The organism is Enterococcus sp. LJL128, from assembly GCF_056924295.1.
On the sequence record NZ_JBXPBP010000017.1, the window covers coordinates 1 to 57,671 of the forward strand.

At 39.4% G+C, this 57,671-nt stretch carries 51 protein-coding genes and 1 other annotated feature (1 of these 52 running past the window's edge); of the genes, 8 read left to right on the plus strand and 43 right to left on the minus strand.

Translation table 11 applies throughout. From position 1 onward, the window contains the following. The coding region (locus AC1Z3K_RS15630) for an IS3 family transposase (protein WP_461732511.1) at positions 1 to 134 on the plus strand (134 nt) is incomplete at its 5' end. A gap of 32 nt (positions 135 to 166) precedes the next feature. On the opposite strand, the gene AC1Z3K_RS15635 is transcribed toward AC1Z3K_RS15630, so the two are convergent. The 8 genes from AC1Z3K_RS15635 to AC1Z3K_RS15670 form a co-directional block, all read right to left on the minus strand. Further along, on the minus strand, positions 167 to 355 hold the full coding sequence (locus AC1Z3K_RS15635; RefSeq protein ID WP_461733231.1) for a hypothetical protein: 189 nt from the start codon (positions 353 to 355) through the stop codon (positions 167 to 169). Next, positions 342 to 704, minus strand: a complete 363-nt coding sequence (locus AC1Z3K_RS15640) for a hypothetical protein (RefSeq protein WP_461733232.1) — start codon at positions 702 to 704, stop codon at positions 342 to 344. The genes AC1Z3K_RS15635 and AC1Z3K_RS15640 overlap by 14 nt, the downstream gene beginning before the upstream one ends. Beyond that, the gene (locus tag AC1Z3K_RS15645) at positions 694 to 969 is read right to left on the minus strand and encodes a DUF3130 family protein (RefSeq protein WP_461733233.1); all 276 of its coding nucleotides are present in this window, start codon (positions 967 to 969) and stop codon (positions 694 to 696) included. The genes AC1Z3K_RS15640 and AC1Z3K_RS15645 overlap by 11 nt, the downstream gene beginning before the upstream one ends. Before the next feature lie 661 nt (positions 970 to 1,630). Continuing rightward, the gene (locus AC1Z3K_RS15650; RefSeq protein WP_461733234.1) at positions 1,631 to 3,892 is read right to left on the minus strand and encodes an N-6 DNA methylase; all 2,262 of its coding nucleotides are present in this window, start codon (positions 3,890 to 3,892) and stop codon (positions 1,631 to 1,633) included. Positions 3,893 to 4,610: 718 nt separating this feature from the next. Then, positions 4,611 to 5,003, minus strand: a complete 393-nt coding sequence (gene rpsI / locus AC1Z3K_RS15655; protein ID WP_426083644.1) for a 30S ribosomal protein S9 — start codon at positions 5,001 to 5,003, stop codon at positions 4,611 to 4,613. Positions 5,004 to 5,016: 13 nt separating this feature from the next. Further along, positions 5,017 to 5,445, minus strand: coding sequence for a 50S ribosomal protein L13 (rplM, locus tag AC1Z3K_RS15660; protein WP_426083691.1), 429 nt, complete (start codon positions 5,443 to 5,445; stop codon positions 5,017 to 5,019). Between the two features lie 283 nt (positions 5,446 to 5,728). Further along, on the minus strand, positions 5,729 to 6,145 hold the full coding sequence (locus tag AC1Z3K_RS15665; RefSeq protein WP_426083642.1) for a DUF3788 domain-containing protein: 417 nt from the start codon (positions 6,143 to 6,145) through the stop codon (positions 5,729 to 5,731). A gap of 16 nt (positions 6,146 to 6,161) precedes the next feature. Continuing rightward, a complete protein-coding gene (locus AC1Z3K_RS15670) occupies positions 6,162 to 6,731 on the minus strand; it encodes a GNAT family N-acetyltransferase (RefSeq protein ID WP_461733235.1) in 570 nt (189 codons plus the stop codon). Positions 6,732 to 6,874: 143 nt separating this feature from the next. Here AC1Z3K_RS15670 and AC1Z3K_RS15675 point away from each other — a divergent pair, with 143 nt between their 5' ends. Beyond that, positions 6,875 to 7,591, plus strand: a complete 717-nt coding sequence (locus tag AC1Z3K_RS15675) for an N-acetylmuramoyl-L-alanine amidase (protein ID WP_461733236.1) — start codon at positions 6,875 to 6,877, stop codon at positions 7,589 to 7,591. 46 nt (positions 7,592 to 7,637) lie between these two features. Continuing rightward, positions 7,638 to 7,841 (plus strand): N-acetylmuramoyl-L-alanine amidase family protein, encoded by a 204-nt coding sequence (locus tag AC1Z3K_RS15680; protein WP_461733237.1) that lies wholly within the window; start codon positions 7,638 to 7,640, stop codon positions 7,839 to 7,841. A 179-nt stretch (positions 7,842 to 8,020) separates the two neighbouring features. On the opposite strand, the gene AC1Z3K_RS15685 is transcribed toward AC1Z3K_RS15680, so the two are convergent. The 12 genes from AC1Z3K_RS15685 to fitA all read right to left on the minus strand — a co-directional run bounded on the left by AC1Z3K_RS15685 (position 8,021) and on the right by fitA (position 19,841). Beyond that, positions 8,021 to 8,851, minus strand: a complete 831-nt coding sequence (locus tag AC1Z3K_RS15685) for a histidine phosphatase family protein (protein WP_426083634.1) — start codon at positions 8,849 to 8,851, stop codon at positions 8,021 to 8,023. Between the two features lie 301 nt (positions 8,852 to 9,152). After that, complete coding sequence (gene trpA, locus AC1Z3K_RS15690; protein WP_426083632.1) at positions 9,153 to 9,920, minus strand: tryptophan synthase subunit alpha; 768 nt, start codon at positions 9,918 to 9,920, stop codon at positions 9,153 to 9,155. Beyond that, complete coding sequence (trpB, locus tag AC1Z3K_RS15695) at positions 9,892 to 11,112, minus strand: tryptophan synthase subunit beta (RefSeq protein ID WP_461733238.1); 1,221 nt, start codon at positions 11,110 to 11,112, stop codon at positions 9,892 to 9,894. The genes trpA and trpB overlap by 29 nt, the downstream gene beginning before the upstream one ends. After that, positions 11,112 to 11,711, minus strand: a complete 600-nt coding sequence (locus AC1Z3K_RS15700) for a phosphoribosylanthranilate isomerase (RefSeq protein WP_461733239.1) — start codon at positions 11,709 to 11,711, stop codon at positions 11,112 to 11,114. Before AC1Z3K_RS15700 ends, trpB begins: the two co-directional genes overlap by 1 nt. Continuing rightward, positions 11,708 to 12,472, minus strand: coding sequence for an indole-3-glycerol phosphate synthase TrpC (trpC, locus tag AC1Z3K_RS15705; protein WP_461733282.1), 765 nt, complete (start codon positions 12,470 to 12,472; stop codon positions 11,708 to 11,710). Before trpC ends, AC1Z3K_RS15700 begins: the two co-directional genes overlap by 4 nt. Beyond that, positions 12,469 to 13,482 carry an anthranilate phosphoribosyltransferase gene (gene trpD / locus AC1Z3K_RS15710; protein ID WP_461733240.1) on the minus strand — a complete coding sequence of 338 codons (1,014 nt, stop codon included), beginning with the start codon at positions 13,480 to 13,482 and terminating at the stop codon, positions 12,469 to 12,471. Before trpD ends, trpC begins: the two co-directional genes overlap by 4 nt. Then, positions 13,466 to 14,056, minus strand: a complete 591-nt coding sequence (locus AC1Z3K_RS15715) for an anthranilate synthase component II (protein WP_461733241.1) — start codon at positions 14,054 to 14,056, stop codon at positions 13,466 to 13,468. Before AC1Z3K_RS15715 ends, trpD begins: the two co-directional genes overlap by 17 nt. Beyond that, a complete protein-coding gene (gene trpE, locus AC1Z3K_RS15720; protein ID WP_461733242.1) occupies positions 14,053 to 15,420 on the minus strand; it encodes an anthranilate synthase component I in 1,368 nt (455 codons plus the stop codon). Before trpE ends, AC1Z3K_RS15715 begins: the two co-directional genes overlap by 4 nt. 358 nt (positions 15,421 to 15,778) lie before the next feature. After that, positions 15,779 to 16,008, minus strand: a binding site (T-box leader). Between the two features lie 107 nt (positions 16,009 to 16,115). Beyond that, positions 16,116 to 17,078, minus strand: a complete 963-nt coding sequence (locus tag AC1Z3K_RS15725) for a siderophore ABC transporter substrate-binding protein (RefSeq protein WP_461733243.1) — start codon at positions 17,076 to 17,078, stop codon at positions 16,116 to 16,118. A gap of 95 nt (positions 17,079 to 17,173) precedes the next feature. Continuing rightward, positions 17,174 to 17,932, minus strand: coding sequence for an iron chelate ABC transporter ATP-binding protein FitD (gene fitC / locus AC1Z3K_RS15730; RefSeq protein ID WP_461733244.1), 759 nt, complete (start codon positions 17,930 to 17,932; stop codon positions 17,174 to 17,176). After that, a complete protein-coding gene (gene fitB / locus AC1Z3K_RS15735; RefSeq protein WP_461733245.1) occupies positions 17,929 to 18,897 on the minus strand; it encodes an iron chelate uptake ABC transporter family permease subunit FitB in 969 nt (322 codons plus the stop codon). Before fitB ends, fitC begins: the two co-directional genes overlap by 4 nt. Next, complete coding sequence (gene fitA, locus AC1Z3K_RS15740; protein ID WP_461733246.1) at positions 18,894 to 19,841, minus strand: iron chelate ABC transporter permease FitA; 948 nt, start codon at positions 19,839 to 19,841, stop codon at positions 18,894 to 18,896. Before fitA ends, fitB begins: the two co-directional genes overlap by 4 nt. Before the next feature lie 203 nt (positions 19,842 to 20,044). Here fitA and AC1Z3K_RS15745 point away from each other — a divergent pair, with 203 nt between their 5' ends. Further along, entirely contained in the window at positions 20,045 to 20,482 is a 438-nt protein-coding gene (locus tag AC1Z3K_RS15745; RefSeq protein ID WP_426083612.1) for a YueI family protein, read from the plus strand. Between the two features lie 24 nt (positions 20,483 to 20,506). Further along, complete coding sequence (locus tag AC1Z3K_RS15750) at positions 20,507 to 20,914, plus strand: hypothetical protein (RefSeq protein ID WP_426083610.1); 408 nt, start codon at positions 20,507 to 20,509, stop codon at positions 20,912 to 20,914. A gap of 211 nt (positions 20,915 to 21,125) precedes the next feature. On the opposite strand, the gene AC1Z3K_RS15755 is transcribed toward AC1Z3K_RS15750, so the two are convergent. From AC1Z3K_RS15755 to AC1Z3K_RS15840, 18 genes are all read right to left on the minus strand, one after another. Further along, positions 21,126 to 21,821, minus strand: coding sequence for a glucosamine-6-phosphate deaminase (locus tag AC1Z3K_RS15755; RefSeq protein WP_426083608.1), 696 nt, complete (start codon positions 21,819 to 21,821; stop codon positions 21,126 to 21,128). Between the two features lie 281 nt (positions 21,822 to 22,102). Further along, on the minus strand, positions 22,103 to 24,097 hold the full coding sequence (locus tag AC1Z3K_RS15760; protein WP_461733247.1) for an FtsX-like permease family protein: 1,995 nt from the start codon (positions 24,095 to 24,097) through the stop codon (positions 22,103 to 22,105). Positions 24,098 to 24,103: 6 nt separating this feature from the next. Further along, complete coding sequence (locus AC1Z3K_RS15765) at positions 24,104 to 24,859, minus strand: ABC transporter ATP-binding protein (protein WP_461733248.1); 756 nt, start codon at positions 24,857 to 24,859, stop codon at positions 24,104 to 24,106. A gap of 132 nt (positions 24,860 to 24,991) precedes the next feature. Continuing rightward, positions 24,992 to 25,984: a sensor histidine kinase gene (locus AC1Z3K_RS15770; RefSeq protein ID WP_426083602.1), complete on the minus strand. Its 993-nt coding sequence runs from the start codon at positions 25,982 to 25,984 to the stop codon at positions 24,992 to 24,994. Position 25,985: 1 nt separating this feature from the next. Then, positions 25,986 to 26,663: a response regulator transcription factor gene (locus AC1Z3K_RS15775; protein WP_426083600.1), complete on the minus strand. Its 678-nt coding sequence runs from the start codon at positions 26,661 to 26,663 to the stop codon at positions 25,986 to 25,988. Positions 26,664 to 26,892: 229 nt separating this feature from the next. Further along, positions 26,893 to 27,855 carry an SHOCT domain-containing protein gene (locus tag AC1Z3K_RS15780; RefSeq protein WP_461733249.1) on the minus strand — a complete coding sequence of 321 codons (963 nt, stop codon included), beginning with the start codon at positions 27,853 to 27,855 and terminating at the stop codon, positions 26,893 to 26,895. Positions 27,856 to 28,276: 421 nt separating this feature from the next. Then, on the minus strand, positions 28,277 to 30,550 hold the full coding sequence (gene gshAB, locus AC1Z3K_RS15785; protein WP_461733250.1) for a bifunctional glutamate--cysteine ligase GshA/glutathione synthetase GshB: 2,274 nt from the start codon (positions 30,548 to 30,550) through the stop codon (positions 28,277 to 28,279). Between the two features lie 170 nt (positions 30,551 to 30,720). Next, positions 30,721 to 33,363, minus strand: a complete 2,643-nt coding sequence (locus tag AC1Z3K_RS15790) for a YfhO family protein (protein ID WP_461733251.1) — start codon at positions 33,361 to 33,363, stop codon at positions 30,721 to 30,723. A 15-nt stretch (positions 33,364 to 33,378) separates the two neighbouring features. Then, complete coding sequence (gene lepB / locus AC1Z3K_RS15795; RefSeq protein ID WP_461733252.1) at positions 33,379 to 34,086, minus strand: signal peptidase I; 708 nt, start codon at positions 34,084 to 34,086, stop codon at positions 33,379 to 33,381. A gap of 14 nt (positions 34,087 to 34,100) precedes the next feature. Then, positions 34,101 to 34,904: a signal peptidase I gene (lepB, locus tag AC1Z3K_RS15800; protein ID WP_461733253.1), complete on the minus strand. Its 804-nt coding sequence runs from the start codon at positions 34,902 to 34,904 to the stop codon at positions 34,101 to 34,103. 24 nt (positions 34,905 to 34,928) lie between these two features. Beyond that, a complete protein-coding gene (locus tag AC1Z3K_RS15805) occupies positions 34,929 to 35,594 on the minus strand; it encodes a hypothetical protein (protein WP_426083588.1) in 666 nt (221 codons plus the stop codon). Positions 35,595 to 35,615: 21 nt separating this feature from the next. Beyond that, on the minus strand, positions 35,616 to 36,707 hold the full coding sequence (locus AC1Z3K_RS15810; RefSeq protein ID WP_461733254.1) for a WxLIP family cell surface protein: 1,092 nt from the start codon (positions 36,705 to 36,707) through the stop codon (positions 35,616 to 35,618). A gap of 85 nt (positions 36,708 to 36,792) precedes the next feature. After that, entirely contained in the window at positions 36,793 to 37,554 is a 762-nt protein-coding gene (locus AC1Z3K_RS15815; protein WP_461733255.1) for a WxL domain-containing protein, read from the minus strand. Between the two features lie 31 nt (positions 37,555 to 37,585). Continuing rightward, on the minus strand, positions 37,586 to 38,383 hold the full coding sequence (locus AC1Z3K_RS15820) for a WxL domain-containing protein (protein WP_461733256.1): 798 nt from the start codon (positions 38,381 to 38,383) through the stop codon (positions 37,586 to 37,588). 4 nt (positions 38,384 to 38,387) lie between these two features. Next, complete coding sequence (locus AC1Z3K_RS15825) at positions 38,388 to 38,756, minus strand: LPXTG cell wall anchor domain-containing protein (protein WP_461733257.1); 369 nt, start codon at positions 38,754 to 38,756, stop codon at positions 38,388 to 38,390. A 19-nt stretch (positions 38,757 to 38,775) separates the two neighbouring features. Further along, positions 38,776 to 43,173, minus strand: a complete 4,398-nt coding sequence (locus AC1Z3K_RS15830; protein WP_461733258.1) for a pectate lyase-like adhesive domain-containing protein — start codon at positions 43,171 to 43,173, stop codon at positions 38,776 to 38,778. A 220-nt stretch (positions 43,174 to 43,393) separates the two neighbouring features. Beyond that, entirely contained in the window at positions 43,394 to 44,092 is a 699-nt protein-coding gene (locus AC1Z3K_RS15835) for a winged helix-turn-helix domain-containing protein (RefSeq protein WP_426083576.1), read from the minus strand. A gap of 305 nt (positions 44,093 to 44,397) precedes the next feature. Further along, positions 44,398 to 45,489 carry a tyrosine-type recombinase/integrase gene (locus AC1Z3K_RS15840; RefSeq protein ID WP_461733259.1) on the minus strand — a complete coding sequence of 364 codons (1,092 nt, stop codon included), beginning with the start codon at positions 45,487 to 45,489 and terminating at the stop codon, positions 44,398 to 44,400. A gap of 531 nt (positions 45,490 to 46,020) precedes the next feature. Here AC1Z3K_RS15840 and AC1Z3K_RS15845 point away from each other — a divergent pair. After that, on the plus strand, positions 46,021 to 47,454 hold the full coding sequence (locus AC1Z3K_RS15845; protein WP_461733260.1) for a helix-turn-helix domain-containing protein: 1,434 nt from the start codon (positions 46,021 to 46,023) through the stop codon (positions 47,452 to 47,454). 229 nt (positions 47,455 to 47,683) lie between these two features. Here AC1Z3K_RS15845 and treR read toward each other — a convergent pair whose 3' ends face one another. The 4 genes from treR to AC1Z3K_RS15865 form a co-directional block, all read right to left on the minus strand. Further along, the gene (treR, locus tag AC1Z3K_RS15850; RefSeq protein WP_426083570.1) at positions 47,684 to 48,397 is read right to left on the minus strand and encodes a trehalose operon repressor; all 714 of its coding nucleotides are present in this window, start codon (positions 48,395 to 48,397) and stop codon (positions 47,684 to 47,686) included. 102 nt (positions 48,398 to 48,499) lie between these two features. After that, complete coding sequence (locus tag AC1Z3K_RS15855) at positions 48,500 to 50,299, minus strand: penicillin-binding transpeptidase domain-containing protein (protein ID WP_461733261.1); 1,800 nt, start codon at positions 50,297 to 50,299, stop codon at positions 48,500 to 48,502. A gap of 147 nt (positions 50,300 to 50,446) precedes the next feature. Then, positions 50,447 to 51,097, minus strand: a complete 651-nt coding sequence (gene pgmB, locus AC1Z3K_RS15860; protein ID WP_426083566.1) for a beta-phosphoglucomutase — start codon at positions 51,095 to 51,097, stop codon at positions 50,447 to 50,449. After that, the gene (locus tag AC1Z3K_RS15865; protein ID WP_461733262.1) at positions 51,097 to 53,808 is read right to left on the minus strand and encodes a glycoside hydrolase family 65 protein; all 2,712 of its coding nucleotides are present in this window, start codon (positions 53,806 to 53,808) and stop codon (positions 51,097 to 51,099) included. Before AC1Z3K_RS15865 ends, pgmB begins: the two co-directional genes overlap by 1 nt. A 285-nt stretch (positions 53,809 to 54,093) precedes the next feature. On the opposite strand from AC1Z3K_RS15865, the gene treP reads away from it, so the two are divergent. Then, on the plus strand, positions 54,094 to 56,076 hold the full coding sequence (gene treP / locus AC1Z3K_RS15870; protein WP_461733263.1) for a PTS system trehalose-specific EIIBC component: 1,983 nt from the start codon (positions 54,094 to 54,096) through the stop codon (positions 56,074 to 56,076). 57 nt (positions 56,077 to 56,133) lie between these two features. On the opposite strand, the gene AC1Z3K_RS15875 is transcribed toward treP, so the two are convergent. Beyond that, positions 56,134 to 57,021, minus strand: a complete 888-nt coding sequence (locus tag AC1Z3K_RS15875; RefSeq protein ID WP_461733264.1) for a LysR family transcriptional regulator — start codon at positions 57,019 to 57,021, stop codon at positions 56,134 to 56,136. A 121-nt stretch (positions 57,022 to 57,142) separates the two neighbouring features. On the opposite strand from AC1Z3K_RS15875, the gene AC1Z3K_RS15880 reads away from it, so the two are divergent. Beyond that, on the plus strand, positions 57,143 to 57,671 hold the 5' portion of the coding sequence (locus tag AC1Z3K_RS15880; RefSeq protein ID WP_461733265.1) for a chromate transporter. Its footprint extends 47 nt past the window's final position; 529 of the gene's 576 nt are visible here — the first part of the coding sequence; the start codon lies at positions 57,143 to 57,145; the stop codon falls past the right edge of the window.

A 57,671-nucleotide genomic window follows, 5' to 3' on the forward strand; every position in this document is an offset into this window, starting at 1 on the left:
ACATAGAGCCAAAATACTCTACCACTACTGTAATAGATATTGTCACAAATTACATTAAGAATTATAATACCCATAGAATTCAACGGAAGTTGGGTTATCTATCACCGATAGCCTATCGAAAACAGACCGTTTAATCGCCTCTCTTTTGCCCTCTCACTTTTGGGGGTCAGTGCCCAACCTCATAGGGAGATAATGCCTCTTTTATAGAAGACCATCCTGGACCTGTTAATTCTGTCGAGTCTTTAAATTCACTGATTGTTCTTTCTACTGTTGAAAAGTTGGATAAACAGGTAACACGTGCATTTTGGGAAGAGGAATGCGCCCGTTGCACTTCGGAATAACTAAATTTCGTCATCTTCTGCCTCCTGTTGCTTAGCCTCATAATAATCATTCGTTAGTTCATCTTCCCTCGTATAAAGTGCTTTTCCTTTCGATTCAAACCTCTCATCAATTTCTGCAAATTGCCGTTGAATATCGAATGATTCTGCTTCAAAAACATCCAACTGTTCTTGCGCATGATTAGCTGATACTGTTCCTTGACTAAGATAAGCAATTTCTTCCAATACCGCTTGTTCCTCTCGTTGAAGATAGCGCCAATGCTCTTTGGCTTCTTCCCAGAAATTCTTCTTTTTCTGCATAAGCTCTCGCTCTTCTTCCACCTCTTGAAGTTGATTAGATAGTTGTCTACTCTTTTCATTTCCCACTTTGAGACACCCTCTTTGCTTCTTGGTCAGCCTTTTCATAGACATCACTAGCTGAAAGAATATTCTGAGCATCTGTTTTTAAATCTCCTTCAAATGTCGCCATTAATTCTCCTGTCTTAGACAGGATAGATTGAATATCTCCTACAGCTGTGCCATTGGATATTGAAATATCTGAACCACTGTTAGAATATGGTGACAAACAAGGAAGAGTTAGTCCACTAGCAAATGTAATCGCTTGTTGGGGATTATTTTTCGTTTCGCTCATGGATATCCTCCTTAAAATTACCTTTTTCTTACAGTTTATCATTTTGAATATAAAAAAATAGAGTAGTTTCTACTTTTTATTATTTCTTCCCTCCATAATTCTTCTATTTTTTGAAGTTTTTTTCCTTTACTATTTCCACCCTCATACTATGTATTGTAGCTTCCTTTGTTGCTTCGTCAACAGTAATCCCAGCTCCTGTGAAAATATATTCACTCGCAATTTCTTTATCATTATACTTGCTATTTTTAAGTAGTTCATACATGAATCTGACCAATTTCTTAATATCCTCAGCATCTTTTAAAGAAGCATACTTCTTTAAATGTCTTCTCTATTTTCAAAAAACAAGAGATACCATTTTTTGGCACCTCTCGAAAATATTGATATAAAGTTGTGTTTAATGATTTGAGAACTGTAAAACTTTACGGACTTTTTCAAGGTCTGGTTCGATTGCTCGGATTTTGAATAAGTTTTAAAAGCCTTTAATATCAATGGATACAGAGTGACCAACATTTCAAAGCTTCAATGAGTTTCAATAGATTAAGAATTAACGATGTCAATTTTTAAACAAAAATACACAATCCAAAATAAAACAATAAATTGATATTTAGTAAAATTTTATATTCTCTTAACATAAATTAATTTCAAAGTTTATTCTAGTTTGCTAAACAATATTAAGCAAGTTAGCTTTCAATTCTTTTTCAGCTTCTACAATTTGAACCTTCAACCTATCGTAGTCCTCTATATAATCTTTAACGAAATTATTTTGTTCATCAATCGGAAAATACTCAATGTAATATTCTCCTAGTGCATCAGGAGTTATAGTTAGTTTCGATGTTCCATCAGCTAAATCTGCCACTATTTTTTTTCTTATAGCTTCAAGATACCAGTTATAAAATTTCAGATTTATCGGAAAATCATTCTTGGTATTTGGTGTCAATACTAAGCAAAGATTACTTGCAATAAATTTACCTCTTACATACTGACTTTTCCCTAGCGAGCCACTCGCAAATACTGCATAAATAAGTGCCTCAGTATCATATTTATAGCTTGAAAATTTCTTCCAATCACTTGATGCTGTGATAAAATCATATTCTCCCTCATCTATTGCCTCTGTTGAAGCTAATGTTCCTTTCTCATAATTAAATATTTGCTTAAACTTAACTAATTTATGATTTATATCCTGTTCATTCTGAAAACCTGCTACATTTAGCATTCCTTCTTTATAAATTTTCTTTTTTTCTGATAAACCTTTTACTTCATTTAAGTTATTAATTGAATCTACAATTTGATTTTCAATATCGTTCCATTTATTATTTCTATCTATTCTCCCTTTGTGTTGGATACTTACTAATCCATCATCCTCAAGGTTATAGAAGAGTACCTCATCATCTTCATTATGTGGTGTTTTTGTAAATCCAAAAATTGAAGTATTTACGGTACGTCCCTGTTCTCTAAAAATTGAAAGAGGCATTTTTATCACATAGTCCAATTTAGCTTTTTTTAGAAGTTGTTCAGTAAGGCCTTCAGTACCATCTTTACCCTGATTTTTTGTTAAAGTTGGACTAGGCATGATTATAATTAATTTTCCATTATTTTCTAAATAATCAATAGCTTGTAGTGTGAACTTTATTGGATTATTTCTTTCATAAGGCGGATTTATAATGCATTTAGTCGGTTTTTTCGATCTTATGAATTCTAATAAAACATCATCTTTATTATTCATAATCCGCCCCTTACTTTCATTCAGCAAGCTATTCCTAAACAGCATATTAGAGCGACCATCCCCGTGTAGAAACATATTAGAACAAGCCAGAGAAAATAAAACTGGATCAATTTCGAACCCAATCAATTGCTCAGTTCTAATTTGTTCTAATTTTTCTTCATCGTCTTTTGCTAAATTAAATAAAATTTCCATAGATTCCATTAAGAATCCACCTGAACCGGTACAAGTATCAATCACGACATCATCGATAGATAAGCGCGCTAATTTTACCATTAGCTCTTTTATATGATCAGGAGTTAAAATGATATTTTTATTCTCAATTTTACCCGCTCTTGACAAAAATATCTTATAAGCCTTTCCTAGAATATCCTGCTTTTCTTCGTATTGATATGGGATATAAATTTTATTATGAATTTTAGAAATTAATTCCCTATACGTATCCAATGGTAAATCAATATTCTTTATAAATGAAAACTGATCTCTCCAACTAAATTCCTTTGACAAATTATTAACCTTTAGTCCTAACTGTGTATCAATGGCTTGTAAAACAGCAGCGTTCATATAATGAGAATTTAAAATTGTAACAGATGTTTGTGCTATTTCCTGCTCGGTCGGAGGCTGGATATTAGTATATATATTTCGGAAATTTGAATTAGTTAAAGCAATCATTATTCCTGAAAAAAATAAGCTTCTGTAAGTATCTTTAATTCCACCAGTATGAAATTCTTCGTTTATAGATTTTAGAATAGTAAGCAATTGCTCATCTGATATAAAATCACCAGAAATACGTTTGCTTAGAGTTTTAGCAATATCTTCTATTGACAATAATTTATCCTTAGTTTGAAAAGAATAAATTTTACTATTACCCATTTCTTTATAATAATAAGTAACTTTAATTTGACTTAAATCTTGTCCAGAAACAGCAATACCAACAATATTTTTTCTAATTAAATTATTTTCCATATAAAATTTCACTTCATCTTCAGCACAAGAATGGAGAAGTGCTTTTGCTTCCACAATAATAGAAAAATCAGGTAAATCTATAAAAAAATCAGGATATCCAGCATAATCAGTCCTTTTTTTTGATCTAAACCCATACGAACTGTTTATAGCAGATTTTTCAACAAAAGTCTCTGCACCATAAAAGGAACGAAAAATATTCTCTGTAATAGTTTCACTTGCTTTATTCGAGTTTAACATATTATATTCTATCTCCTTGTTTAACAGTGATACAAATCGCTTTAAATCCATAAGCGCTATTTGCTCTTTTAACTTTAAATCAGTAAATTGACTATAACATTTAGGTTAGGCAATTTGAAGTCTTTTTTGCTATTCACTCTTCAATTATCACATGATCTACATATTCTTTAAAGCCTATTTCATTAATTCATATGTATTTGATTTCACATAACATAATCTTCAAATCCTCCTCATTTTACAACCCCTACTTTTTTTAGTTGATTCCATACTATCTAAAGCATACTCAAAAGCTTGATTAAAAAAATTGTACTAATCTTTGTAATAGCTTCTTCTTTTTACTATATATTTTATTCTAAAATTACTCAATTAGCACTACCTTCTATTCCACATAATCGTACTTCTTTTTCATAGTTTTTTAAGTTACTTGTAAATAACTATACTAAATTTAATAACTAAATATAAAAATGGGAAAACTTTCCCTTTTTATTGCTTATCTAAAATACCATTTACTCGTTCAATCAACGAAACAAACTGCAAAACACTTTCCATCTGTTCACCTATCAATCCGACTAGTTTAAATTTTAAACAATCAGATATTCCAAGTAAATAGCCCGGAAAAGTAGAGTGAATTATAGCGTGAACTTTTCTCTAACTCAACAAAAAAACGCCAGATGGTGTGGAACCAAAAGGCGTCTGTAATGTTGATATAAAGCGAATATTAACGTTTTGAGAATTGTGAAGCTTTACGGGCTTTCTTAAGACCTGGTTTTTTACGTTCAACCATACGGGCATCACGTGTAAGCAAACCAGCGCGTTTTAATGCAGAACGGAAATCAGGATCTACTTCCAGCAATGCACGAGCGATTCCGTGACGGATAGCTCCTGATTGTCCAGCGTAGCCTCCACCGTTTACGTTTACCATTACATCGTAAGCGCCTTTTGTTTCAGTCACGCCGAAAGGCTGATTGATAACTTCACGCAAGTCAGCGTGTGGAATATATTCTTCAACATCTTTTTTGTTTACAGTAATTTTACCAGTTCCTGGTACTAAACGTACGCGGGCAACTGCATTTTTACGACGGCCAGTGCCGATATATTGTACTTGAGCCAATGAATTTCCCTCCTTAAATTAGGTTAGTAATGTCTAATACTTCTGGTTGTTGTGCAGCATGTGGATGCTCTGCTTCACCATATACGTTCAATTTAGTAAATTGTTTGCGGCCTAAAGTATTTTTAGGAAGCATACCCTTTACAGAATTTTCGATTAGACGGCGAGAATTTTTCTCACGCAATTCACCAGCAGTAACAGATTTCAAACCACCTGGGTATTGGCTGTGACGGTAGTAAATCTTGTCAGTAGCTTTTTTACCAGTTAATTTCACTTTGTCAGCATTGATTACAATTACAAAATCTCCAGTATCCACATGTGGTGTGAATGTTGGTTTATTTTTTCCACGTAGTATAGATGCTACAACTGTTGAAAGGCGTCCCAAAGGAACATCAGTTGCATCTACTACGTACCATTTACGTTCTACTTCGCCAGCTTTGGCCATATATGTTGTACGCACAGTTCTTTCCTCCAATTTTCGTTTCGATGTTTGACATACACTTGAGTTTCCGGGGCTCATCGTGGGGCAAACAATACCATTTAACATAATACCCCGTATCCCTTGTAAAGTCAATGAATTTCTGATTATTTTTTCGATTACAACAGCTTTTTTTCACCATTTTCTGCAAATGTATTTCAGTTTACTTTCCTGCGCTCTTTTCCCTTTATCTTTTGAAAAATAAAAAGAAAAGAACAACAGAGCCATTCATTCTTTTCTCTTTTTTATTTTACTGTAGCCTAAATGCCATCAGCTTTCGTGCGTCCTGTAGAATTTTTTCGTTATCTACATCGAAGAGCAGCCATTTGCCGCCGTTCATATACTCATAGGTTTCGTAGGCTTCTTGAATCTGTTCATCGCTTTTCTCAATTAAGGCTTCAATCTCAGCCTGATACTCTTTATTGGCAATAATCAATATCCGAAACGTTCCCTTTTTGGGATAAATGGTACATATGCTTTTTCCTCTTTTTTTAAATTTCAGGTTCCAGCCGGGGATCGAGCAACGGCTGTGCTCCAGCTTTGGTTTGATTTTGAGCTCTTCCGTCAGCTCATGTAACAGCTGTTCCCATTCTTTTGTGTGGATAAACGCAGTTACGTCCTCAAGCTCTGGTTTTGTTTCTCTATTAAATGTCTCATTCCAGTCCATGTTATCCCTCCTTCATCTATTGTCGATTTTTCTTCCAGTCTTCAATCGTCAGTCCTTTGATGACGTCTGTTACTGCCTTTCCTTTGGCTAGACGAGCGTTGGGAATGCGCCCTTCTTCCTTCATGCCGATTTTATCCATCACTCGACCTGAATTTGGATTTTCTTCATCGTGTTTGGCAAATATCCGTATCAGCTGCAGCTTTTCAAAGCCCAGCTCCAACAAAGCTTCACAGGCCTCTGGCACCAGACCATATCCCCAATATTTTCTACTTAAGCTATAGCCGATTTCGGCAATTTTATTTGCTGGTTCAACTCGTAAATCAATCGCCCCAATCAGCTTTTTATTTTCCTTTAGTTCAATACCATACTTTCCTAACGGGTTACTCATAAAATAATCAGCAATCGCCGCTTCTGTATCTTCCAGTCGTTGATGAAGTGGAAAAACATATACAACTGTTTCTTCATCAGAGGCATATTCAAACATATCAGAAGCGTCGGCTAAAGTTACTGGGCGCAGAACTAGCCGCTCTGTCTCCAAACGTTGATTTTCAGCTAATATCAAATTATAATTCACCATTACTTCCATCTACATCACCTGCTTTTTATACTACTTTAACGAAGGATCGCTGAAAGTTCAACAGCGTTTTACAGAATTTTTTAATTTAAGTCAGGTTTAAGCTTCAATCATTATCGTTGAATCATCCCAAAGAATGAAGAGGTCTGCATCATATGAGCATTCGTTCCCGAAAATTCACCCTGACAGTTTTATTATTGATAGTTCTCGCGGCTATTTTCTATTTCGATTTATTTCCGGCAGTCATTGGCAACGGCACTGAAAATGCAGAGACAAATACATCAGCTGCTCAATTGACTTTAGCCGCTGCAGAAAGTGAAGTCTCTGAGGTTAACCTAGATAGCCAGACCCTAACTGTTGTGCAGGTTGGAGAAGAAGATATAGTTTTATACAGTCAGCCGAATACCGGTAGTGATGTGGTTACGACGGTGACACATGGTGAATATCTTGAGTATATTGATGAGATTAATAGCTGGTACCACGTGGTTGTCAACGATCAGTACGAGGGATATATTTCAAGTCTTTATAGTGAGAAAGCATTAATTGATGTTGCAGCTCCCGCTACTTCACTAAAGAATACAACTGTCGTTTTAGATCCGGGACATGGCGGACAGGATACTGGAGCTATTAGCAACAACGGCTCTTTCTATGAAAAAGATATTACCTTAGCTACTGCGAAAATTATCAAAAACACGCTGGAAGCTGCTGGCTGTACCGTATTATTAACCAGAAATACAGATGCTACTATAGACTTGGAAGATATATGCAGTATCAGTATGCAGAATCAGGCAGATTTCTTTATCAGTCTTCACTATGATTCCACGGAATATATGAACGAAGCCTCTGGCACTATTACGTACTATATATTATGAGAAATACGAAGCACTGGCTGAAGCAGTCAATGATTCTTTAAAATGTATGCTGCCCTTGGACAACCGCGGCGTTGAAGCCGGCAACTTCCATGTCCTGAGGGAAAACACCCGTCCTGCACTTTTGTTAGAGCTTGGGTATATGAACAATGATTATGATTTAGCCGCTTTCACTACTAAAAACTATCAGCAGCAAGTAGCTGAGGGGCTTTTAGAGGGAATGACTGAATATCTTGCTCAAGAAAATGAGTAGACTGGTATTATCTACTATTCAGAAGAAAAGGAATGGGGGTAAAAAAGATTCGTGCGCTCTCGATTTATTCACTTGTTATAAATAAAAGACCAGCAAACAAAAATAAAGATTTAACTGGCTATCACAAAAAAACTATAAGAAAAGGAACAGGCTGTTCAACGGCCTGTTCCTTTCTTCAATTATTTCTGCCCGTTCTCTACGTAGCTCATATCATTTACAGAGTTTACTGTGAATTTTCCATCCTTATAAGTCACAGTAGAAATACTGGCATTGCTTAATCCAGTTGGCGGCAGTTCTGCATTGCTGTCCAGTTGTCCTAGTAAGGTAATAATGCTCATGCCATGAGAAACAACCAGGATATTCTTATGTCCTTCTTTTTCTGCATCCTTCACAATATCATCCAGAGAAGCGGTCAGGCGGTCAATAATCGTCTGGCTATCTTCTGCCGGCCAGTTAACGCCCTCTTCTACATTGTCTTTATCCAATTCAGCTAAAACATCGGCAAAATGCAGAATTGATTTATAAAAACCGTCTTTCTGCATCCCCTCCATGAACTCTTCATATGTTTGACCATCGGCTTCTGCCACAGCCGTCTGCATCTCTTCATTCATCATCCCTTCGTAGGTTCCAAAGTTATATTCCCGCAGACGTTTGTCCTTGTTGATTTCCATACCATTCTGACCATTATTGGCTAAGACCAGCTCAGCTGTTTCAATAGCTCGTCCACTATTGCTGCTGTAAACCTTATCAAACGTAACGTCTTCCAGCCCTTTTCCTAGATATTCTGCTACCTCTACGCCAGCCGGCGTCAGCGGCGCATCAATCCAGCCCTGCGAACGGTCCACTGTATTTAACATCGTCTTCCCATGTCTGGCAAAATAAATGGTTATTTCCCCGCTCTCTGCTTTTTCGCTGCCTACCGTTTTATCCGCCTTCTCAGTTCCCCCAGCACAGCCTGTCACAACTAATGCTGCTGCGGCTAGTCCTACTAAAAATTTTTTCATGCTCATTCTTAAACTCCTCCTCATTAATTTATTGAAAGCGGACAATGATTTCTTTACATACCTCCCTTTAAAAAAATAAAAAACCTAATTATGCCGATTCAAAGAATCCGCATAATTAGGTTTAGCTTGCCGAAAACAATCACTATCCTGCATATTCAACTGATTTCATTATAACTTTTTATCACCAAAATGAAAACCTTTTCTTATTTATAAAATAGGGGATTTTACAGAATTTTTCAGTTCATTTGATTTTTAACAGTTTATTTTCCATCTGGAGCAGTTTGCTGACTTGCTCCGGCAAGTTTCATTAGATTCCAGCTATTTCACTGACAAATTGAGCGGCCTGCTCACCGCTGCCTTCGCTTAATAGTTGAACGATTTTACTACCTACAACAACTCCAGCACAGCTTCTTCTAAATCGTTGGGCATGCTCCTTTGTTGAAACACCAAACCCGGCTAAAACCGGCTTGTCGCTAATTTCTTGAATAAACCGTAAGTGGTCATCCAATTCTGCCTGATAGTCTCTGCCAATGCCTGTTACTCCGTTTACAGCTACTGCGTAAATAAATCCTTCCCCGTCAGTCACGAGTGTCTTAATCCGCTCCTGTGGTGTCGTCAGTGCAATTAACGGGACTAACGCAATGTCCGTATTTTTCAGCAGCGGCGTCAAGTAGCCACGATGTTCATAGGGAAGATCTGGAATGATTAATCCTTTTACTGGTGTCTCCTTTAGCTCAGCAATAAGCCTTTCCAAACCAAACGAGTAAATCGGGTTGAAATAGGTCATCAATACCAAGGGAATGTCTGTTTTTATTTCTTTCAATGTCTCAATGATTTTAGCCAGCGTTACCTCCTGCTTTAGCGCAGCTAGTCCAGCCGCTTGAATCACTGGACCATCAGCTACTGGATCTGAAAAAGGAATGCCCAGTTCAATCGCTCCTGCTCCGGCAGCTGCAAGCTGGTGAATTTCATTTGCCAGATTCTCCAGTCCTTGAGCCCCCGCCATGATATACGGAACGATAATCGTTTCGCCATTTTTCTGTTTTTTAGTCAGCTGTTTCGTTAATGTCTTCATTGTATTCCCTCTTTTCCAGTAATGTTTTAATTTGCTGAACATCCTTGTCTCCTCTACCTGAAAGGCAAATAATCAGTTGTTTTTCAGGTCCTAGCTCTTGAGCGACCTTCACGGCATGACTAATTGCATGAGAGCTTTCCAATGCTGGAATAATTCCTTCTGTTCGACACAACAGCTGAAAGGCAGCCAACGCTTCATCATCTGTAGCAAAGGCATATTGCGCCCGACCGCTTTCATTTAAATGACAATGCTCTGGTCCTAGTCCTGGATAATCCAAGCCGGCTGAAATCGAAAAAGCTTCCTGTACCTGTCCGGCATCATCCTGCAGCAGCTTCATCATTGCCCCATGAAGAATACCTACTCTGCCTTTATTAATAGAAGCTGCATGAGCCCCAGTTTCCAAACCTAAACCAGCGGCCTCCACTCCAATTAGCGCAACCTCCTGATCGTTAATAAAAGGATAAAAAATCCCCATCGCATTGCTGCCGCCGCCTACGCAGGCAACGACTGCATCCGGCAGCTTTGCTTCTGCTTCTAAAAATTGACGACGAGCCTCTTCCCCAATAATACTTTGATAATCCCGAACAATTTTCGGAAACGGATGCGGTCCCAGAACCGAACCCATTACGTAATGAGTGTCCTCTACATTAGCAACCCAAAACCGCAAAGCCTCATTGACGGCATCCTTTAGGGTTTTACTTCCCGATTCCACACTCTCTACTCTAGCGCCTAAAAGCTCCATTCGAAAAACGTTCAGCGCCTGACGCTCTACATCGACTGCGCCCATAAAAATGGTACATTCCATACCGAACAGCGCCGCCACAGTAGCAGTAGCTACACCATGCTGTCCTGCACCTGTCTCAGCCACTACTTTGCTTTTGCCCATTTTTTTAGCTAGCAGAATCTGCCCGATGGTATTGTTGATTTTATGGGCTCCTGTATGATTAAGATCCTCACGTTTCAAATAGATTTTTGCCCCGCCGATTTCTTTCGTTAATCTTTCCGCATAATAAAGGGGATTTTCCCGTCCTACGTACTGTTTTAAATAATAGGCAAGCTCTTCTTGAAACGAGACATCTGTTTTGGAGGCTTCATATACTTCCTCCAGTTCCTTCACTGCTTTCATCAGCGTTTCCGGGACAAACTGTCCGCCGTAAGAACCATAAAATCCTTTAGTTGGTTGACTATACATCACATTTCCTCCTTCGCTTTTTTTAAAAATTCGGCAATCTTCTCACAATCCTTTTCACCGTTCGTCTCTACTCCGCTGGAGATATCCACAGCATAGGGGTTAAACAATTGTCTGGCAGTCTGAACGTTATCCACAGTTAATCCACCAGCAATAAATACTTTTTTATCGCTCAAATCATTAAGCTGCAGCTTTTTCCAGTCAAAGGTCTGACCGTTGCCTCCCATGTATTTTTGAGGCGGGGCATCAAACAACAGATACTCTGCTGGATCATTAGCCAGTACGGCCAAGTCAAGCGTATCCTTAACAGCCACTGCCCGAATATGAGGAACGGAAAACCGGTTTGCTGGTCGGTCTCCATGGATTTGAACAAGATCTAAATCAGCGGCAGTAATGATTGCTTCCAATTCATCTAGAGTGGGGGAAACAAAAACCCCGACTTTCTTCACGCTCCGGGGAATCATTTTGCTGATTCGACGTGCATGTTTGGGTGTAATCCGCCGTCTGCTCTCAGCAAACACAAAACCAATGTAGTCTGCACCATTCCTGACTGCGGTCTCCACATCTCCCTTTGTTTTCAATCCGCAAATCTTCACCTTCATCTTGCCGCCCTCAGCTCTCTAACCTTTGCTTCTGGTGAAGCAGCCCGCATTAATGTTTCCCCTACCAAAACTCCCTGATAACGGTCACTGATTGCTGCTGCCTGAGCACCGGTTTCAAAGCCCGATTCGCTAATGTATACTGCGTTGGTTTTCTGATGCTTTCCTAGTTCAATACTTGTTTCAATCGTCACCTCAAAGGTCTTTAAATTTCGATTGTTTACGCCAATCAGGGGAGCCGCTAAAGCTTCTGCAATCGTCAATTCCTCTCGATTATGGACTTCCATCAAAACCTCTAATCCCAGATCCTGTGCCGCTTGGAACAGTTCTGCCAGCTTTTCTGGATATAATGCCGCAACAATCAACAGGATCATTGTGGCTCCGGCATTTCGTGCTCGAATCAGTTGTTTTTCGTCAATAATAAAGTCTTTGCACAAAACTGGAATAGCCACAGCCGCTGCAACCTCTTTTAAGGTTTCTATCGAGCCTTTAAAAAACACTTCATCTGTCAAAACAGATATAGCCGACACCCCCGCTGCTTCGTATAGCTTTGCCTGCTTGACTGCATCTACTTCCATATTTATCTGTCCTTTTGAAGGTGATGCCCGCTTGATTTCTCCAATGATATGAACATACTCTGGTTCATTTCTGACCCGTTCACAAAACGAAGGAGTCTGACGCAGTGTCTTCAGCTTTTCTCTAGACATCTTTGCGGTTTCCTGTGCTTTTTCCTGAAGTATCTTTTCTAAAAAATCCGTCATCAGGCTACCTCCTTTTGGATACGAATAAATTCCTGCAGCTTGTCCATCGCTGCCCCATCTTTAATGCAGTGTCCTGCAATCAAAATACCCTCTTCAATTGTCTGCGCTTTTCCGCTGCTGAAGAAACCTAGACCTGCATTCAACAGAACCGTATCCAGATAAGGTCCTGCTTCATTTTTCAAGACAGAATATAAGATTTCAGTATTCTGCTGAGCATCGCCGCCCCGAATGGCAGTTAACGGCAGCTGCTGAAAGCCTAGTTCCTCTGGTTCTATGGAGTTTAAGGTAATCCTGTCATTTTCCAGCAGTGCATAATGAGTGGTTCCAGCCAACGAAGCTTCATCCAAACGGCCGCCGCCATTGACAACGACTGCCCGCTGGCGGCCTAAGCTTTTTAGTGTAGCCGCCGTTTCTTCCAACAAGTCCAGACGATAGGTTCCCATCAGCTGAGAAGTCAATGGAACCGGATTGGTCAGCGGACCAATCAAATTCAAGACAGTCGGAACGCCTAGCTCTTTACGAACCTTCATCACATGTTTCATATTCGGATGCATAGCAGGGGCAAAGAGGAAGGCCAATCCTACCTCGTCCAGCAGTGTAGCGATTCTTTCAGGAGACAGTCGAATATCCACGCCTAAGCATTCAAACAGGTCAGCACTGCCGGAACGGCTGGAAATACTACGGTTTCCGTGCTTCGCTACCGTTACTCCGCCAGCAGCCAGAACAAATGCTGCTGTAGTGCTGATATTGAAGCTCCCTGACTGATCTCCTCCCGTACCACAATTGTCCATCACTTCTTCAGCCTGACAATTAATCTTCAACGCCTTGCGCTGGATAGTCTCAGCTATGCCTGCCATCTCCTCTGCGGTTTCTCCCTTACATTTCAATGCGGTCAGAAAAGCTGCCAGCTGACTATCTGTTAAACGCCCCTCAAAAATCTCTTCGGCAATACCTGTGGTTTCTAGTTTAGATAAATGTTGTTTTTGATATATTTTTTCAAATAACTCTTTCATACTTTTCCCCTCCACATAACTGAATAAATCTCTGTATCATACTTGCTCCATCGGCGGTCCCAATAGATTCCGGATGGAATTGCAAACCAAAAACAGGATATTTTTTATGTTCAACGCCCATCACTTCATTGTCTTCATCTGAATAGCTGGTAATGCAAAATCCTTCTGGTACTGACTGCTGCTTAATAACCAATGAATGATAGCGAATAACCTCAAATACCGCCGGCAGCTGCTGAAATAAATAGCCTGCTGTTTGCCTGACTGTCGATGCCTTTCCGTGATAAATACGATTTGCCTGCTGAACTTGTCCGCCGAAAACTGCACCAATTGCCTGATGTCCCAGACAAATGCCCAAAATCGGCTTTTCTTTGTAAAAGCGTTCAATGATTGAAAATACTTGTCCAGTCTCCTCTGGCTTACCCGGTCCGGGAGAAATAATTATTCCGTCAGCCTCTTCAGCTTTTCTCAACAATTCAGGCGCATCATTCCGCAGAATACAAATATCAGCAAATTGTCCAGCCAGCTGAGCAAGATTATGTGTAAATGAATCATAATTATCAATTAATAAAATCATTGTCCTACCTCCAATAATGCTTTTGCTTTTTGTAGGGTTTCTTCGTACTCTTTTTTCGGATCGGAATCATAAACAATCCCCGCACCTGCCTGTACATAGGCTTTTTTCTGATGGATGACCATTGTCCGTATGGCTATGGCAAAATCCGCCTGATCATCTTTAGATAAATAGCCAACCGCTCCGGCATATATTCCCCGTTTAACCGGCTCCAGTTCATAAATACGCTGCATTGCTCGAATTTTCGGGGCTCCGCTGACTGTTCCTGCCGGTAGAGTGGCTTTTAACGCATCCATCGCTGTGCAGTTCTTTTTCAGCTTACCCGTAACAACAGAAACAATATGCATAACAAAGCGGTATTTTTCAATCGTCATATACAGAGGAACTTCTACCGAACCAATTTCGCTAATTTTTCCAATATCATTCCGGCCTAAATCAATTAACATCAGATGCTCGGCCCGTTCCTTTTCATCGGCAAGCAGCTCCTTCGCTAGCCGGTTGTCTTCTTCTGGCGTCGCTCCTCTTTTCCTCGTTCCAGCAATCGGGTTGGTTGTCACTGTCTGATTTTTCACACTCACTAAACGTTCTGGAGAAGAACCAACTACATAAGTATCAGTAAAATCCAGAAAATATAAGTAAGAAGATGGATTCTCCACTCGAAGTCTTCGATAATAATCAAAAGGATTATCCGTACAATCAGCACTTAAGCGTTGGGAAGGTACCATCTGGAACATATCACCTTCAGCAATATAGCGTTTGATTTTCTTAACCGCCTCTTCAAATTGATGTTTCGAAAAATTACTGCGGTAGTCAAGCGGATTTAGCTCGATTACTTTTTGCTCCTCAGGTACAGGAGTTCTTAATTGCTCAGCAGTTTGAGTTAGCGCTTGTTCCAGCTCTGCTTCTGTTCGTTGGGAATAGCTGTCAGCCTCTACCAGCAAAATGGTTTCTTTCAGATGGTCAAATAATAGAAATGAATCGAATAAATAAAAATGGATATCGGGAAGCCCCGTCTCATCATGGGGAATCGGTCCCAGCTCTTCATAGCTGCCAATCACATCATAGCCAACATAGCCAATTGCTCCGCCCTGGAAAGGCAAGCCTTTGATAGGTGTCTCTGATACAAGAATCTGTTTTTCCAGCTCCTTTAGCGGATCATCGATTTGATAAGATCCAACGCCGGAAACCATAAAGGTCTTTTCTTTTACGGTAATTTCTTTGACCGGACTCCAGGCAATAATTGTGTACCTTCCCTGGCTTTTATCTCTAGGTATACTTTCCAGCATGCACTTGTTTTTTCCTTGTACTCTTAAGAATGCTGAAACAGCTGTTAAAAAATCAGCTTGTATTTCTTTTGTTTTCTGCATACTCGTTTCCCTCCATTTCTCTATTCGATACGCTCCGTTTCCTTTGTCCATCAGAAGCTTGCTTAGCTATGGTTCCTATTCGGTAACTACGCTCTCTTCGTTCGCCTAGTGCTGTTCATCATCTGCTCGGGTAACTACGCTCGCTTCGTTCGCCTAGTGCTGTTCATCAGCTGCTCTGCCTTTGGCAATCGTAGTGATTCACAGCAAATAGCCCTCAAGAAACAGCCTGGCTATCCGGCTGTTTCTTGAGGGCGAATAATTCGTTTATCCACGGTACCACCTCATTGAAAAGATTATTCAATCACTTCTGAACTGTCCCGAAAAAAACAAAAAACCCCCAAACCATAAAAAACTATGGTTTGAGGGTGAAAAGTCACGGTGCCACCTCAATTTGAAAGAATCCTTCTTTCCTCTCTGTCAGTCGTCCAACAACGACTTTTCTCTATAACGGGAGTTCCCGGAAATGCCTACTCTGATTCGGCACTTCGCTCGAAAGTCCATTCACAATCCCTTCCTTGCTGATTTCCACCGCCATCAGCTCTCTGTAAAGTACCGGAAATTGCTACTCCTCTTTCTCGAAGCTTTAATATTGTTACTCAGTTTATGCCAGTTCCTGTATTTTGTCAATAACTTTTTCTTACTTTTTTCAAAAAATTGAAAGTAGCTAGTATTTTCTATGCTTAATTGTCTAAAAATTAGTCCAACGCTTTCATTGCATCTTCAATCATCAAGTGGGTTGATTCCAGTCCGCCCCCGCTCAAATACCAGACATCCGGCTGCAGGGTAATAACTTTACCATTCTTACCAGCGTTCGTCTGCTTGATTAATTCATTATCTGTGATGTTGTCATTGGTTGTATCACCACCGATTGCCTGCGTCCGGTCAACAACAAACAAAATATCTGGGTTGTTTTCTAAAACATACTCAAATGAAACACTCTGTCCATGAGTTGATGCTTCAATGTTTTCATCGGCTTGTTTAAAACCAAATGTATCATGGACAATACCAAAGCGTGAGCCTTCCCCATAAGCAGAGAGCTGTCCTTCATTTAATAAGACAACGAGTGCCTTTTCGTCAGTAGCCTCAGCCTTTGCTTTTACCTCAGCAATTTCCTCTTCCAAAGAAGCAATTTTTTCTTTTGCTTCTTCTTGTTTGTCGAAGATTTCTGCCAAGGTCTCAATATTTTTCTTTGTAGAGTTCCATGTATCAGCTGCATCCACAGATAAATAAATCGTTGGTGCAATCCCGCTTAAGTCTTCTTTAAAATCGCTTTGACGGCCCGAAATAATAATCAAGTCAGGCTGAAGCTGATTGATTTTTTCCAAATCAGGTTCTTTGATTCCTCCAGCAGATTCTACCTCTGCATATTTATCTAGATAAGCAGGTAGATTGGCTGTTGGCGCACCAATTACTGTTTCCCCAACACCTAAGGCATCTAATGTATCTAGTGAGCCATTGTCGAATACAACGACTTTTTCAGGATTTTTTGGTACCTCAACAGAGCCGTCTGAATCCTCTACTGTAATTGTTTTAGCTTCCCCACTGCTAGCCGCAGTAGAGGAATCACCTGTTGCTGCTTTTTCTCCGCTGCCGCAGGCACCTAGTAATAAAACGGCAGCCATTGAGCAGACTGCGAATGCTAATAATTTTTTCTTCATCTTCTTCCTCCAAAATAGTTATTTAGCCAGATAATCCCCTAGTTAATCCACTTGTTTTCTATCTGACTTTTTTCAAGCTTCTATTGCCTCGTTTCTCAACTAAAATACATACAGAAACGTTTTCCTTCAATTTCACAAATTCGGATATTCATATCATAGAGCTTATTCAGTGTTTTCGATTGAATAATTTCATCAGTAGTGCCATGAGCGAACATCTTGCCGTCTTTCATTGCAACAATCTCATCGGCATAGCTGGCAGCAAAATTGATGTCATGAAGAACAATCACTACCGTCTTGCCGAAATCATCCACCAGCCGACGCAGAATCTGCATCATCTGAACCGCATAATTCATGTCCAGGTTGTTCAAAGGTTCATCCAGCAGAATGTAATTGGTGTCTTGTGCAATGACCATTGCAATATACACCCGTTGAAGCTGTCCGCCAGATAAGGTATCAATCATGGCGTCTGCCAGCTCTGTTAAGCCAAGATGAGCCATCGCTTCTTCTATTTTTTCATAATCTTCTTTTTTTAGACGGCCTTTAGTATAAGGAAAGCGGCCAAAGCTAACCAGTTCTCTGACAGAAATTTTTAAATCAATATTATTTGCCTGCTTTAGAATCGACAACTTTTTTGACAGCTCGCTCTGCTTCCAGGTTTTTACTTCACTATGATCTAAATAGATTTCTCCGGTATCTTTAGGTATTAAGCGGCTCATCATTGAAAGCAGTGTACTTTTCCCTGCACCATTTGGCCCGATAAAAGCAGTCAGCTTTTGCTCGGCAACCGGCAGTTGAACCTCTGAAACAACGACCTTTTCTCCATAACGTTTTGAAACATTTTTGATTTCGATCATTTTTTCTGCTTCCTTTCACTGATGATTTTTCCGACAAAATAGACACCGCCGCCAAACTCTATCACAATACTCAAGGTTGTTTTCAAAGCAAAGATTTGCTCTACCAGAAACTGACCGGAGACTAGCAGTAAAATTGCCAGCAAACTACCGCCGATAAATAATTCCCGGTGACGGTAAGTGCCCATCAGCTGATAGCTCATATTTGCCACGATAAAACCTAAAAACGTTACCGGACCTACTAATGCAGTTGAAATTCCGACAATCCCACTGACCGCTATCAACACAAGCAGCTGAAAGCCTGAAACTTCAATCCCCAGATTCATCGCTTGATCATGTCCTAGATGAAGGACATCCAGTGCATGACTTTGATGCCAAAGATATCCGGCAAACACCGCCAGTAAAAGACCAGCCAGCAGCAGATAATGACTGTTGACGTTGCCAAAGCTGGCAAATAGTTTCCCTTGTAGTAAGTCATACTCGTTCGGGTCCATTACAACCTGTAAAAAGGTACTGATACTATTAAAAAATGTTCCTAATATCATTCCTATCATCAATAATAAAAATAAATCATTTTTTCCTCTACCCAATAAAAATTTGGAGAGCAGGATGCTGATTCCCATCATCAGCAGAATATTCCCCAGAAACTGAAGAAGCGATTCCTGTCCTAAAATTACTTGTCCGCCTAAAAAGAAAAATAAAACGGTTTGAATAAAAACATAGAGGGAATCTAAGCCTAGAATATTCGGTGTCAGAAAATGATTCTGTGTCATAGTCTGAAAGCTGATGGTTCCAAAAGCGGAGCCAATCCCTACCAGAATAAAAGCTGCCAGCTTCTTCCCTCTCAAAACCAAAGCAAATGACCAGTTTCCGTATGTTTTATACGTAAGATAAAGAAAACAAACTGCAATCACTGCCAGCAGCAGTAAAGCAATCTTTGTACTTGAACGTCCGGCTAATTTTCTCATACTGAACGCCTCCTTAACAGAAGTGCGATAAAGATGATACTGCCCAATACACCGACAACCACACTAACAGGAATTTCATACGGCGCTATGACCACACGAGCCAAAATATCACACAACAGTAAAAAGATGCTGCCGGCTATTGCAGTAATTCCCAGTGTATTTTTCATATGATCCCCATAACGCATTGCGACCAGATTCGGCACAATCACTCCTAAAAAAGGAATACTGCCGACCATTATCAGCACAACTGCACTGGCTAAGGCCACGATGCTTAACCCTAGAAGCTGCGTCCGCTGATAGTTCAGCCCAACACTTGTTGCCATATCTTCACCCATACCCGCAATCGTAAAACGGTAGGCAAAAGCATAAACCAGAATTAACAAGGGAACTGTCAGGTAAAGCAGCTCATAGCTGCCCTTCATCACTGTTGAAAAATTTCCCTGAAGCCAGCTGGACATGTTCTGAACCAGCTGAAACTGGTAGGCAAAAAAGGTAGCGATTGATCCAACGATATTTCCGAACATCACACCAATCAAAGGAATCATCACCTGATTTTTAGCTGGCAAAAAACGAGTCAGCGTTAGAAAAACCAAAGTTCCCGCCAAAGCAAAAATAAAGGCAATAAACGAACGGAACAACAGCGGAGCTGTAGGGAAAAAGACCATCACAACTAAAATACCCAAACGGGCGCTGTCCATCGTTCCAGCTGTACTGGGCGAAACAAATTTATTCTGTGTCAGGTGCTGCATGATTAGACCGGAAATACTGATTGTACTGCCGGCAATCATCAAGCTGACCGTTCTGGGAACTCGAGTAGTCAACAGTACCAGCTGCTGCTCGGAATCCCATTGAAAAAGCTGAGTAAAAGAAATGTCTTTCACTCCAACAAATATCGATATGAATGCTAAAAGGAGTAAAAACAAAAATAGGCCTATTTTTTTCACGCATATGCTCCTCTTTCTAATTGAGAATGATTTTCATTCTTAGTTTATAGTTTAGGCGAATTTCTGAGTAAATGCAACTGTTTTCAGAAGTTTTATTACTATTATTGTCAAAGCTTGCGGCTTCAAAAAAGCTGGTTTTACTGAATTTAGCTTCCTATTTATGCTATAATTTAGACAACTAAATCTAGTAAAGGAGGTCCCGCATGGGTGACGAACTGCAAAAACATTTAGACAACTCCCGTTATGGCACACCACAGCTAAAGCCTGATGAGCAAAGAAAATACTTAGGTACTTTCAAAGAGCGCTGCTATGTAACAATGACTCTGGCTCAAATGAAAAATGAAGAGGATAAAAAGAACTTCTTAAAGGAACTAGCTGCTCACCCGGCTGGTACAGTTTTGCTTAACGGAAAAATGGATACACCTTTACAAGCTGCTTATATTAAGCTGATTAATGAGCACAATGGTCGTTTTACGATTGTAAATGAGGCTAAAAACAGTGATCCCGATGCTATTGGCTTAATTCTAGCTGCAGATCAAGCAGTAAATGAAGACGAAATCGATATTGAAAAAAAATATCCTCACACAACAGATGAATCAAAATCTACGGAGAAAAAAAGTTTTTGGCGAAGTTTATTCTGATGATAAGAATGGAGGAGTACAGAAATGATTGAACAACATTTATTGAAAAGGGAACTGGCTGATGCTTTAACCACCCATATTCGCTTACTAAAGGATGTAGATGAAATCGAAATGGAGCATAGCGACGCACTGGCTTTTATGATGCGCAGCTTTGGCTTTATGCTGGACGGGGCGCCGGAAATTCTGGTTACCGAAGATGAAGAAGCCCTGTATTATATGATGTTTCAGTACTATAGTTTGTTAACTGAGCTAAAATATAATTTGATGCTGAACTTCCCTTATGCTCGTTTACAAGGTAGAGAAATTATGGCGGTGGTCAATGATTTCCCTGTTGCTTACGAACGTGAGATGAAGGAATGGTGGGAGCGCATGACTGGTCTGGAGGTAGAGGAAACAAAACAGACGATTGCTATTAAGGAATTGGATTATTAAAATTTGATTTTCTGTATCAAAAAATAAGTCTGGGACATAAGTAAATGCCCGAACTCTTCTTTCTCTAAAATCCGAATAAACGGTATTCCAAAAGCAGCTTTCTCGGAAATAAGCCTTACTATATTGAAAATGTGTAATCATTTTCGTATAGTAAGGCTTATTTCTTAAAGCAAATCACTTTGATACTGCCTCTTATTTTCTATTTAAAAACTTAATTCAAGGCACTAGCTGCCTCTTTATCTAATATCACAGTTAAATTAGGATGCAGCTGCAAAACGGATGCTGGGACATCTTCGCTAACAGGACCAGTTAATACTCTGCGAACCATTTCTGCTTTTTCAGAGCCGTTAACAATCAAAATCAGATGTCTTACTTTCATCACACTGGCAGGTCCCATTGTAACAAACTCCAGGCCTTTTTCCATCATCTCAGGAACAAACCAAGACTCGTCTCCCGTTACAGTAAGCTTGTAGGTTAGATTATTAAACTTTGTTGTTCCAGGCATATTTCCACAAAAATGCCCATCTTTTCCTAGACCAATCAGCATCCCATCCAAGCCGCCGACATTCTCCAGAGACTGGTCTTGCTCAGCATAGTTTTCTACTGTTAATGGATGAATATTTTTTTCATCAATTCCTGCTGGGGTTAAATATAAGCGTCTTAAGTCACTAATTGTTACCCCTTCAGCTTGCCCTTCCACTGGAATCTCATCAAAATTGTAGTAATGAACGTTCGTATAGCTAGAGTTGCCTTTCATAATATTTACCAGTTTTTCATAGACCTTGACTGGTGTATTTCCACCTGTAATGGACAGATTGACACGCTTAGCTTGTGACATATGGCCTAATAGAATATTTTTAGTTGTTTCGCTCATTGCTTCGAAATCGCTTTCAATAATGATTTTCATTTAAACACTCCATTCTATAGTAGCTATTTTTTCTATTATAAAATGTGGGAACATTCCCATGTCAATAGGAAAAACTGGATGAATCCATGAAGCTGGACATGAACTATATGCCTCTCTCCAGCTTTTGCTGTTACTGAGTTTACAACCATAAATAGCATCTATTTCCTTTACTCGCAAGAAAAAATTTAACTTTAGGAAACTCAAAAAGCCATGGACGATTTTCAATCTGAAAATTCATCCATAGCTAAAAATGAATACCTTCACAATGGAACGGAGCATTTCTACCGCTCAACTAACTGATAATAAATCCTGGATGTGCGCCAGTAAATGATGAAGTAGCAGAGTGCAAACGCACCCACACATAAGGTTGTTGTCATTAAGAGCAGGCTGCTGTTAATGAGTCCAAATAATACTAACAGCTTTTTAATAATTGGAAAAGCAATTGTCAGATGGAGCACAGCCACCGCAATCGGCAGGAAAAATACCAGGAGAATCTGATGCTGAATCGTTTGATGAACTTCTTTGTGACTCAAACCTACCTTCTGCATTATTTCAAACCGATCATGATCATCATTTCCTTCGGATACCTGTTTATAGAAAATAATCAGCGTAGTTGCGATAATGAAGCTTAAACCGAAAATTACTCCAATAAACAGGAAGCCTCCCATCAACGCCTTATTATCTTCACGATCCTCATCCAAAGATGAGACAAGATACGTACTACCGTCATTTTTCTGGGCGAGTATACTCAGTCTTTCCCGAAGCATACTTGGCAGGTTTATACGGTCTTTAAGAGAGCCCTCTGTTTCAAACATGAAGTTATTCTCAACCAGATTTTGGACTGAGTAAGCTCCAGTTTTAAAGTCTGCTTTTACCTGATCTAAAATCTGCTGAAACTGCCCATCAGAGACTACCAGCAGAAAAGAACTAATTGTTTCATCCTCTTTTTTAGGCGATAGACTGAACTCCTCCAGAACTTCTTTCACTGAGAAATCTTGTGAGCCAATATGAATGTCCTTTGATTCATAGCTGCCATAAATCGGATAGACAAGTACTTCATTTTCCGTTAACTTTTTCTCGGTCTGCTCAATTCGATTGTATTCGCTTAATGGGATAAACTGAAAGCCGGTCATATTCTTAAAATCACTCATGGCTTCTTTGGCAGCTTCGAAGCGGTTCTCTTTTGCTTTGATTGTGACCACTGCTGTTGACGTACGAAGCGTCTGCAGGTTTTTCACAGTTAGATTATTATCAACTGCAGTCTGCTGAAGCAGCTCCTCTACTTCGGCATCTGGTATATCGGCAGTCTTGATTGTATTTTGAAATGGATTTCTATTACGAACAATGTCCTCACGCCCAACATATAAAGAGACTGTGGAGGAAATTGTCACTAGTGCCATTGTACACAGGATGCAAATCGTTGCTAAGCCAGCACCGTTCTGTTTCATTCGAAAAATCATACCCGAAACAGAAATAAAATTTGACGGTTTATAATAGAAGCTTTCTCTTTTCTTCAATAGCTTCAGCAAGGTAATACTTCCAGCAATAAATAGACTATATGTTCCAATAATCACTAAGACTACCGCTACAAAGAACAGCGTCAAGGCTTCTACTGGCGACTGAATGGTCAAGGATATACCGTAGCCGGTACCTAGACAGACCAGTCCGACTAAGGCAAACAACCATTTGGCTTTAGGCTCTTTTTCACCAGCTTTTGACTGTCCTAAAAGCTCTATCGGTTTCGTCTTACGAACCTCCCACATATCGTATAAAAATGTACAGAGAAAGATTCCAGCGAACAAGACGATGACTCTTACTACTGATTCAAAGGATAGCAGATACGTAAAATCCGTTCCAATTCCCATCAGTTTTTTTAATACCAAAAACATTAGCTTAGAAAAAATCACACCTGAAATAATACCCAGAATCAGCGTAATTACCAGTGCATAGATGTTTTCAAAGAGCATCATTACCGTTAAATTGCTTTTATCCATCCCTAAAATGTTATATAATCCCAGCTCCTTTTTTCTCCGCTTGATAAGGAAGCTGTGAGTATAGAACGTAAAGACAAATGAAAAAATCATGATGACTATACTACCAAAACCAAACATCATCTTAACCGAATCTGCCTGAGGCAAATTATCCATCCCTTTGTTGTAAAGCATCACCTGCATAATAATATTTAAAACAACAGTAAATATTGTTGCTAGGACAAATGGAATATAAACTGTCCGATTTTTCTTCAGATTATTATAAGCTAAACGCATATACAGCATCTATTCTCACCCCTTCGCCAGCAATGTCGTCATTGTCTTGGAAATATCTGCCAGCAGCTCTTCATTCGTCCGCTGCCCCCGATACAACTGATGAAACACTTGACCATCTTTAATGAACAAAATTCGATTGGCCCGGCTAGCAGCCAGCGCACTGTGTGTAACCATCAAAATCGTTTGATTTTGCTGATTGATTTCTTGAAATAATCCCAACAGATTTTCCGAACTCTTCGAATCCAGGGCACCTGTCGGCTCATCGGCTAAAATAATCTGAGGCTTCGTGATTAACGCACGGGCAACTGCTACCCTTTGCTTTTGTCCGCCGGAAATTTCATAGGGATATTTTTCCAGAAGATCACTAATTCCCAATATTTCTGCCAGAGGCTGTAGACGGCGCTTCATCTCACCAACTGCTGTCTTAGAAAGAACCAGCGGCAGAAAGATATTGTCCTTAACAGAAAAATTGTCCAATAAATTGAAGTCCTGAAATACAAACCCCAGGTTCTCCCTTCTAAAAGCTGCCAGCCGTCCTTCTGGAATTTCAGTGATATTCGTTCCTTTTAGCTGTACAGCTCCTTGTGTAGGGACATCTAAGGTTGCCAGAATATTCAATAGTGTACTCTTGCCTGATCCCGATTCTCCCATTATGGCTATGTATTCTCCTTCTTCTACTTGAAAAGAAATATCCTTCAAGGCTATTACCTGATTTCCGCCAAAACGGGTCTGATATATTTTTTGTAAATGTGTAACCTCCAACATCGTCATTGCTGTTCCTCCTTCAGTTATCAATATAAATCGGCCTTTTAAACCGGCTGATTTTCTCTTCTTTATATTAAAACAAAACAGCCGCCAAAGACCACTTACACTTTGACCGCTGTTCTTACATTGCTGTAAGCTTTATTCTATTTGGTATCGGTATTGACTAAGGTCCAGCCAGACCTTGGTACCCACACCAACCTCTGAGGTCAACTGAATCTGATGCCCTAGATTTCTCATGACTTCTTTGCTCATTGATAGTCCCAAACCAGAGGCTTTCTGATGATTGTGTCCATTATACCCGGTATAGCCTCTATCAAATACTCGGGAAATATCTTCCGGCAAAATGCCAATACCTGTATCTTCAATGACAATTTCCTTTGGTTTGAGCGGATTACTGTAAATACGAATACCGCCGCTTTCTGTATATTTAATCGCATTAATTAAGATTTGCTCAACTACAAACTGCAGCCATTTTTTGTCGCTGATTACCTTTTGACCCGTATCTTCCATTGAAAAAGACAGCTCTTGATAAATAAAAAAGGTGGCGTACTTTTTAATCGTTTCCTTGATGAGCCGATCCACATCTACTTCTTCAAAAACAAAATCCGTTTCTGTATGACGCAAGCGCAGATACTGCAGCATCATCTCCAGATACTGATCAATTTTGAACAGCTCCTGCTTTAATACGGTATGATCCAGTTTGTTCTCCTGCATCTTCAAATTTAAAACCGCCAGCGGTGTTTTAATTTGATGGCTCCACAGACTATAGTAATTCATCAGCTGATAGTTGGCATTTTTCGTTTCATCAATATCCTTTCGATAATCCTGATCAAGCGACTTAAGCAGTTCTTCGTATTCTTCTTCAAGTAAATATCGGCTGCTCTTTTTACTTTGAACATAAAGCTTAACCGACTTCTTACCAAGCTCCAGCTGCTTATATTTTCTAACATAACAGTAAAACTGAAGACTCATCATGATAACCAGAAAAAATAGTGAAAACAGCAACGCATCACTATAGACAACAAAAGGGACATCATATAAAAAGAAGGTTGTGCAAAACAGCAGAACCATCCCTATATAGGTAAGAATTGTTATTCTTCTATCTGATAAGTAGCGGAAAAATAATTTCATCTTAGTCTTCCTTTCCTAAAAGGTAGCCTTTCCCTTTCTTCGTCTGAATGTACTGATCCAAACCAATATCACTGACCTTCTTTCTCAAACGAGTCATATTCACCGATAAAGTATTGCTGTCGATAAATGCCTCGTTCTCCCAAAGCTTCTCCATAATTTGCTCTTTAGGTACAAGTTTTTCCGGCTGCTGAAACAACAAATCCAAAATCTTAGTTTCATTCATTGTAACTGGCACGCACTGTTCCCGATGACAGACTTCAAAGGCCTCTAAATTCAACACATAATTCTCATAGCTCAGTACCCTTGCTTCTGTGAATCCGGGATTTCTTCTGAGAATTGCCTGAATTTTTGCGACAAGCACCTCCAAGTCAAAGGGCTTTACAATAAAATCATCGCCGCCCATGTTCATCGCCATTACAATATTCATATTATCCCCTGCTGAGGATAGAAACACGATCGGCACCTGGGATTCTTTACGAATTTCTGTACACCAATGATACCCATTATAAAAAGGCAGTGAAATATCCATTATCACCAAATCCGGCTGACAGGTGCGAAATTCTTCTAATACTGCTTGAAAATTCTGTGTAGACTGCACCTCAAAATTCCATTTTCTTAGAAAATCTGCTACTGTCTCAACAATGTGCCGATCATCTTCTACTATATATATTTTTTTCATCTAATGACTCTCCTCTCCACACGAAACTGCTTCTTTTTCAGTGTACCATATTTAAATTTTATAGAGACAGCTATTTAGAAAATCAAGATGATTACTGCGCTGTTTGTGACAAATTGACATCTTTTAGCAGTTAAAGAGCCTTAAAAACACCTGCCGAAATCGACAGGTGTTCCAAAATCTATATTTATTTGAATACTAAGTTCTGATTCTACTTAAAAGATTTACAGCACTATCTCCAACGAATAGGGATTTGTGCTTCACCTGAAAATTCGTTATTTCCTTTTTTAATTGACCAGTTAAATAGTAAGAATTCTTCAGTTCCAGTTAGTCCTTCCCACTTCAACTCTTCGCTGCTTTCATAAGGTTCAAAATCATAATTATCCACAATCTGGGATACATAATTCATTGTTGCACCATCAAACTGACTAGATGAAATAATCGGATCATACAGTTGATAGCTTGTTGTTCCTCGCTTCAAGGTAATCGTAGGCAAGACACCTTTACTATATACTCGAACTGAACTCAAATTGGTTGCATTTGACAATGCAGAAATATCAGTCAATGCAGCTTGAGTGTAAAGCGGCATGCTTTTGTCTTGCTCTCGTGCGTGCTGCTCCGCTTCTTCCCTCTCTTCTTCAGAAGCAAAACCTTCACCAGATAAACGCAAAACTTCTAGATTAGTTAATTTTTTAAACTCTCTCAACGTGGCTTGATCTGCGTATTGAACCCAGATTTCTTTCAGCGTAGTCAAGTTTTGAATCGGTCTAAAATCAACAATCCCATTGATAAATTCTCCCCCCAAGGATTCTAAATTTTCAGCATATTCAAGACCATGCAAATGAGCATCTTCCCAATCATAATCGATTTCTCTCATTTCTTTTACTGCATCTTTTTTTATCAAACTAAACTGATTAATCAATTCCTCTTCTTCAATTCTTGCCTGCTCCAGCTGCTCATATTGCTCATTAAATTCTTCAGATGTCAGCTCCCCATTATCAAACCGCTCTGAAAGTACCTCCATTTTTTCATACCACTTCTCTGAAGATTTATCAGTTGTTTCACGAATCAAACGATCCTTTAATGTATATCCTGGAACATGAATATATTCTTCTCCTTCTGCATTTACTCCCATAGGAAAAGCAAACACCAAACCTAACCCAATAGTTCCAACAATTTTTTGCCACTTTTTCAATTTCATCATCCTTTCTTTTTACATAAAAATTATAACATAAATTTTATAAACTGCTCTATTTAATTTGAAATAAATTTGTTTTTTTATGCTATTATTCAAATTTTTATGTTCAAGCTGGCCAAAAAATCTAGTGGTATCTTCGTGAAAATTTACAGAAACGGATTGGCTTTTCCCAGCGGCCAGTAGAAAGAGGCTCTTACTCATAGGAAACCGAACAAACGAGGGGGAGCAAAAAGCTCTTCTTAACAAACAAGCTGAAATGCTCAAGAAATTGAAGAGCAGCGAACAGGACATAGCCAGCAGAGACTTGCTTACCTTCGTGCTTCCTTTCATTTTCGTACATTTCAGCGGACTCTCGGGATAAAACACTTCTTTTAAATTCGTTTTACCTTAAAGATTTATTTAAATCAGCTCTTTTCACTCATTGTTCAAACACTTCCGGATACAACAATTTTAATACATCCATTGTCAGTCTGCGTCCCGTCCCAGCATACGTGTATGCATGCATATGCATCGCTGGATTAAAATTTGCTTCAATGATACCATACGTATTTTTCCCCTGATTAGCTGGAATAGATTTGTCAGGTATGATTAAATCAATCCCGCAGATTTTTGCTCCCAGCTCTTTGACAGCGGCTACCGCTATCTGCTTGTAGCTGTCATCAATCTGATCTGTTACATCAATGGAATCCCCGCCGGTACTAATATTTGAATTTTCTCTTAAATAAACAATCCTGTCTTTTTCAGGAACCGAATGAATAATCAAGTCCTGTTCCTTAAGCATTAGCTGTTCCAGCTCACCTAACTGAATCAACTCCAGCGGTGCACGGTGATTTGTTCCTCTAAGCGGGTGAAGATTCTTTTCTGCTACTAGTTCCTCCACGGAACGGATACCATCTCCCACAACATTGGCAGGAATTCTCTGCAGGATAGCTTTGACCTGATTATCTAATACAAAGAAGCGGTATTCTGTTCCTTCAATAAACTCTTCCACCAGCACCGAATTATCTTCTCTAAAGGCTAATGTCAACGCCTCCTGATAGTCTTTTCCAGAAGCGCCCTCTTTAAAAATCGAGATGCCTAACCCATAATTTGTTGACTTGGGCTTAACTACAAAAGCTTGTTTTTCATACCGCAGATATGCCCGTTCCGCTTCCGCTTGTGAAGCAAACTCATCACCCCGAGGGACTCTGAACCCTGCCTTTGCCAAAACTTTTTTAGTCACTGTTTTATTTTCCATAATCAACGGAACAATATAACTATCTTTACTAGTCATATTCGCATTTTTAACATATTCTACATGTTTTTTATGCTTCAGCTTCAGAAATTGCTCCTCCTCATCTAAAATCTCAATTTCCAATCCCTTTTGAATGGCATCGAATAAAAATAGCTGAGTGGATAACTCCATATTTCTAAAGCCAGCTAGCTGATAAGGACGCTCAAAGGCTTTTAGCTGATATTCTTTTCCATAAACAATTCCCAGCTCATTGTTGGAGTTTGCTTCAATAATTGTCCACATTTTTCCGGAAACTGTCATGTGCGGTGCTCTCAGCTGCTCCTGATAAGTTGTCAACAGCTCTTTTCTGCCGTAAATCCCCAACGCAGTAACCATTTCACTCATTTCTGTAAAGATACGGTCGCCCTCTGAAAGTAAATTAATCATCGAGTATGGATGTCCCATTGCTACCTGCTCATTAAGGAATTCTCCTGTTGCTACCCATTCATCCGCACTTTCCTTTTCTTCTGTCCATAAAAGAAACAGCATAAACAATTGAAGAAAATCCAACGTTTCCTCATCAATACCAAAAATAGCGAACGGATTCAAATCAATATTTCTCAATTCAATATAGCGAATACCTTTACCCGGTAAGTCTGCCATGCTCTTGCCGCCTCGAAGTCTGACTGGTGCATAAAATTCCTTTTCCTCCGATAGAATACCGTTCTCAACCATCGTCTGAATATCCTCAATATACCCTTCAAGAGAAGCATAAGAAACCTTGACATTTTCCCGGTTTCGATAGCCGAACGAGCTATTGCGGATGCTTCTAACAGGCATTTCCGGCTGTTCTTCATTCTCATCAAAAAAGCCTTCCTCACTCACTGGAGACGCACCAAATAAATAAGTAATCAGCCAGCGATAACGCAAGTAATTTCGTGAAGCTTTCATATACAGCATATTTTTAAACTGTTCAATGGTTTTATACTCTTCCTGAGCCTGATACATTTGAACAACTAGGCTTTCAGCATATTCAAAATTGAAATGAATACCGCTAACCATTTGTTTTCTTTTTCCGTATTCTCTGGCAAGATAACGACGATAGAGAACATCCTCGTACTTATCTAATTTAGCAATTTTAATTTCTTTATTGTCATTCGGCAGCTTCGGCGGCATGCTTAACGGCCAGAGCATTTCCTGATGACTCATCGAACGGAGTGCGACATCGTGAACTGCGGCTAAATAGCGTAAAACGCCTGTGACAGAATCTGCAACAGGGGTTATCAGCTCCATTTGCGTTTCACTAAAATCGGTCTGAATATATGGATGATAGGATCTATTACCTAATACCTCAGGATGATCTGTCTGCGCCAGCTGACCATCCAGAGTCACACGCTGACTTTCTTTCTCAATACCAAAACGTGCAGCCATTGCATAAGGACGCACAGTATCTTTTATTAATAGCTCTTTTAACTTCATCTTATCGCCTTTCTGTTCATAGAACTGTTTACATTACTTACTATTATATAGAAAAACCTTCTGAAAGAGAATCTTTCTGTTTAATTAAATAATATGAAGTCGTCCGCAGATTAAAGTAAGCCCTTGAAAGCTGCTTTACTCACCACTTTCAAGGGCTTATTTCTATTATTTTATTCTTCAGTAGAATCTTTCCAATAAGGGTCTTTTGCTTTTTGCTTTAACCACCACAAATAGCCAATAAATGCAGCTATACAGAGAACTAATAATACAACACCAATAATTAGCCCCTCTGGCAAGAAGACAAATTCAATCGTATGTTTTCCAGCACTAATCGGCAGCGTCAACAGCGCTTGTTTAAAGGTTGGAATATCCACACGTTTTCCGTCAATATATGCTTTCCAGCCCTTATCATAAGGAATACTGGTAAATAATACCTGATCTTCGTCTAAGTCAACCTCGGCAGTCGCTCGACGACCGGTCACCTCTAAATCCACGCCCTTTTCCTTTGCTTTTTCTACAGCATTTACAAATTTATCTGTATCTAAAAAGGCAGCATCCGGCTGAACAATTTGAAAAACATCCTTTTCGACTTCTCTAAGCTTAGAAATCGTCATTTTAAAGGTTACTTTTTTGGCTTGCTCATGGTAGCCCAATGAGTAATATTGACCAGTTTCCGCCACAGAGCTTTCATATCCTACACCATCTACCTCTAATTTTATTACTGGTATTCCAAAAGTAAAATAGTCTACTGGATAGATACTGACGTAAGCTTGCTTTTTCGCTGGTACATCTACAGCCCATTCTAGTTCAATCGGCTCATCCCAATTCTGAGGCGTGTAAGTCACAACATCTGTCACATTTATTTTATCTTTTTCTATGTCCACATTTTTAGCAGAAACTAGTTCAAGATCATCAAAGGTAAAGAAATCCTCATTTGTTTCAGCTAAATGATTCAAAAGCGTTGCCTGCGTTTCCACAGCTCCGTCCTCATAAATACCATCATCTGTCAAAATACCTAGAGGAAGCGCGTTTTTGTTCTCATAAAGACTAAAGTCGCCATGCTCTCCGATTTTATTGTAGCCGAATTTTAAAGCATCTTCCCGCGCCATGTTATATTTGATTGCCGTCAACGAATCCATTAACAACGTATTGTTCGCATACCGTATATTCAGATTGGTTCCTAATGAACGGTAGCCTAACGCATTCAGATAAGAAGAAGAATGCCGATTTCGAATAGAAGAAAACATATTTATTCCGCTATAGCCATAATTAAACCCGTCATTGGCAGAAACAGGATTCAGATTTTCCATTCGATAAAAAGCGGTATTGTCTTCTTTTGTTTGATTTACCAGTGTTTCAATTGATTCATATGGCTCTGCGTAATAGCTGCGGCTTGGATAATGCCATTCCACAGCAATCCCATTAATAATGCCATAACCGTTCAACCCAGCCTCTAAACAAACAATTAGAACCAACAGAGCACCTAGCCATTTTTGTCCTTTGATTTTTTTAATAAAAAAGAAGCTGAATAAATAGAACATCAGAAAAACCAGAGTTAAGACAAAACTAAACCAGCTTAAGTAGCTATATTTCCCGTCGTTGTTTGTTAATAGCCTTACGACTAAGTAGGCACCCAAAAGACCCAGTACCAGGGTAACAAGCTGATCAAAGTCTTCCTTTTCATACTTTTCCCAGCCGTAGCCGGCTAATGTTAATAATAAAAATGAAAAGAGAAAACTAAAACGGAAATTAAACATGTTCGGTACATGTAGTCCTTGCCATAATAAATTCAGCGGTTCTACATAAAAGCTGATAATCAAGAGGAGTAACAGACTGCCAAAACATAGTTTTGTTTGACGCGGAACTTTTTTTGTCAGAAAGAAGAAAAGACAAAATAGTAATCCAAGTAAGCCCACATAAATGAATGGGGTAGAATACAATTTTGTACTATCATAAACACCAATCATATTCTTAATCACTAAATCCCATGGACCAGTTGTTTGTGTTTTCAGTCGTGTAATTGTGCTAAGAGCTTCTCCATTATTCCTCAAATCCAGAATGGTTGGCAAAATCATGACCATGGAAGCCCCGCCTGCTAAGAAGGAGGTAATAAAATACATGGTAATGCTTTTTCCATAGCGCTCGCGATCAGTGAATAGTCTGGTGAAATAATAGAGGAAAGAAAAGATTCCTACCATAAACGCCATGTAGAAATTCGAGATAAATAATAAAAAGTAGCTGATAAATAATAAGGCCGGTTTTTTCTTATCCATCACTCGGTGAATGCCTAAAGTAATCAAAGGAAGATACATCAAAGCATCCAGCCACATAATGATTTCTGAATACGCCAGCGTAAAGGACATTAAGGCATAAGAAACACTCAATATCACGTGACTCCATTTTGGTAAACGGAAGGTCTGCGCTGAAAAGACCCAGAACGCTCCGCCAATACAGCCTATTTTCAGCAATGTCAGATAGTATAGAAAGTCCGGCATTTGCAGGTTATTGAAAAAAACAACCAGCGGACTAAAAATTCCTCCTAAATAATAGGCCATAAATGCCCAGTAATTTAAGCCCATTGAACTATTCCAAATATAGAAAATACTCTGCTCTCCCTTGAACACATTATTCAAGCTGGCAAAGAAATTGGAATATTGTGAGAAAGCATCGCTGGCTAAAATCGTTCGATGTTCGCTTCCTGGATAAACACCAATTTTTGCATAAACAACCATCATAATAATAACTGGCAGCACAACACTTAAGCTGATAAATATCCCTTGTGTTTTAATAAATGATCCTATTTTTTTCTTCATAATACCCTCCATTCGTTAGTGGACAAAACCAAAACGGTCAAATGGATAGAAGCGAAAATTAACTACACCTTCTATTTGCTCTTGATTAATCAGCCCGATAGAGCGACTATCCTTAGAATTGCCCCGGTTATCGCCTAAGACAAAGTATTGCTTCTCAGGTATCTCTACCTTATTTTCCAGTGCTGCTTGACTTTCTTCTGAAAGGGCAACAACTGTTGTACTGTCAGGCAGCTGTCCAGCTTCTATCTGCTTGGCAATATCAGCTTGACTAAGCCCATTTCTAAAAAGATACAGGCGGTTTTCCTTCACATAGATGGTGTCGCCGGGCAACCCGTATACCCGCTTCACATAAGAGCTGCCCGGCTCATCTGTTGGTTCAAAGGTCACAATGTCATAACGCTGGATATCCTGCCCCTTATGCGTTAACAAGCGGTCGCCATCCTGAAAAGTCGGCAGCATTGATTGTCCATCTACTTCATGAGACCTAAAATTAATCATAAAATAGAGACACAGGCAGACAAAAAGAAGAAAAATCACCGTTTCCATTATTTCTGCAGCCTTTTTTACTCGTTGCTTCCACAACCGCAGCTTTTTCTGTTGCTCCGTCTCTCTTTTTTTTACCGCCGTTCGTTTTCGCCGCCGCTTCTGCGGAACGGACTTCCGTTTCCTGCGTATTTTACTGATTTCAGACGAGCGACTGTTTTTCTTTTCATTATCCATCATTCATCCTGTCTTTCTTACAGTTTCATCATTTCATGGAGAGGAAACAGCTTCATTGTAGCCACTCCAACAATATCCTGTTCATCAACCAATCCATAAAAACGGCTATCTGAAGCAAAAGTTCGGTTATCTCCTAAAACAAGGTACTTTCCTTCTGGAATAACACCCCGTTCAGCTCCAGAAATATCCTGACTTGTAAAATCCTCTGTCAGCTGATACCCTGCTTTTTTTGCAGTCTGAACCTGCGCAATCAAGAACCGCTCCACTTTTTCTTCACCATTCACCCATAATCGGTCTTCCTTGTATGCTATCTCTTCACCGGGAAGCCCAACCACACGCCGAATCGAGACTTCTTCCTTACGTCCAGGTACTCGAAAGTAAACAAGGGAAAATCGATCGATTTTCCCTAGGCGATTGACAAATAAGCGGTCTCCCTCTTCAAGCACAGTCATCATACCGTAGCCAGATACTTTGGGGAGTGCAAAGGTAAACAACGAAATAGCATAAACAAGGATAACCGCAATTACACTGCTTAAGAGTAATTCTGTCAGCAGTTTCTTATAATTTCTACCGCGCTTTTTTCTTTTTTTTGAAGACTGAGGTCCTGAAAAAAACGAACCGCGTCCAAATTCAAAAGGAAAAATACGAGAATCACTTTTTCGCTTCCTACTAACATTCTTCTTACTTTTAACTGAACTCTTTTGAGTTTGCCGTTTTTGGGACTGTTGAACTAAAATTTTTTTCTGTTGTTTTTTTTGTTTCCCTTGCTGCTCTGATTTTGATGATGTCCGTCTACTATTTTTTTTTGAAGATTGAGTCATCAGACAAACTCCTTTATTTCATCCTCACTTATTTTTCTTCAGTGAGTCTTCGTTGATACGGAAGTGTTCAAACACTTTCTTTTGATTCGTTTTTGTTTTCTCTAAATCAGCCTGATATGCTTCCAGCGTTGTCTGGTCACTTAACGTTTCAATCGTTTGACTCCCTAAGTTCAACCCTAGCTCCTTCATGTTTGCATAGAGGCGGTTTAAGTCTTTTTGCCCTTCTGCACTCAATCGGCCATCGGCTGTCCGCACACCATAATTCGCCAACCGAGCAGACAGGTCATAAATATTCCCCTGGATTTTTTTAGGATTATCGGTTCCTGGAATTTGATTCAGCTGCTCTTCAATGTTGGCGATGAGGTAATAGCCTTGAATCAGCGCTTCTGAGTCTTCTTTTCCCAGATTTGTTGCTTGATAATAACGGGCATAAAAAGCCGTCCCTCCTCCTAGAGAGGCCAACACAAAAAACAGGACAAAAGAACGAATCGAAGCACTCTTTTTCTTCTCAAGCATCCGGCAGGCACGACGCCAGCGTTTCCGCTTTTTCTTTTTCTTCGGTTTTGTCTGCTTCATTTTCTTTACTTTAGAACTGTTTACAAAAATTAGAACAAAGTAGACCAGTGCAAGAACCAGAAAGAGAATGGCAGCAGAAAGTGCGCCAATAAACAGCCAATCAAGTATTTCCATTAGTAAGCCTCCTCTATCACTCTACTTTTTCTTTTTGCGTTTTGAAGAGGCTTTTTTTCTTTTGTTTTGCTTGTTCTTCTTTTTAAGTAAACGAATCACTAAGAAGATGATCAAAATCAATAGTAGTAGTCCACCAACAATCATGATGATTAGCTGCCAGTTGATGCCGGCATCCTGAACCAAGGTCAAATCTTGTTCGTTGAACTTATCTGCTTCTTCGTCTGTAATCTTGAAGTTTTCTTCCCATTGCCACTTGCCTCCGGCTTTGGTTGTTACGAGGATTTTCGCGCGGTAATCACCTGGTGTCATCCGTTCTCCGTTCATGGAAACTGGAAAATCAATCATCGAATTAGGAGCCATCCGCATATTGGCTTTTTTCGTGTCATACAAAACTTCATCGGAATCCTTGCCCATGATTTGCACATCCACGGTCATATCGTCTGTATAGACCGGTTGAACATTGGAGAAATTAACAAAAATAGCATTGCGGAAATTATTTAGCTCTGGATATACTCGATTTAATTTCATATCTGGACTGAGTTCATTAGAATCAGCTTCACTTAGCAGGATTCCGGTCTGATAGGCTAGTTTGTTCACAATCATTCCTTGATCTGTATTGGTCTCCTGTCCCTCTGCGTCTTTTTCTTGAATGGTTACTGCGCCTGAAATATATCCCTCAAAGGAAGCCTCCGGCATGGTAATCTCCATATTTAACATTTCTGAGCTGTTGGCTGGGACTACCACTTCTTCTGGTGCTTTTACTATATCCGCAAAATCATATTTCAATGATGCATCATTTTCAATCTCATTTTCGCCATATTCAATTACACCGTTACTGTTGGTTTTTGCCCCATTTAAACTAACCATAATAGTTATTTCTTTATCTGAGCTGTTGTTTAGCTGCATTTGAATCGTTTGCTGCTGACTAGGCGTCATACGTAAATCGTAATAGCCTACGTCAGGATTATGTTGGTTTTCCGGTAAAACTACTTTGTAGGAAAATCCTTTTAATTCCTGCTGAGTTTCCGCTGCGCTAGCCATTGTTGAAAACCCGGCAAGCATACTGATTATGTACACTAAGCTTACTAGCTTAATTGCTGCTTTTTTAATCATTCATTGTTCCTCTCTTTTCTTGAAAATAAGGCACCGATTCCGAAGAATCGGTGACCTTTCAATCAATTGCTAAATGAATCATAGATTAGATAACTTCTGCAATTGTCCAAGTAATTTCAGCTTTATATTCAGTTGCTTTCAATACGTTAGTTCCTGGTACATTCAATGTAATCCCATCGTATGTGCCAGCTTGTGCATTTGCATTATTATCAAACATTAATTCAAAAACACCGAAACCTTTACCAGCTTCTCTGTTAGTGTAGAATGGTACTGGGTTGTTTAAAGATAATGTTTGTGTCGCAGTTGCTGGAGCTACTGGTTTAGTTGCTGCATTTGTACCTGTTACTAATGAAATTTTCTTGTAGTCCAAAGTTGCACCATCAAGTGTTTGGCCAGCAGTGTTTTGGAACTGTTTCGTCATTTCACCAGTTACTGTCCACCAGTTGTTTGTTGTTGCTGCATCCGCACGGATATCTTGGAAACGGATGAAGTGTGCAGTTGTTTGCTTTGTTCCTGGATCAGTAAATGGTAGTGCATCATAAGACTTATCTGTATCATTTGCTACGATTTTATGTGTATCGAAGTCCATGTTTGTTACAGAAACGATTTTCAATGGTCCTGGATTTGAGTTTTGTGTTGGTTCAGTCATTGGTGTTCCAGTAGATTGACCTGGCGGCAGGTTCGTTGGGTTTGTTGAAGTATCTGTAGTAAAATTAATTTTACCTTCACCAGCGCCTGTTTTTGCATCAGCGTAAGTTGGTGCTGCTTTTGTCATTGATGGTGCTGCAAGTCCTAGTCCTAGTGCTGCTAATAGTGCAGCTCCAGCTAATTTGTGTGAAGTTTTCATTTGTGTTTTCCTCCTAATATGTGTGTGTTATTTATGGTAGCTCGGACAAAATCCAAGTTATCACCGTTGAGTAAGCTACCGGATCTTTTTTGGTTGCCCCCGGTATAGACAAGCTTAATGCTTTATTTTGATAAATCGCTTTGTTATCGAACGTAGGATCAGTCACAGGATTGCCTTCAGCATCCAAGCGTGGAATTAGGGTATCTGTCATGCCATTTTCATTTTCAATTGATGCCCCGAAAATGATTGCCCATGAACCTTCTCCAGTTCCAGTCTTTGCCTCAGCCAAATTGTAGGTCTGTCCAATATTATCGATACGAATCACATCTTTTTGGACGATGGGTGCCTCATCAGCACTTCTCGTTGAATTTGCCCAGGAATCCCCAAGCGAAATCACCGCACCATCCAGTTCTTTATTCTCTGCTGTATCATTTTTGAGCTGCGTTTCTTGGCGAACCTGCAGCAGCCAGCCTTTACCAGTTCCGCGAAAATCCGATACTTGGACAAAGTTGCCTCGAGCACCTGTATCTCCGTGAAACAGCTGCGCATTGCCGTAAATCATTACATCTTCATCCACCTTGGCATTTGCCCAGAAGTTGAATTGCGGGACAAAATCGATACGTAGGTCGCCGTCTGTTGACGGGCTGTCGCCTGGATCAGCAGCTTGATCAGGATGTTCCGGGTCTCTAATTTCTTTTTCATACGACCCTTCAAAACCGACCTTTCCGTTGCCAGACCATGATTCTGCTCTGGCCGTTTCAGAAAAACCAAACAGGGCTGCAGAGAATAGCGGCAGCAACAACAACGTTGCCAGTTTGACTTGCTTCATGTTGTTAAGACCCCTTTCCTTCTCCAGATGCCTGTTCTTTTCTCCGTTTGACGTAGAACAGAATTAGCGCAATCAATACTAATGCCGCTCCGCTAATACCTAAACTTTTCTTCACCAGTTCACCGGTTGAAGGATATTTTCCAGCCGGCTTAGAGCCGGAAGGCTTTGTTGGCGTAGTGGTTGGCTCTGTTGTAGAGCTGGGTTCTGTTGAACTACTTGGTTCGGTTGTCTCTTCATAGAAAGAGACAACACCGTTCGTTTGTACTGCACCGCCGTTTTCTGCTGCCAGGCTAATTGCTGGTCTGCCCATAAAGATAAACGCCATGACGACAACAGAAATAAAGAGCGATGAGAATAGCTTAAATCGTTTCATGTTTCTTTCCTCCATTGCGTTATTTCGTTTCTCCTAATGTCCAGACGATGGTTGCTTTGTATTCGCCTAGCTCACGAACAGCTCCGGCAGGAACATCCAGCTTGAAGCCGCGTTCGCCTGTCGCCCATTTTTCACTGACATCATATTGACCTGGTGTTGAATGGGTGTCCACCGTAATATCTTGATCCGTATCGTTCAAGATAATTTCACTGTCTTTCCCGTCACCAACTCGATAGCGAATAGCATCTGGTAAGACTTTTGTGCCTGTACCGCTGCCGCTTGTCAGATAATCATCTAACCGTGCTTTTAGAGTCCAGCTAGTTGGTGTTGTTCGGTTATCCCAAACAACGAGTTTGTCATCAAAGCTTGGATTATCCACACGAACACCAAAGATTCCCGCATTTCTTGTACCGAAATCGATTGATGTCGGATAAGAATAGATGAATAAAGTACCGTTAAATACATACTGAACAGTTGACGCATTTTCCGTTACCGGAATGGCATCTTCTGGAGATGGGCTTGTCTTCACTTGATAATTCTCTCCAAGTAATGCAGTTATCACATCTTGAACAGCTGTATTCGTAGTCAAATCAACTGTACCGCCAATATTACCGCTGACAGCAATTGGATCACGGAGCTTTTGACCTTTGTCATCGATAAATTCCACATTTACTGTAGAAATACTCTTATTGATTGTAACTGTAATTTCTTTTTCAACCTTCGAAGTACCACTTCCATACGAAAGAGTTACTTTATAGGCGCCATCTGGTACAACACCGCCGCCAGTTGCCGGTCCAGGCAATGTACCTTTATCGATGGAAATTAATGTTGGATCAAGTTTAGTATTTGATGTAGCATCAAATTCCCAAAGCTCCAGCTTTCCTTTATCACGAATCATCGTTAAAATATCCGCATCACTGGTTGGGTAATCCTTCGCTGCTACGGCGAAGTCTGAACCATCAAGAATGTATCGATCGCTAGGAACCGCTTCATCTAAGACAAAAATTGGTACGACTACTTCTCCAACGTTGCCCGCTTCATCTGTCAAATTGACAATGAATGAAGCATTGCCCTGTTTAGATACAATATTTGCAATATCCTGCCCAGGTTTCAAAGAAGCCGTAATCTTATCGTTCGCTGAAACGTTATCTGAGTATGCATTTAAGAATGCTTTGTAATCAGCGGCATTTTCAATTGCAGCTTTGTCACCTAAATCAATAATTGTAAATTTACCTGTTCCAGTCGGTTTGGTCTTATCATTGAACGTTACGTAAATGGTATGGGTTGCTGTATCACCATTTGACGTGACAGTCAATACAATCGGATAGGCTTGCTCTTCATCTGTTCCTACACCAGAAGCATCAATAGTCAATTTAGCCTTGTCATCTGTGACATTTTCCAAAGCGTTGTTAATAACTTCCAAGGCTCGAACATTCCCTTGGGCAATCACATAAGCTCTCAAGGTATCCGCAGTTGCCGTATTCGTCGTCCAATCTGAATAATCAACTCTAAAGTCGTTACCCTCGACTGCTACTGAACCATTAGGCATACTATCCACTACATAAACCGGCACTCTGATTGGTGCACTGTCATTGCCAGCCAAGTCGGTAAGAATAACGAAGAACTCGCTATCACCAGTATTAGCAACAATGGCATCAAAATCAGTGTTATCTGCAAAACGCACAGTAACTTGATCTTTCGGTGTTACATCATCATTCCAGTCAAGCAGGAATTTAGTTAAGTCTGTTTCATCCCGAATATATGCAGCATTTCCTTTCGGCGCCAGTGTTAGTTTTCCCGTTCCTGTTGGCGCTGTCTCATCTAAGAAAGTCACTGTGATTTCCTTCGTTAAGTCCGCCGCCAAACCAGAATCTGCTGCTGTAACAGTTAGAGTTACTTTGTAGGAACCACCCGTTGAGCTGGTTGTTAAACCACCCAAATCTGTTACTTGAATTTTATCGGTTAGATCCGTTTGAACCCCATCCACAATCTTGTAAGATGCTGCTTCACTTTCTTGAATAATATATGCCTTAAGCTGTGCTTCTGTCATACCATTCAAGATTGTTGCGCTAGCTTCGACATCTTTCGCTGTAAGTGCATTTAATGTTTCATGAACAATCAGCTTCGATTTAATCTTTGTTTTGTTTGGAGCAGGAGCGCCAGTGGCATCTACTGCTTCATCCAAAAGATAAACATACACATCATACTCTCCCTGAGTTGCCATCATTGCAGCAACCTTATCTGGCGTATTTTCTTCAGCAAATTCATAGTCAAAGTTTGGTGTTACGGGGTTAGTATCTGTTGGATTTTGAACAAACTCTCTTGGTGCCGGAGCAGCTTCTCCCACCGCTGAATGAACAGTCCGGGGATCTCCTTCAGGTGGCGTTGTATCCAAAACCGTCTTGATATCAAATGCTTCTTTCCCGTTTAACCAACCAACAGCTTTAATTTTCTGACCTGCTTCCAGAGTAACGCCTGCAGGTAATGTGTAAGAAAAGCTACCAGTAGTTGGATCAGCAATTGTATGGAACTTTCTTGAATCTCCTTCAATTGGTGAATCTGTTGTTGCTGGTGTTAACAGCACATCCTTGCTCGGATCATTTTCATCCACAACCAGATAGAACAAAATCGCTGTTCCGTTCATATAATCTGGATCGGGGTTCACAACCCCCGAAAGAACTTTGCTGGATGTTTCCGCTGGATTATCTGTTGGTTGATTCAAACCGATAATAACATCCGGAATATACTCATAAAGTACCCTTGAAAACCCAGCATGTGGTGTGCCTGTCGCAGTTGTTCTGTAGTTTGCTAAGAAATCATTTGTAACTAGTGTCGTAACACTTTGTCCAAGAACATTTGTAGTATTTCTTCCACTATAGGTTACATCTACTCCGTAAATCGGGTTCCATATTTTAAATGGATCGTCGCTTACTGGTGTTTTCACCCAAGCAGATACCTTTTGAACATCCGCAATAAAGTGACCAGGATTAGTCATATTAATTAGATGGGCATTAGTGTTGGCACGGGCATCCAAATCAATAGAGTAGGCATCCGCGAAGCGGAAAATCCCCCGAGCGCCAACATTAATTAGATTCCTCACACCAGTACCGTCATGAAGTTTAATATTGAAGGTTGATTTCTTACCAACAACAAACTCACTATCTGCGCCTGCTGATATCACATCACGTGTACTTGTTCCTTGATTTTTAAGATTAATGTTTACTTTCCCTTCATCAGAGACTATAAACCTAGAATCCCTACCTAATGTAATTGCGTCAACAGACATTTGACCATTGATATTAATATTAAGCTGCGCTCTATTTGCAACAGTAATAGATGTATCAGAGCTAAGACCTATCCCACCACGTGTAGAATTATCTTTTGTGGATAAGTCAACTTGGACATCTTCTCCTAAAATCACATCACCTTTACGCAAACCCATAACATTTGCACCAGTACTATGAATCTCCCCACCATTACCTTTGGTTAAAAAGCTTGCCTTTGCACCTTTTTTAAATTCTGCATAAGCTGGTTGATTATTTGTTGATCCTGTGTCTCCAAGAAAACTAGCTAATATAAATGCATTTCCGTTCTCTACAGTAACAGTTGTGTCACTACCTTCTTCATAAATAGCTCGAAACGCTTCTAATCCCGCTTGATCTTCAACTGTTCTACGAGTAGTTCCCGGCACTAAAGGTGCACTATAAGAATGAACCGAATGAAATGTATTAGTATTTTTGAAAATCATCGTTGCCTGCCAAGAAGCACTTAACTGTGAGCCTTCATAGTACACATTGTCATAAGTTAATGTGGAAGTAATTGCACTGTAGTCTCCAATGGCAAATGGTCCATATGGATTTTGTCCATACATCTTAATGTTCTTTATATAAACATTTTGATTTGTACTTGAGCCACTTGGAGCGCTAAAACTACGGTTATTAAAATCAATTATATGATCTTGACCATCGATAACAAAGTCCACACGCGTAGCAGGCCATCGTTCACGATTTCCTAAACTAGGACTAGCTTCACCTGGGTTTTGAATATCTGCAATGACCTTGATATAGTCCGCATTATTTTTATCAACATCTGCTCCAGTGAACTGGTTTCTAATTGCGTTATTCAACTCGGTCCAAGTACTAACCTCAACGACCTTAGTCGCTGCAGCTTCTGTCCCCCATCCTGCCGCAGCCATTGGCGCAACTGCATCTAGTGGCTGAATTGGCGACTCCAATGGTTCCAGTTCAACTGATTCTTCAGAAGTCTCACTTTCTACAGAAGCCTCCTCAGAGCTCATCGTGGAAGAAGTATTCGTCTCCTCATTTGCCTTGATTGGTTCAGAAATACTCCAAAAAGCTGTTAGCAGCAATCCTGCTGATACTATCCCTATAAGATAACTTTTTTTTCCGATTTTCATTATTTTTCTCAACTCCTCCCTTATATAGATAGTTGTGTGTCTTTGAAAACACACTATATTTCAATTTTTCAATCCTTCATCTCTACTACTAGAGTGACTGATGAAAAAATGAAACCTAATTTACTAGATTTTGTTATACTTGTTAGTCAATGTAAGCTATCCAAATTTTATTTCTACTATTGGATATAGTAGGAAAATTCTCACACCACCGAAGCTCAGACTAAGTCAAATTAAGAAAGTAGCCTTTTGACCGCACTGTAATAATGAACTGGGGCTGATCAGGATTATTCTCCATTTTTTTTCTTAAATGGAAAACCAGATTTGATACTCTGAACTTATAATTTTTATCCGGCTTTTTCCAAAGCCTCTTAAACAACTCTTCATAGGTGAAAGCCACATTTGGTTTACTATACAAAATTTTTAAAAGTTGGTATTCTAATTTGGTTAATGGTATTTCCCGTTCGTTGTCGATGACGACACTAACATTCTGATCTATCAGTTCGAAGCTACTTTGCTTTTCAACAACAGGCGTTTTCTTTAATTGATTGGATGGTACATTATTCGCTTGACGATTGATGGCATTATTAATAATCAGTTTAAATTCATTTGGATCTACTTGAGAATTCAAATTTCCGTCTGCGCCCAGCTGCAAAAAAATCAGACGGTTAACTGGATTTGGTTCCTTTGTCATAACCCATACCAAAGGATTCCTATCTGCTTTCAGCTCCAATAGAATACTGCAAATTTGCGCAACATTTTCCTGAGTGTCATCATTAATAATGACTGCATCGACCTGCTCCATTTTTTTATTAATTTCAGATGGGAGAACTTCGATGACTTGGGTTTCGTTGGTTTTTAGTGCATTTATGTAATTGTCGCGAATACTACCTGAAACTGGAATTACTCCTATGTTAAACATGTCTATCCCTCCAAAATAAAAAGTCGGTATTAACGTAATGCTTCAGTTTCTTGTTTTTTATACAAACAAGAAACTCTCTTAAAAACCTTTAACGCAATTATAGTTTTTCATTTGCTGACGGCGATTTTGACGATGTATCTTGGACTATTTTTTTCATGTGTAAAAAAATCATATTTTTAAGATAATCAATAGATTTCCTACAATTTTTCTATTTCTATTCAAAAAAAAGCACAACAAAAAAGCTAGTTTATATAAAATTTTTAGACAAAAAACTAACTTTTTTTAACTAATTCAATTTTTTCTAATTATTCAGAAACTAGTTCAATCGCTCTTCGTTCATTGTTTCTATTCGAGTTTGCATAAATATCTAATGTAGTTTTTACTGATGAATGTCCTAACAGAGTGGCAATAACAGCAGCACTTACACCTTTTTCTAAACATTTACTAGCAAAGGAATGACGTAGAGAGTGGAAATTCATCCAGCTCATATTTATTTTTTTCATTATTTTTTTAAAATAATTTGTTATCGTTCGAGGTTCTGTCGGTTTATTATTAATTGAAATGACATAGTCACCAGTACTAACTTCTGCCCTCTTTTTGAGAAGCTGTACCATTTTTTCTGACAAAGGAATTTCTCTTTGAGACAGAAAAGTTTTAGGCGTATTCTCTATAATGATTGTTTGATTCATTTCATAATTTTGTATTCTTTGACGGGTCCTATTAACAACCAAAGTTTTGCTAATGAAATTGATATCCTGCCATTTCAAACCAGCTATCTCTCCAATGCGCAAACCAGTCTCCAACGCTAGTAAAATTGGTAAACCTTTTTCGTCTTCGTTTGCTAAATGACGAATTTTTTTTTCATCTTCTGTTGTTAATGTTCGAATTCTTTTTTTATGAATTTTTGGTAATGAAACAAACTGAAGAAGCCCTCTTTTCACAAGGCTTTGCTTTTCTGCTTCATATAGTCCTGTTTTCACCACTTGAAAGACAGACTGCACAGAACTTGAAGAGATTTTTCGGCCTACTTCTTTTACAAAATTGTTTAAATCAATACTAGTTAGCTCATTAAGTCTTTTTTTCCCTAAAAAAGGCTTGATATGCTTTTCAATTTTACTTTTATAACTGCTGTAAGTACTTTGTTTAATTTCTTTTTTAGCAATTTCTTCCAACCAATAATCAAACCATACACCTGTAGTCCCACAAAAATCTTTAGTAGTCGGATCTGTTTGGCGAAGGAGCAATTTCTTTTCAAGTAATTTTTCTTTTACTCCTCGATAAGTCGAATCATAGACATACCCATAGTATATACGACCATTATTTTTTCTTCCTTTAATAAATCGACCTTCCCAGCGACCATCTTTACGTTTATAAATGTTCTCCCCTTTTCGACTCATAACTCTTCCTTCTTTCCTATATAATTGACGGAGATTTTGACGGCGAAAAAAAAAATTCTAAATAAAAAAAATTTGTTTTCTCTCATTTTTTTATTTTTTTTGTAAAAAAATTGATAAAACTTTTCCGAAAGAATGTTGTATAATGATTTTCGAAGTAAAAAATTAGAATTTTTTCTCTGTTTCCTATTATTTTACCTATCAAAAAATCATTTTTTTGATATAATTGCTTTTTTAATGCTTTGCTATTCAGTTCTTGTTTGTATAAAAAACAAGAACTTTTTTATTTTCTATATAGTTATTATTTAAAAACGCCGCTTCTCCATCCTCATTCCACACATCAACCTGATTTGTTATACTTCTTTTTCTGAAATTAGTATGATAGTTTTTGTTATTTTTTTCACTTACATTTTTTGTAAAAAATAAAACAGAAACTGATAATAACTAAATATAACTGATGTTACACTAAAAAGACTTGTTTTTCTTTTTATTTACGGTTATAATCACTGATATTTTAAACTAGGGAGATTAGTTATGCTATTAGATATACAAGACCGCAGAAAATTGAAATTGCTGCACTCTTTATTTACCTATGAACCTCATGAAGAAATTTCTTTAAAAGAACTGGCACAAGCTATTCATATGGATAAACGTAGTATCATTTCTCGAGTGGAAGAACTTTTTGAAGACATTGTAAACAGTAAATCCGGTCATGCTGAATATTCTATTTCAGGCGGGCAATTAACAGTTTACTTTTCAAGTGATTTTGATGGGTGTAAGGTATTAGCTTTTTATTCCCAGAGATCTGTTCTATTTATTTTAAGTCTTCAATTATTGAAGGGTGAATTCACTACTATAGAACGTTTTTCCGAAGAGCATTACATTAATCCGCTGACTCTTTACCGCAAGCTACCGATTCTAAAAAAAGAACTGGCAAAAATGAACATCTCCATAAATTGGAAAACCTCTGAGAAGTTGATTGGAGAGGAACGTCAAATCCGCCTGTTCTATTACTATCTTCTTATTGATATATTTAACTATCTTGACTTTGATTGCGAATCGTTGATAATGAATAATTCAGTCTTTCTTTCCACAGAAAAACTTTGGTTATTTATTACTTATCATCGATTGAAAGGAAATCACTTTGTTAAAATAAAGGATGAGATTGATAAAATAAGTACATTTCCTGTTTCTTATGAGCAATTTACTCTGAAATATGCTACATCCCTACATACTTTTTTTGAAGAATTTAGTCTTACTAAATCAATCTTAACTATTGAACTTCGGGTAATGTATAACTTTTTTGGCTATTACTTTCTTATTACCTCCGACTACCACACTCTGTCCGCCACAGCTCTTAGCCGTAATGCTGACGATTATCTCAGCCTGATTGAAAAAAATTGTGTATCCTGGATTGATCTATTTTCTGAGTTTTTTGGTCTAAACCTCAATAACCAACAATTTTCTTATTTATTTTTTTTGATTTTAGCCAAACAAACAACTGAATATTATATTAATAAAGAGGAGATGCGCTGGTTTTTTAGAGATATTAGCACTGCACTTTTAAATCGGCCAGTTTCTTTACTCAAACAGAAAATTACTGCCTTTTTAGATTTTCTAACTACTCGTCAGTGGTTTGAAAAAGACTATGACCAAACCAGCAAAGTTTGGTATGGCGAACTACTCTTATCCGTATTGCCTCAATTAATACCTCCGTTGAAAGTATCAATCCTTTCAAAACATAAGCCAGGTCATAATTTTTACATACGCAACTTAATTGAATCTATCAGTACCGTCCCTATTAAAATTACCAATAATTTCTTTGAAGATATCCAGTTAGTTATTTCTGACTACCATACTGATTTAGATTTTTCTGTTAAAGTTATTAGAATTGGGGTCCGACCTCATATTTTAGAATTAAATAAAATCAAAAAGTTACTTGAAGAACTTTATTACCAACAATTATAGCGGCAGTTGTTAGATTTCATACTCATCGGGCATAGAAGATGAGGCAGTCGCTAATTTTTTGATGGTTTATATTTTACTAACTAAAAAACACAGAAGCAGCCAATCCATAACTGCTTCTGTGTTTTTTAATAGATATAATTTTGGGGTATACATCTGATTAAGTTATTCAATTAGGTATTGCTGCGACATGGCTAACAGCTTTTTTATAGCATTTACACCAATATCTCTCCTAGCCCTTACGACGTCGGGCAAATTCAATAAAACGAAACTTGTCTAACCGGTGAATCGACTCAGTGTATTCAAAGCAATTCGTATCTTCCAAGTAAACCAGACTGCGGACAACAACGACATGACTGTCACCGTGGAGCGTCATCAGCTCCTGCATCTCTTGAGTAACCGGTTCGACAGTAATCTCTTTTTGTGCATAAGAGATGGCCAGCTGCAAGTCATTTTCAAAGTAGTCATAGATTGAGTCCTGCGCCCGCTCCTCAGGCAATTCCGGTATCACCGATTTCAACAGATAGTCCTTATCCAAAATAACGATTTCTCCATCAATTTTACGTTGACGAATAAGCTTCCAGGCTGGCTGCCCCACTGTCCAGCCAGTTTTTTCATTCAGCTTTTCTGTCACAGGAACCTCCTCCAGCACTCGGACAATGGTTTCACTGGGAATACGCTGAGCTTCTTGAAGTTCTTTATAGCTGGTTAGTCCAGCAATTGGAAAGTCAAAACGATTCATATCTAAAACAATCGAGCCTTTCCCTTGTTTCTTCTGAATGTAGCCGGCATTCAGCAGCAGGCTCAGTGCTTTACGAATCGTTTCTCTTGAAACACCGTAAATCTGTATTAGCTGATTCTCGCTAGGCAACAGGGTATGCGCAGGATATTCATTAGCTAGTATTTTCTTTTCCAGATCCAAAAAAATCTCATTAAACTTATTCATCATGATCCTCCTACTTCCATAGGGTAATTATTGTAAGTTCTTCTTTAAGTAGTCTACAGACTGATTTGGGTTATTCTAGTATGCTGTGCTAATACCAAAACCTTATTCAGTCTTTTCTCTAATTGTCATTGCCCGTGTCAACATATGGTTGGAGACACTTGAAATGATATCATTTGCGGTTGTACCATCTAGATTCGGCGCTTTAATCGTCATGTAGAAAATGTATTTAGGGTCTTCTCTCGGAACAATCTGTACCACTGAATGGAGATACTTCTGCTTATTATACGCACCATCTTCAAAAAACTCAGCTGTACCGGTTTTAGCAGCCACATTTATGCCATCGATAGCATATTGTTTTCCTGTCCCGTACTCTGGATCGTTCACTACATCTCCCATGTATTCCAGCACTCTGCCGGCAACCTCTTTTGAAATCGGGGTGCCTACTTTTTCCGGCTCAGTGATTTTTTCGCTGCCGTCTGGATAAATAATCTTATCAATCAGATACGGCTTCATCATGTTTCCTTCATTTGCTACTGCGGTATACGCCTGCTGCATCTGCAAATGGGTGACTGAAATTGCCTGACCGTAAGAAGTCATCGCCCGGTCAACTGTTGTTTCATTTTGAATCACACCCGGAAGCTCATTAGATATGCCAATGCCGGTTGGCTCTAAAAAACCAAAGGCTTTAATATATTCCTGCCATTTTTCCGGCATTCGTTCATGGAGATTGACCATGCCCACATTACTTGACCAGGCAATCGCCTGACGAAAAGTCATGGCGCCTTTCCCTTCACCGTTATTCCAATCATTGATTACACTGTCATAGAACTCTAGGCTTCCAGAAAGAAATTGTTCATTCTCCTCAAAGACACCTTCTGACATTGCTGCTGCAACTGTGAATGGCTTCATCGTTGAACCGGGTTCATAAACATCCTCGGTTAATAGATTGAGCCAGACGGCATCCTCCTCATCCAACCCTTTCAGTGTTTCCGGCTCAAAGGTAGGACGCTGGGACAATGCCAACAGTTTGCCGGTTTCCGCCTCCATTAAGCTGGCCGTGATTAGCTGAGGCTTATACTTCTCAGCTGTTTCCCGCAGCAGCTCTTCCAGATTAATCTGCAGCACGCTATCTAGTGTTGTCACAATCTGAGCGCCGTTCTGAGCAGGTTCAATGACCTGCTCCGTTCCTGGAACACTCTTTTGATTTTTATCTTTTTCATAGGTGATGGAGCCTTCCGTCCCCTTCAGTATCTCATCATAGGCTGCTTCGATCCCCATGACACCTATCTCTTCTTCATCTACTATATTCGTATAGCCTAAAAAGTAAGAGGCAAATTCACCATTCAGATACAAACGTTTTTTACTTTCTCTAAAGTAAATACCAGAAATCTTTCCTTTTTTCAGTTCATCCTCAACCTTCCGCTTTACTTCAAAGCTGAGTCCTTTTCCTTTTTTACCGAACTCCACAGTCGTAATTGCTTCACCCGCTTCATTTTTTTGAGGGGTCAGCTGCTTTATAATCAAATCCTTTTCGATGCCGACGTGGCGATGGAGTATATCTGCAATTGACTGTCTGTGCTTTTCCTGTACGTATAATTTTGTACCATCTACCTGTACATATTCTTCGTCTAAAACCGCATACAAAGAAAAGGAGACTGAATCCTCCGCCAAAATATTGCCCGTGCGGTCTAAAATACTGCCCCTACTTGCCCGAACCGTGTCCATACCATTATATAAATCATTGGTTTTTTCTTTTAAGGATACTCCTGCAACCTTGCCGCTTCCTATAATAACAGATAGCCTAACTGCAAATACTACAAAAACCAGCAATGTTGTAAATAATAGAATAATCCCAACTCTTTTTCTATTTTTCTGCGGACTATACTGATTTTTCAATTTCATACCAACACCTCCAACTTTTTTATTACTTCATTATTTCACCTTTTTGATTATCTCCCATTTTAGCATAAAAAAATGATCCCTTGGCACTCTGAAAATAAAAAGTCACCCTCTTCTGAGATATCTTTACAGAAAAGGGTGACTGTTTAATTATCTTTTCAGCAGCTGTTCAATGTCCAATTCGTCCAGTCTGTGTACCTGCTCATCTGCACCAATCAGCTTCTCCTTTTCAATGACGCCTACTGCATACATCCCTGCAGCCTTGACGGCATCAATTCCAGCTTGTGCATCTTCAAAGCCAACAGCTTCCTGTGGTGTAATCTGTAGTGCCTCAGCAGCCTTCAGAAAAATTTCCGGATCCGGCTTTCCTTTGTCTAGGCTGTCCGGATCAACAATAGCAACAAAATCAGCAATGACACCCAATTTTTCTAAGATGACCGGTGCATTTTTTGAAGCTGAAGCCAGTGCACAAGGGATTTGTTTGTCCTTCGCTTGGGCCATGAACTCACTCACGCCGGGAAGTAAGTCTGCTGGTGTTAAAGATGCCAGCAACTGAACATAGTGGTCATTTTTCTTTTTCGCTAACTCTTCCTTTTCTTCAGCAGAGAACTCTTTTGCTTTGCCGCCATATGCCAGAATTCTATCTAGTGAGTCCATACGGCTGATACCTTTCAGCTGCTCATTAAAAGCTAAATCAATAGTTATTCCTAAAGAAGCTGACAGCTCTTTCCAAGCAATATAGTGATATTTTGCTGTATCTGTAATTACACCATCTAAATCAAAAATAAATCCTTTTCTCATCACACGTTGATCCCTTCATAAAAGACTTCCTGTACTTTATTTTTCTGCAAAGCAATTTCTCTACCGGCTATTGTTAACAGTGCATCCTGATCTGCCTCAACCTGAACAGCTCTCTTACTGATTTTAACCTTGTAATGAACACCACGGATATTTAAACGGAAATAAATATTCTCCCACTGTTCTGGTAAATGCGGATTAATTTCAACCTCTTTTTGGCGGATATCAATTCCCGCAAACGTGGTCAGTGTGATGAATAATGTAGCTGCCATTACTCCTGCATGAATCCCCTCAGCAGTTGTCCCGCCTTGTATATCCTGATAATCAGAATAAAGTGCTTCCTGATACATCTGCCAGGCAAGCTCTCGATCCCCGACGATGGAAGCCAGTTGAGAATGAACAATCCGCGACAGAGTAGAGCCATGAGAGGTTCTAGCTAAATAATAGTTCAAATTCTTATCCACGTAATCTGCCGGCAGCTGATAACCCAAATCGGTCAAAATCCGATCCACTGTATCTTTGCGGAAATTATAAAATATCATCAAGCTGTCTGCTTGCTTGGCTACCTTATATTCATCTGCTGAGTGACCTTCTGCACTTAGGATTCGGTCCATTCGATAGATATTGCCATACTTTTCTTTATAGTAATCCCAGTCTACTTCTTTCAAATCAAAGTATCCAGCATATTGGGCGATAATCCCGTCTTCATCAATTTCAAGGTGTAGTTCTTGACGAATTTGATTCATCTGAGCCAAGTCTTCACGAGTAATCCCGACTTTTTTCTGCACCGTTTCTATTGCCTCAGCTGGATAGTCAATATACAGCTTTTCAATCTCTTCAAATAACCAGACTACCATCATATTGGTATAAGCATTATCGGTTAAACCGCCATGCGTACTGTTAGGATATGCTTCGTGAAACTCATCTGGTCCCATCACACCGCTAATCGAATAACGTCCATTGGTTTCGTTGTATTCAGCTGCACTCAGCCAAAAGCGGGCAATTTCCATTAACAATTCAATACCGTATTGAATCATAAATTCCTGATCCTCTGTATTATTATTATACAGCCAAACATTATAAGCAACTGCCAATGATACATGCCGCTGCAAACGACTATGGTCCTCTCCCCACTCCCCGCTAATCGGATTCAAGTGAAGCTCCTGAGATTGCTCTGTTCCATCCAGACCAGACTGCCAAGGGAACATAGCTCCTTGATAGCCGGCTTTCGCTGCCCCGGCTTTGGCCGCAGCCAGCCGCTGATAACGGTACATCAACAGCTGACGGGCTGTTTCAGGAAAATGGATAATATAGAATGGCAAAATGAACAGCTCATCCCAGAAGATATGTCCCCGATAGGCTTCCCCATGAAGTCCGCGGGCTGTTATAGAAACATCCAGAGAAGGATTAGCTGTTGGCGAACCAGATACCAGCATATGATAGGTATGCAAATGAAGCATCTTTTCCGACATCATATCTCCGTCGACCATGATTGCTGCTTCCTCCCAGTAAGTCTTCCAAACCGCTGAAGACGCTGCATACATTTCCTTAAACTCTGGAATTTCAAAAGTGGTGAGAGAATGTGACTTCTGCAGTTCATCAGCCCGGTATAAATGTACTGCTACACTCTTCTCCAGTGTATAGCGGTATCCTTCCTGCAGTTCAGCTGCAACTGTCTGAATAACCTTTTCAGACGTCCGTTCGGATTCAATTTGAGCCAAATTCAGTTCTGGACTAAACAAACAGGCTTCCTGTACAATTGTCATTCCTGAATCCAGTGTTTTAGCTGTTAACAGACTTTTCTGTCCCTCCACAGCTGTATCCAGCACCTGTAAATGCTCCTTGGTTAGGCTCCGGTAGCGAGCAACATTATAATTAAAAACTGTTCCGTCGGCTTCTGTTACAAATTTAACCTGTCCGCTAAAGTTTAACGGCGTTACTTCATAATGCAGACTATACTCATGCATATTTGCCATGCTGACTACACGCTTAGCTCTTATTTTAACTTGTTTACCTGTCTGCGTTTCCAAGATACTGACAGCTTCGAATAACCCCGTATACATATTCAGTGTTCGCTTGAAGAACTTAACCGTCTCCTTTGACCAAGTCAGTAGTTCTCCATCGATTTCTAAAGAGATATATTGAAGATTTGGTGCATTGACAAAATCCTCGTTCTTTATTTCCTGTCCTTCAACAATTGAGGTCGCTGTATTATAAAGTCCAGCTAAATAAGTTGCTGGATAGGTATCTTCTGTAATACACATTTCCGGAGAAGTTCCTCTTAAACCGATAAATCCATTTCCCGTAGTCAGCAAAGATTCCGCTGCATATTCGTCTTTACCTTCTTTATAGCCATAGTAAACGAGGTTCCAGCTGCAGGATTTCCGTTCTTCTGCCAATGCTGATTCGAAAGACCCGTTAGACTGATGAGCAAAGACCGCAGGTATATTCAAGCTTTCTTCCAGTAAAAGCCGAAAATTGTCAGCTTTTTGTAGTTCTTTTGAAACAGTCTCTTTTTCTAAGTAAATGATAACACCTTCAAAACATTCACCTTCTAAATGCTCCCTTATACTGTGAACCGTTTCCTCTGTAAATACATGCGGGAACGTATATTGACTATCCGCAGCTTTCACAGTCAATTGATTGGTTCCTTCAAAAATTTCTATATACATTATGCGCCACCCCTCTACTTGTCTATACATGTTCAAAAACATTATACAACCCTCTATCTTTTTTTTCAAGCGTTATCATACGGAATATTTCTGAAGTCTTTCGTTTTTTTATGTTAGTAGAAATAGTGGAAATTCTTTAAAAAACATGATAATAAAGATTGAAATACTTACTATTAATAAAGTGTATAGTCATCAAAAGTTATTTAATAAAAAAATACGATTAAATAATTTTTTTGCTGTAAAACGCTTGCATTTTTATTTCTAAGCAGTTATGATTAAAGCGAAATAAACAACTTGCTTATACAAGTTACGAAAGGAGTTTTTCTGATGGGTAAATACAAAGCAGATGCAGAACAGCTGTTAAAGGATATCGGCGGGAAAGAAAATGTCGCAGCTGTCAGTCATTGTGCCACCCGTATGCGTTTTGTACTAAACGATCCGTCTTTAGCGGATGAAAAAGCAATTGAAGACATTCCAAGTGTAAAGGGTATGTTTACAAATGCCGGTCAATTTCAAGTCATTATCGGAAACGATGTGCCATTATTCTTTAACGATTTTTCAGCAGTTTCAGGGATTGACGGTGTTTCTAAAGAACAGGGGAAAGCAGCTGCAAAACAAAATCTGAATCCTGTCCAGCGGGCAATTGGAGTTTTAGCAGAGATTTTCACACCGATTATTCCAGCAATTATTGTCGGCGGACTTATCTTAGGCTTTAGAAACGTATTGGAAGGTATTGGGATGGGCTTCCTGGATGGCAAAACCATCGTCGAAGTTTCTCAATTCTGGAGTGGAGTCAATCATTTCTTATGGCTGCCAGGTGAAGCAATTTTCCACTTCCTGCCAGTCGGCATCACGTGGAGTATCTCGAAAAAAATGGGAACCACACAGATTTTGGGAATTGTATTAGGGATAACGCTTGTCTCTCCTCAGCTAATCAATGCTTATGATTTAGCAAATCATGGTACCAAGTTTTGGGATTTTGGTTTTGCACAAATAGACATGATTGGTTATCAGGCTCAAGTTATTCCAGCTATGCTGGCCGGATTCATGCTGGCTTATCTAGAGATATTCTTCCGTAAGCACATACCACAGGCAATCTCAATGATTTTTGTACCGTTTTTCGCTCTGTTGCCTACTATTTTTGCCGCTCATGTCATTTTAGGCCCTATTGGCTGGACCATTGGTAATTTTATCTCCAATATTGTGAATACAGGTCTGACTTCTGCCCTAAACTGGCTGTTTGGCGCGGTCTTCGGCTTCCTATATGCACCACTGGTTATAACTGGTCTTCATCATATGACCAACGCAATCGATACTCAGCTGATTGCAGATTTTCAATCTACAAATCTATGGCCGATGATTGCTCTTTCTAATATCGCACAAGGATCTGCCGTTTTGGGAATTATCTTCCTGCACCGCGGCAATAAAAAAGAAGAACAGGTTTCTATTCCTTCTATGATCTCTTGTTATCTTGGAGTCACAGAACCAGCAATGTTTGGTATTAACCTAAAATATGTCTACCCATTTGTTGCCGCGATGATTGGTTCCGGCTTAGCTGGTATGTTTGCAACATTAATGGGTGTACGAGCAAATGCAATTGGCGTCGGCGGACTGCCGGGTATTTTAGCTATTCGAGCACAGGACTGGCTGGCATTTGCGGCAGCAATGCTGATGGCAATCGTCATCCCGTTTGTTCTAACAGTTGTCTTCCGTCGTCAGGGTATCTTCAATAAAGTTGATCCAGTAGACGAAGCAACTGGCGAGCTTTATGCCGATGAACTGGCGATGGCTGGAAACGTTCCTCAAAGCTTTGCTGGAACAACTACAGAAACTACTGCTTCAACAGCTGCAAAAGCAGAAGCTCTATTTGCACCAGCACAAGGAGAGGTCCTTCCAATCACTGCGGTTAATGATCCGGTATTTTCTCAGAAAATGATGGGTGACGGTTTCGCAGTCAAGCCAGTTAATGGAAAAGTGTATTCTCCAGTCAACGGAAAAATTACAAATATCTTTGATACAAAACATGCGATTGGTATTTTAACTGATACTGGATTAGAGGTCTTGGTTCATATCGGTTTGGATACTGTAGAGTTAAATGGCGCACCATTTACAGTTAAAGTTGCTGTTGATCAGCAGGTGACACCACAAACGCTGTTGGCAGATGTTGATTTCGATCAAATCAAAGCAGCAGGAAAAGAAACAGATATTATTGTTGCTGTCACAAATATGGAAGTAGTTAACACTGTCACACTAAATAAAACTGGTATGGCTTCTGAAGGTTCAGAAATCGGCACAGTTAAGCTAAAGTAAAGTAATCAAACAACAGCCCTGAAAGCCTTCCGCTTTCAGGGCTGTTATTATTTTCATCTATAAAAGTGATTTATGCTTTTCTGACTGACTAGCTATCGTCCACAAATACTGCAGTGCTTGGTTTCGATACTTATTTTTATTCAAGGCAACTGTTAAATCGTTTGTTAAGTGTACGTCAGATAGTTTAATTTGTTCCAGTCTGCCAGCAGCAAGCTCTGATTCTACTAAAACCTTTGGCAAAATACTAATGCCCAAACCAGCTTTGGCGGCTTCAATCAATGTCTGAGAATCCACGCTTGTCCACTGTGGAACTACTTGATAGCCGGCTAGAGTAACCGTTGATTCTAATATCTCTCTGACAGCACTTCCCCGCTCTCTCAACAACAGTTTCTCTTCCAGCAATTGTTTTATAGTCATGCTGCGTACTTTTTGACCATCAGGCGCCCGCACTGCCCAGATGTCATAAGAAGCAAATTTCTTGGTCAGAATATTCCGCTCCAACACATCTCCTTCTAAAAAAGCAATATCTGCTTTCCCCTGCTTTAATAACGCTAGTGATTTTTCCGCACTGTTAACCATGACTTTTACCGGAGTTTTAGGATACTTTCTTTGAAAGTCTTGAATAATTGCCGGCAGCCATATTTGGGCAATCGTAATACACGAAGCAATCTGAATCGGAGCCTCTTTTTCAATAGTCTGCACCCGTCGCTCAAGCTTTTTATATTCTTCTAAAACCGGCAGAACCTCACTTAGCAGCAGTTCGCCCGCACTAGTCAGCCTCACACTCTTATGAAGCCGTTCAAATAGCTGTGTCCCAGCCTGTTCTTCCAATTCCTTCACTGCATGAGAAACCGCCGACTGAGTAATAAATAAATTGCCGGCAGCTTTAGTAAAATTTTCAGTCTTAGCTACTTCCTGAAAAATAAGATACTTTCTTAAATTCATACAATCAGCTCCTTTTTAAAACATGAATAAAATTCATGCCAACTATCATATTTTAGCATTTCACAAATGTCTATTCAATCAATATAATAAAGGGTATACGTTTTAAAGAAAGGGGCATTCTATGACTAAAAATTTAAAGTTATATCTATGGCTCTGTTATGTCAATTTATTTATCAGTACCTTCACTTTCGGAGGAGGCTATGTTGTTGTTCCCATGATAAAAAAATACTTTGTAAAAGAAAAACAGTTATTTACAGAAGAAGAGCTGATGGAAATGGCAGCCATTGCTCAATCCTCTCCCGGAGCTATCGCTGTAAATTTAAGTATTTTGGCTGGAAAACGAACAGCCGGTTTTTTCGGTGTGCTTATTAGTGCCGTAGCTGCATTGATTCCACCTATCGTCATCTTAAGCTTTATTTCCGGATGGTACACCGAATTTTCTGCTAATCTATATGTTGCAGCAGTTTTAAAGGGCATGCAGGCTTGTGTTACTGCCTTGATCATTGATTTAGTTATCGATATGTATCAGATGATTCGAAAGGAACGTTCGACACTTTTGACTTTACTAGTTCCAGGGGCTTTTATCGCCTCATTCTTTTTCAACAGCAACGTTATTTTGATACTGATTGTCAGCTGTATCCTCTGTGTAA

Bases quoted from the DNA above. Each gene is read 5' to 3' on its own strand.
- AC1Z3K_RS15635 (WP_461733231.1), bottom strand. From the start codon at position 355: ATGACGAAATTTAGTTATTCCGAAGTGCAACGGGCGCATTCCTCTTCC.
- AC1Z3K_RS15645 (WP_461733233.1), bottom strand. From the start codon at position 969: ATGAGCGAAACGAAAAATAATCCCCAACAAGCGATTACATTTGCTAGT.
- AC1Z3K_RS15650 (WP_461733234.1), bottom strand. From the start codon at position 3,892: ATGTTAAACTCGAATAAAGCAAGTGAAACTATTACAGAGAATATTTTT.
- rplM (WP_426083691.1), bottom strand. From the start codon at position 5,445: ATGGCCAAAGCTGGCGAAGTAGAACGTAAATGGTACGTAGTAGATGCA.
- AC1Z3K_RS15665 (WP_426083642.1), bottom strand. From the start codon at position 6,145: ATGGACTGGAATGAGACATTTAATAGAGAAACAAAACCAGAGCTTGAG.
- AC1Z3K_RS15670 (WP_461733235.1), bottom strand. From the start codon at position 6,731: ATGGAAGTAATGGTGAATTATAATTTGATATTAGCTGAAAATCAACGT.
- AC1Z3K_RS15675 (WP_461733236.1), top strand. From the start codon at position 6,875: ATGAGCATTCGTTCCCGAAAATTCACCCTGACAGTTTTATTATTGATA.
- AC1Z3K_RS15680 (WP_461733237.1), top strand. From the start codon at position 7,638: ATGCTGCCCTTGGACAACCGCGGCGTTGAAGCCGGCAACTTCCATGTC.
- AC1Z3K_RS15685 (WP_426083634.1), bottom strand. From the start codon at position 8,851: ATGAGCATGAAAAAATTTTTAGTAGGACTAGCCGCAGCAGCATTAGTT.
- trpA (WP_426083632.1), bottom strand. From the start codon at position 9,920: ATGAAGACATTAACGAAACAGCTGACTAAAAAACAGAAAAATGGCGAA.
- trpB (WP_461733238.1), bottom strand. From the start codon at position 11,112: ATGTATAGTCAACCAACTAAAGGATTTTATGGTTCTTACGGCGGACAG.
- AC1Z3K_RS15700 (WP_461733239.1), bottom strand. From the start codon at position 11,711: ATGAAGGTGAAGATTTGCGGATTGAAAACAAAGGGAGATGTGGAGACC.
- trpD (WP_461733240.1), bottom strand. From the start codon at position 13,482: ATGAAAGAGTTATTTGAAAAAATATATCAAAAACAACATTTATCTAAA.
- AC1Z3K_RS15715 (WP_461733241.1), bottom strand. From the start codon at position 14,056: ATGATTTTATTAATTGATAATTATGATTCATTTACACATAATCTTGCT.
- trpE (WP_461733242.1), bottom strand. From the start codon at position 15,420: ATGCAGAAAACAAAAGAAATACAAGCTGATTTTTTAACAGCTGTTTCA.
- AC1Z3K_RS15725 (WP_461733243.1), bottom strand. From the start codon at position 17,078: ATGAAGAAAAAATTATTAGCATTCGCAGTCTGCTCAATGGCTGCCGTT.
- fitC (WP_461733244.1), bottom strand. From the start codon at position 17,932: ATGATCGAAATCAAAAATGTTTCAAAACGTTATGGAGAAAAGGTCGTT.
- fitB (WP_461733245.1), bottom strand. From the start codon at position 18,897: ATGAGAAAATTAGCCGGACGTTCAAGTACAAAGATTGCTTTACTGCTG.
- AC1Z3K_RS15745 (WP_426083612.1), top strand. From the start codon at position 20,045: ATGGGTGACGAACTGCAAAAACATTTAGACAACTCCCGTTATGGCACA.
- AC1Z3K_RS15750 (WP_426083610.1), top strand. From the start codon at position 20,507: ATGATTGAACAACATTTATTGAAAAGGGAACTGGCTGATGCTTTAACC.
- AC1Z3K_RS15755 (WP_426083608.1), bottom strand. From the start codon at position 21,821: ATGAAAATCATTATTGAAAGCGATTTCGAAGCAATGAGCGAAACAACT.
- AC1Z3K_RS15760 (WP_461733247.1), bottom strand. From the start codon at position 24,097: ATGCTGTATATGCGTTTAGCTTATAATAATCTGAAGAAAAATCGGACA.
- AC1Z3K_RS15765 (WP_461733248.1), bottom strand. From the start codon at position 24,859: ATGACGATGTTGGAGGTTACACATTTACAAAAAATATATCAGACCCGT.
- AC1Z3K_RS15770 (WP_426083602.1), bottom strand. From the start codon at position 25,984: ATGAAATTATTTTTCCGCTACTTATCAGATAGAAGAATAACAATTCTT.
- AC1Z3K_RS15775 (WP_426083600.1), bottom strand. From the start codon at position 26,663: ATGAAAAAAATATATATAGTAGAAGATGATCGGCACATTGTTGAGACA.
- gshAB (WP_461733250.1), bottom strand. From the start codon at position 30,550: ATGAAGTTAAAAGAGCTATTAATAAAAGATACTGTGCGTCCTTATGCA.
- AC1Z3K_RS15790 (WP_461733251.1), bottom strand. From the start codon at position 33,363: ATGAAGAAAAAAATAGGATCATTTATTAAAACACAAGGGATATTTATC.
- lepB (WP_461733252.1), bottom strand. From the start codon at position 34,086: ATGATGGATAATGAAAAGAAAAACAGTCGCTCGTCTGAAATCAGTAAA.
- lepB (WP_461733253.1), bottom strand. From the start codon at position 34,904: ATGACTCAATCTTCAAAAAAAAATAGTAGACGGACATCATCAAAATCA.
- AC1Z3K_RS15805 (WP_426083588.1), bottom strand. From the start codon at position 35,594: ATGGAAATACTTGATTGGCTGTTTATTGGCGCACTTTCTGCTGCCATT.
- AC1Z3K_RS15810 (WP_461733254.1), bottom strand. From the start codon at position 36,707: ATGATTAAAAAAGCAGCAATTAAGCTAGTAAGCTTAGTGTACATAATC.
- AC1Z3K_RS15815 (WP_461733255.1), bottom strand. From the start codon at position 37,554: ATGAAAACTTCACACAAATTAGCTGGAGCTGCACTATTAGCAGCACTA.
- AC1Z3K_RS15820 (WP_461733256.1), bottom strand. From the start codon at position 38,383: ATGAAGCAAGTCAAACTGGCAACGTTGTTGTTGCTGCCGCTATTCTCT.
- AC1Z3K_RS15825 (WP_461733257.1), bottom strand. From the start codon at position 38,756: ATGAAACGATTTAAGCTATTCTCATCGCTCTTTATTTCTGTTGTCGTC.
- AC1Z3K_RS15830 (WP_461733258.1), bottom strand. From the start codon at position 43,173: ATGAAAATCGGAAAAAAAAGTTATCTTATAGGGATAGTATCAGCAGGA.
- AC1Z3K_RS15835 (WP_426083576.1), bottom strand. From the start codon at position 44,092: ATGTTTAACATAGGAGTAATTCCAGTTTCAGGTAGTATTCGCGACAAT.
- AC1Z3K_RS15840 (WP_461733259.1), bottom strand. From the start codon at position 45,489: ATGAGTCGAAAAGGGGAGAACATTTATAAACGTAAAGATGGTCGCTGG.
- AC1Z3K_RS15845 (WP_461733260.1), top strand. From the start codon at position 46,021: ATGCTATTAGATATACAAGACCGCAGAAAATTGAAATTGCTGCACTCT.
- treR (WP_426083570.1), bottom strand. From the start codon at position 48,397: ATGAATAAGTTTAATGAGATTTTTTTGGATCTGGAAAAGAAAATACTA.
- AC1Z3K_RS15855 (WP_461733261.1), bottom strand. From the start codon at position 50,299: ATGAAATTGAAAAATCAGTATAGTCCGCAGAAAAATAGAAAAAGAGTT.
- pgmB (WP_426083566.1), bottom strand. From the start codon at position 51,097: ATGAGAAAAGGATTTATTTTTGATTTAGATGGTGTAATTACAGATACA.
- AC1Z3K_RS15865 (WP_461733262.1), bottom strand. From the start codon at position 53,808: ATGTTTTTGAACATGTATAGACAAGTAGAGGGGTGGCGCATAATGTAT.
- treP (WP_461733263.1), top strand. From the start codon at position 54,094: ATGGGTAAATACAAAGCAGATGCAGAACAGCTGTTAAAGGATATCGGC.
- AC1Z3K_RS15875 (WP_461733264.1), bottom strand. From the start codon at position 57,021: ATGAATTTAAGAAAGTATCTTATTTTTCAGGAAGTAGCTAAGACTGAA.